This is a genomic window from Flavobacterium algoritolerans (genome assembly GCF_030010385.1).
Lineage (GTDB): Bacteria > Bacteroidota > Bacteroidia > Flavobacteriales > Flavobacteriaceae > Flavobacterium > Flavobacterium algoritolerans.
The window spans coordinates 1-57671 of sequence record NZ_JASCRZ010000005.1 but is presented as its reverse complement, the minus strand read 5'-3'; the positions used below and the strand labels follow the sequence as shown (position 1 = coordinate 57671).

At 35.3% G+C, this 57671-nt stretch carries 44 protein-coding genes and 1 tRNA gene (1 of these 45 running past the window's edge); 14 read left to right on the top strand and 31 right to left on the bottom strand.

What is annotated here, in order from left to right; translation table 11 throughout:
* Positions 1 to 910, top strand: partial view of a DUF4153 domain-containing protein gene (locus QLS65_RS11400; RefSeq protein WP_282717785.1) — the 3' portion only. 479 nt of this gene lie to the left of the window's left edge; the window shows 910 of its 1389 coding nt (coding positions 480–1389); its start codon lies beyond the left edge, outside the window; the stop codon is at positions 908 to 910.
* 42 nt (positions 911 to 952) lie between these two features.
* Here QLS65_RS11400 and rluF read toward each other — a convergent pair whose 3' ends face one another.
* From rluF to QLS65_RS11380, 4 genes are all read right to left on the bottom strand, one after another.
* On the bottom strand, positions 953 to 1765 hold the full coding sequence (rluF, locus tag QLS65_RS11395) for a 23S rRNA pseudouridine(2604) synthase RluF (protein ID WP_099713300.1): 813 nt from the start codon (positions 1763 to 1765) through the stop codon (positions 953 to 955).
* Between the two features lie 96 nt (positions 1766 to 1861).
* Positions 1862 to 2713, bottom strand: a complete 852-nt coding sequence (locus tag QLS65_RS11390) for an alpha/beta fold hydrolase (RefSeq protein WP_282717783.1) — start codon at positions 2711 to 2713, stop codon at positions 1862 to 1864.
* Between the two features lie 38 nt (positions 2714 to 2751).
* Positions 2752 to 3531 (bottom strand): zinc ribbon domain-containing protein, encoded by a 780-nt coding sequence (locus QLS65_RS11385; RefSeq protein WP_282711541.1) that lies wholly within the window; start codon positions 3529 to 3531, stop codon positions 2752 to 2754.
* A 3-nt stretch (positions 3532 to 3534) separates the two neighbouring features.
* Entirely contained in the window at positions 3535 to 4632 is a 1098-nt protein-coding gene (locus QLS65_RS11380; protein ID WP_282717780.1) for a Nif3-like dinuclear metal center hexameric protein, read from the bottom strand.
* A gap of 165 nt (positions 4633 to 4797) precedes the next feature.
* Here QLS65_RS11380 and lpxK point away from each other — a divergent pair, with 165 nt between their 5' ends.
* A complete protein-coding gene (lpxK, locus tag QLS65_RS11375) occupies positions 4798 to 5856 on the top strand; it encodes a tetraacyldisaccharide 4'-kinase (protein ID WP_282717773.1) in 1059 nt (352 codons plus the stop codon).
* Positions 5819 to 6631, top strand: a complete 813-nt coding sequence (locus QLS65_RS11370) for a purine-nucleoside phosphorylase (protein WP_282717769.1) — start codon at positions 5819 to 5821, stop codon at positions 6629 to 6631. Before lpxK ends, QLS65_RS11370 begins: the two co-directional genes overlap by 38 nt.
* Before the next feature lie 4 nt (positions 6632 to 6635).
* Here the strand turns inward: QLS65_RS11370 and QLS65_RS11365 are convergent, their stop codons facing one another.
* The 5 genes from QLS65_RS11365 to QLS65_RS11345 all read right to left on the bottom strand — a co-directional run bounded on the left by QLS65_RS11365 (position 6636) and on the right by QLS65_RS11345 (position 15353).
* Entirely contained in the window at positions 6636 to 8807 is a 2172-nt protein-coding gene (locus tag QLS65_RS11365; protein ID WP_282717764.1) for a tetratricopeptide repeat-containing hybrid sensor histidine kinase/response regulator, read from the bottom strand.
* A gap of 30 nt (positions 8808 to 8837) precedes the next feature.
* Positions 8838 to 9830 (bottom strand): type I glyceraldehyde-3-phosphate dehydrogenase, encoded by a 993-nt coding sequence (gap, locus tag QLS65_RS11360; protein ID WP_282711536.1) that lies wholly within the window; start codon positions 9828 to 9830, stop codon positions 8838 to 8840.
* 71 nt (positions 9831 to 9901) lie between these two features.
* Positions 9902 to 10771 carry a lipoyl synthase gene (gene lipA / locus QLS65_RS11355; RefSeq protein WP_282717761.1) on the bottom strand — a complete coding sequence of 290 codons (870 nt, stop codon included), beginning with the start codon at positions 10769 to 10771 and terminating at the stop codon, positions 9902 to 9904.
* 327 nt (positions 10772 to 11098) lie between these two features.
* Complete coding sequence (locus QLS65_RS11350) at positions 11099 to 11920, bottom strand: energy transducer TonB (protein ID WP_282717759.1); 822 nt, start codon at positions 11918 to 11920, stop codon at positions 11099 to 11101.
* Positions 11921 to 12176: 256 nt separating this feature from the next.
* On the bottom strand, positions 12177 to 15353 hold the full coding sequence (locus tag QLS65_RS11345; protein ID WP_282711533.1) for a TonB-dependent receptor: 3177 nt from the start codon (positions 15351 to 15353) through the stop codon (positions 12177 to 12179).
* A 266-nt stretch (positions 15354 to 15619) separates the two neighbouring features.
* Between QLS65_RS11345 and QLS65_RS11340 the strand changes: the two genes are divergently transcribed.
* Entirely contained in the window at positions 15620 to 16372 is a 753-nt protein-coding gene (locus QLS65_RS11340; RefSeq protein ID WP_282711532.1) for a glycerophosphodiester phosphodiesterase, read from the top strand.
* Positions 16373 to 16482: 110 nt separating this feature from the next.
* Here the strand turns inward: QLS65_RS11340 and QLS65_RS11335 are convergent, their stop codons facing one another.
* From QLS65_RS11335 to recF, 9 genes are all read right to left on the bottom strand, one after another.
* Positions 16483 to 17034: an RNA polymerase sigma factor gene (locus QLS65_RS11335; protein ID WP_121341089.1), complete on the bottom strand. Its 552-nt coding sequence runs from the start codon at positions 17032 to 17034 to the stop codon at positions 16483 to 16485.
* Entirely contained in the window at positions 17025 to 18131 is a 1107-nt protein-coding gene (locus QLS65_RS11330) for a glycosyltransferase (RefSeq protein ID WP_282711531.1), read from the bottom strand. Before QLS65_RS11330 ends, QLS65_RS11335 begins: the two co-directional genes overlap by 10 nt.
* Positions 18132 to 18217: 86 nt before the next feature.
* Complete coding sequence (locus QLS65_RS11325; protein ID WP_282717756.1) at positions 18218 to 18832, bottom strand: FMN-binding negative transcriptional regulator; 615 nt, start codon at positions 18830 to 18832, stop codon at positions 18218 to 18220.
* A gap of 126 nt (positions 18833 to 18958) precedes the next feature.
* Positions 18959 to 19972: a UDP-N-acetylmuramate dehydrogenase gene (gene murB, locus QLS65_RS11320; RefSeq protein WP_282711529.1), complete on the bottom strand. Its 1014-nt coding sequence runs from the start codon at positions 19970 to 19972 to the stop codon at positions 18959 to 18961.
* Positions 19973 to 20020: 48 nt separating this feature from the next.
* On the bottom strand, positions 20021 to 21868 hold the full coding sequence (asnB, locus tag QLS65_RS11315) for an asparagine synthase (glutamine-hydrolyzing) (RefSeq protein WP_282717754.1): 1848 nt from the start codon (positions 21866 to 21868) through the stop codon (positions 20021 to 20023).
* Positions 21869 to 21870: 2 nt separating this feature from the next.
* Entirely contained in the window at positions 21871 to 22938 is a 1068-nt protein-coding gene (locus tag QLS65_RS11310) for a glycosyltransferase (protein ID WP_282717752.1), read from the bottom strand.
* 15 nt (positions 22939 to 22953) lie between these two features.
* Positions 22954 to 23625, bottom strand: coding sequence for a DUF2461 domain-containing protein (locus QLS65_RS11305; RefSeq protein WP_282717750.1), 672 nt, complete (start codon positions 23623 to 23625; stop codon positions 22954 to 22956).
* 7 nt (positions 23626 to 23632) lie between these two features.
* Positions 23633 to 24331: a thioredoxin domain-containing protein gene (locus QLS65_RS11300; protein ID WP_282717748.1), complete on the bottom strand. Its 699-nt coding sequence runs from the start codon at positions 24329 to 24331 to the stop codon at positions 23633 to 23635.
* 78 nt (positions 24332 to 24409) lie between these two features.
* On the bottom strand, positions 24410 to 25489 hold the full coding sequence (gene recF / locus QLS65_RS11295) for a DNA replication/repair protein RecF (protein ID WP_121341099.1): 1080 nt from the start codon (positions 25487 to 25489) through the stop codon (positions 24410 to 24412).
* 144 nt (positions 25490 to 25633) lie between these two features.
* On the opposite strand from recF, the gene QLS65_RS11290 reads away from it, so the two are divergent.
* The 6 genes from QLS65_RS11290 to QLS65_RS11265 all read left to right on the top strand — a co-directional run bounded on the left by QLS65_RS11290 (position 25634) and on the right by QLS65_RS11265 (position 31897).
* On the top strand, positions 25634 to 26407 hold the full coding sequence (locus tag QLS65_RS11290) for a tetratricopeptide repeat protein (protein WP_282717744.1): 774 nt from the start codon (positions 25634 to 25636) through the stop codon (positions 26405 to 26407).
* A 106-nt stretch (positions 26408 to 26513) separates the two neighbouring features.
* Entirely contained in the window at positions 26514 to 27089 is a 576-nt protein-coding gene (ribH, locus tag QLS65_RS11285) for a 6,7-dimethyl-8-ribityllumazine synthase (protein WP_099713280.1), read from the top strand.
* A gap of 187 nt (positions 27090 to 27276) precedes the next feature.
* Positions 27277 to 29118: a DNA mismatch repair endonuclease MutL gene (gene mutL, locus QLS65_RS11280; RefSeq protein ID WP_282717736.1), complete on the top strand. Its 1842-nt coding sequence runs from the start codon at positions 27277 to 27279 to the stop codon at positions 29116 to 29118.
* Entirely contained in the window at positions 29115 to 29876 is a 762-nt protein-coding gene (locus QLS65_RS11275) for a rhomboid family intramembrane serine protease (protein ID WP_099713278.1), read from the top strand. The genes mutL and QLS65_RS11275 overlap by 4 nt, the downstream gene beginning before the upstream one ends.
* Positions 29877 to 29935: 59 nt before the next feature.
* A complete protein-coding gene (locus QLS65_RS11270) occupies positions 29936 to 30805 on the top strand; it encodes a rhomboid family protein (protein WP_282717734.1) in 870 nt (289 codons plus the stop codon).
* A gap of 45 nt (positions 30806 to 30850) precedes the next feature.
* Entirely contained in the window at positions 30851 to 31897 is a 1047-nt protein-coding gene (locus QLS65_RS11265) for an endonuclease/exonuclease/phosphatase family protein (RefSeq protein ID WP_282717732.1), read from the top strand.
* A gap of 16 nt (positions 31898 to 31913) precedes the next feature.
* Here QLS65_RS11265 and QLS65_RS11260 read toward each other — a convergent pair whose 3' ends face one another.
* The 6 genes from QLS65_RS11260 to QLS65_RS11235 form a co-directional block, all read right to left on the bottom strand.
* A complete protein-coding gene (locus tag QLS65_RS11260; protein ID WP_282717731.1) occupies positions 31914 to 32540 on the bottom strand; it encodes a WbqC family protein in 627 nt (208 codons plus the stop codon).
* 89 nt (positions 32541 to 32629) lie between these two features.
* Complete coding sequence (lepB, locus tag QLS65_RS11255; protein ID WP_282717729.1) at positions 32630 to 34216, bottom strand: signal peptidase I; 1587 nt, start codon at positions 34214 to 34216, stop codon at positions 32630 to 32632.
* Positions 34217 to 34284: 68 nt separating this feature from the next.
* Positions 34285 to 34986, bottom strand: a complete 702-nt coding sequence (gene dapB / locus QLS65_RS11250) for a 4-hydroxy-tetrahydrodipicolinate reductase (protein ID WP_282717728.1) — start codon at positions 34984 to 34986, stop codon at positions 34285 to 34287.
* A gap of 59 nt (positions 34987 to 35045) precedes the next feature.
* On the bottom strand, positions 35046 to 35606 hold the full coding sequence (locus QLS65_RS11245; protein ID WP_282717727.1) for a DUF5683 domain-containing protein: 561 nt from the start codon (positions 35604 to 35606) through the stop codon (positions 35046 to 35048).
* On the bottom strand, positions 35606 to 36505 hold the full coding sequence (locus QLS65_RS11240; RefSeq protein ID WP_282717726.1) for a ParB/RepB/Spo0J family partition protein: 900 nt from the start codon (positions 36503 to 36505) through the stop codon (positions 35606 to 35608). The genes QLS65_RS11245 and QLS65_RS11240 overlap by 1 nt, the downstream gene beginning before the upstream one ends.
* 4 nt (positions 36506 to 36509) lie before the next feature.
* Complete coding sequence (locus QLS65_RS11235) at positions 36510 to 37277, bottom strand: ParA family protein (protein WP_035667779.1); 768 nt, start codon at positions 37275 to 37277, stop codon at positions 36510 to 36512.
* 512 nt (positions 37278 to 37789) lie between these two features.
* On the opposite strand from QLS65_RS11235, the gene QLS65_RS11230 reads away from it, so the two are divergent.
* The 3 genes from QLS65_RS11230 (at position 37790) to trxB (ending at position 39189) form a co-directional block, all read left to right on the top strand.
* Positions 37790 to 38032: a GIY-YIG nuclease family protein gene (locus tag QLS65_RS11230; RefSeq protein ID WP_282717723.1), complete on the top strand. Its 243-nt coding sequence runs from the start codon at positions 37790 to 37792 to the stop codon at positions 38030 to 38032.
* Between the two features lie 4 nt (positions 38033 to 38036).
* Positions 38037 to 38111 (top strand) — tRNA-Pro (locus QLS65_RS11225).
* A gap of 130 nt (positions 38112 to 38241) precedes the next feature.
* Positions 38242 to 39189 carry a thioredoxin-disulfide reductase gene (trxB, locus tag QLS65_RS11220; RefSeq protein WP_282717721.1) on the top strand — a complete coding sequence of 316 codons (948 nt, stop codon included), beginning with the start codon at positions 38242 to 38244 and terminating at the stop codon, positions 39187 to 39189.
* A 321-nt stretch (positions 39190 to 39510) separates the two neighbouring features.
* Here the strand turns inward: trxB and QLS65_RS11215 are convergent, their stop codons facing one another.
* The 5 genes from QLS65_RS11215 to QLS65_RS11195 all read right to left on the bottom strand — a co-directional run bounded on the left by QLS65_RS11215 (position 39511) and on the right by QLS65_RS11195 (position 43876).
* A complete protein-coding gene (locus tag QLS65_RS11215; protein ID WP_282711515.1) occupies positions 39511 to 40344 on the bottom strand; it encodes a GIN domain-containing protein in 834 nt (277 codons plus the stop codon).
* Between the two features lie 83 nt (positions 40345 to 40427).
* Positions 40428 to 41171 (bottom strand): head GIN domain-containing protein, encoded by a 744-nt coding sequence (locus QLS65_RS11210; protein WP_282717719.1) that lies wholly within the window; start codon positions 41169 to 41171, stop codon positions 40428 to 40430.
* Between the two features lie 4 nt (positions 41172 to 41175).
* Positions 41176 to 42936, bottom strand: coding sequence for a PspC domain-containing protein (locus QLS65_RS11205; protein ID WP_099713268.1), 1761 nt, complete (start codon positions 42934 to 42936; stop codon positions 41176 to 41178).
* Between the two features lie 2 nt (positions 42937 to 42938).
* The gene (locus tag QLS65_RS11200; RefSeq protein ID WP_099713267.1) at positions 42939 to 43271 is read right to left on the bottom strand and encodes a PadR family transcriptional regulator; all 333 of its coding nucleotides are present in this window, start codon (positions 43269 to 43271) and stop codon (positions 42939 to 42941) included.
* Between the two features lie 149 nt (positions 43272 to 43420).
* Positions 43421 to 43876 (bottom strand): DUF4870 domain-containing protein, encoded by a 456-nt coding sequence (locus tag QLS65_RS11195; protein ID WP_282717716.1) that lies wholly within the window; start codon positions 43874 to 43876, stop codon positions 43421 to 43423.
* 153 nt (positions 43877 to 44029) lie between these two features.
* On the opposite strand from QLS65_RS11195, the gene QLS65_RS11190 reads away from it, so the two are divergent.
* Positions 44030 to 44482, top strand: coding sequence for a DUF4442 domain-containing protein (locus QLS65_RS11190; RefSeq protein ID WP_282717714.1), 453 nt, complete (start codon positions 44030 to 44032; stop codon positions 44480 to 44482).
* An 87-nt stretch (positions 44483 to 44569) separates the two neighbouring features.
* Here QLS65_RS11190 and QLS65_RS11185 read toward each other — a convergent pair whose 3' ends face one another.
* Entirely contained in the window at positions 44570 to 44800 is a 231-nt protein-coding gene (locus QLS65_RS11185; RefSeq protein ID WP_099713264.1) for a hypothetical protein, read from the bottom strand.
* Between the two features lie 149 nt (positions 44801 to 44949).
* A complete protein-coding gene (locus tag QLS65_RS11180; RefSeq protein WP_282717712.1) occupies positions 44950 to 57474 on the bottom strand; it encodes a LamG-like jellyroll fold domain-containing protein in 12525 nt (4174 codons plus the stop codon).
* Between the last annotated feature and the right edge of the window lie 197 nt (positions 57475 to 57671).

Here is a 57671-nt window from a genome sequence, read left to right as displayed (position 1 = left end):
TTTGTTTACCGGTTATTATTTAGATCTTGATGCGTGGCAGGCATTAGTACTTACCGCTTTAGGATTTTTTATTTCGTTCACTTTCTGGAATTATTGGATTCCTGAGGTTTGTTATGAAAAGAATGATTTACTGGACAATGATTTTAAGGAAGAAGCCAAAAGGCAAAATCAAAATTCATTTTCTTTTCTGGATATTGATTTTGAAAGAAGGAGTGGAGAGATCACGTTGTTTCTTTTAAATGTATTGCTTTTGATTTTCATTGTAACTTATAATTACGAACAGTTTTTTGAAGTGGTCAAAGAATCTAACTTAAGTTCTGACACTCACGAAAGAGTAACTGCCGTTATTCTTTCAATCATAATGGCAGTTGGTGTTATTTTATTCTATTTTAAAGGAGGGTTTAATTTTGATGAAAAAGCTAAAATTCTTAAAAAATTAGCTAAGATTTGGATTCTTTTAAACGGAATTTTAATACTATCTGCCATCATCAAAAATTCAGAATACGTTTCGTTTTTCGGATTGACTTATAAAAGATTGGGTGTTTATGCTTTCTTGATTCTAGCTATAATTGGATTGGTTATTTCTTTTATAAAAATCACCAAGCAAAAAACAAATGCTTTTCTTTTCAATCAAATGATTTGGTATTTCTACGGGACAATCCTACTATGCAGTTTTGTGAATTGGGGTAATCTGATTACTAATTATAATATTTCGGTAGACAAAGGAGTTGAACAACGTTTTCTGAGAAGTTTGAATTTTAATCATAAAGCCTATTATGATTATTTTAAACTCCATCCGGAAAATGTGGAAGATAAATATGATTATAAAGAAGGGCAAGTAGCTCGTGTTCAAAATGAGACAATTTTGTCGAGATCGCTCTATTTTGAGTTTTTAGAAACTAATAAATAAAAAAAAATCCCATCAGCTGCGGAGGATGGGATTTTTATATTTTTAATAATCGCCTCTTTTTTTAAATCTGGGATCATCTCTCTTTATGAATTCGGTCCTTCTTTTTGGCGCTTCTGTTTTAGGTAAACTGGCTTCTTCAGTTTTGCTTGAAGGTTCAATCAATTCGTTTAATTCTTTGATTTCAGCATCGGTCAAATCACGGTAACGTCCCACAGGAACATCAAGTGAAATATTGATAATTCGGATGCGTTTTAGAGCCGTAACATCATATCCTAAATATTCGGTCATTCTACGAATTTGACGGTTTAAACCTTGTGTTAAGATAATTTTGAAAGTGAATTTACTAATTTGTTCCACTTTACATTTTCTGGTAACGGTGTCCAAAATAGGAACTCCATTTCCCATTCTTTCGATAAAACGATCGGTGATGGGTTTGTTTACAGTTACCGTATATTCTTTTTCGTGATTGTTTCTCGCGCGTAATATTTTATTAACGATATCACCGTCATTAGTCATGAAAATTAAGCCTTCACTGGCTTTGTCCAATCGTCCGATAGGAAAAATACGTTTGGGATAATTGATGTAATCCACAATATTATTACGAACATCAAGGTTTGTGGTACACTCGATTCCTACAGGTTTATAGAAAGCAAGATAAACGGGTTTTTCATTTTTCTCACGGATTAGTTTACCGTCAATACGCACTTCGTCATTTGGGGAAACTTTTGTGCCTAATTCGGGAACGACTCCATTGATGGTCACACGACCTTCTTCAATGATTTTATCAGCTTCGCGACGGGAACAATACCCAGTTTCTCCTATGAATTTATTGAGGCGTTTTAAATTTTCTTCCATACTGCAAAAGTAGTACTAAATTGTTTAATCGTTTATGCGGTTATTTGTTTATTTGAAAAAACAGGAAATCTGTAAAAAATTTCGCAGATGTTTTATTTAGTTATCCGATTCAAATAAAAAATCGGATACTTTTTGATACAATTCGGCGTCATGCATACTATGTCCTAAGCCTTTGGTTTCAATAAAAACTGCATTTTCCCATGCTCCGGCAATTTTTTTTCCTTCTTCGAATAAAACTACCGTGTCGTCAATATCATGGGCAATTAGTCCTTTTATACTTATTTTAGAAGCAAATAATTTACCTGAAAATTGTTCCAGACTGAGTTTGAAATTATTTAGATAATGATCTTCTAAAGATTTTGAAATTTTAGCATTTAAACTCAATAACGTAATGTAATTGTTTAATATGATATTGAAATCACTGGGAGATCCTAGAATCACCATTTTTTTCAGGGAGTCATTTTGATAAATAGATTGGTAATACAAACAGGTTTTTCCGCCAATAGAATGACCGATAAGATATTGAGGTTTGAATTTTTCGACAGCAATATGAATAAATTCCGCATATTTAGGAATGCTGAATTCTTTTCCGCTGGATAATCCATGAGCAGGACCGTCAATTGCAATAATGGTACTTCCTGATTTTTTTAGATACGGAAGCAAGTTTCCCCATCGAGAAGCATTGCTTTCCCAGCCGTGAACTAAAAGTATTACGGTGTCATTCCCTTTCCAGGTATAAGTGTGAAAGGAATGTTCTCCATTTTGAAACGTTTCGGATTGTGCTTCTTGTAGAATTTCCGGAAGACTGGTTTTTGATAATTTGCCTTCTCGAGGTTCACTAAAAAAGGCATACGCAAGTTGCGAAGCTTTTTTTGGAAATACAAAACTCAAAAGGTTAATGTATATCCCAATAGATTTAGTGAATATAAAAAATAATATTTTTTTCATAAAAAAAAGTCCCGATGTGTATCGGGACTTAAATGTAATTAGAATTTAGAAAACAACTGTTCCATTTTCTCTTTTTCTTCGTCAGCTAATACGCTGTCTACTAATATTCTTCCTGAATGTTCATCAGTAATGATTTTTTTTCTAGAAGCAATTTCTACTTGTGTCTGTGGAGGAATAGTAAAGAACGATCCTGCAGATGCACCTCTTTCAATAGAAACTACTGCTAAACCGTTACGAACGCTAGTTCTGATTCTAGTGTAAGCAGCTAATAATCTTTCTTCGATTAATCCTTGGTATTCAGCTGATTTTTCAGATAAGAATGCTTCTTCTTTAGCAGTTTCTGCCATGATAGCGTCTAATTCTGATTTTTTATGCTTCAAGTGATTAGATTTTGCTTCTAATCTTTCTTTTGAATTTGAAATTACTTCTTTCTTGTGTTCGATAGAAGCTTTCATTTCTTTAATTTGTTTTTCAGACAATTGAATTTCTAATTCTTGAAACTCAACCTCTTTAGTCAACGAATTAAATTCTCTATTGTTACGAACTGTTTCTTGTTGTTTCGTGTATTTTTTGATAGCCTCTTTGTGCTCATCAATTGCATTCTTTTTTGCCTTGATAAGATCTTCGATAACTTCAAGTTCACTTTTCAATTTTTCTGAACGCGTGCTTAAACCAGCCACTTCATCTTCTAAATCTTCCACTTCTAAAGGAAGTTCTCCTCTTACGTTTCTGATTTCGTCAATTCTAGAGTCAATAAGTTGTAAATCGTAAATTGCTCTTAACTTGTCCTCAACACTTAATTCTTTCGTATTCGCCATATTCTATAAGTACTTAACTGGATTTGAATTTTCTTCTGATAAAATAACTGCAAAATTAAGGATTTTTTTCCGAAGATACTCAACAATATAATTTTTTGTATAGCGTTCGCTTTCAAAATGTCCAATATCAGCTAATAGTAGTTGATTTTCGGCTTCATAAAATTGATGATATTTTAAATCAGCAGTCAAATACGCATCTGCTCCAGCCTGAATCGCATTTTTTATTGCAAAACTTCCTGCTCCGCCAAGAACGGCGACTTTTTTAATTTCCTTCCCCGTAAAGTTAGAATGTCGAATGCCACCGCATTCCATTTTTTCTTTCGTAAAATAGAGAAATTCTTTTTCACTCATGGGATTTTTTAATTCACCAATCATTCCCAAACCAATATTTTGATGCTTGTTTTGCAACTCATAAACTTCATACGCCACTTCTTCATACGCGTGACTTTTGAATAATGCTTTTAGGATTTTGTTTTCCAAATGTTTCTCGAAAGTGACTTCGATTTTAATTTCGTCGCCTTGCACAAACTCAAATCGCTCGCCAACTTGTGGATTGCTGTGCTCGTTTCCCATATAGGTGCCAATTCCTTTCGAATTGAAACTGCAATTTTCATAATTTCCAATCGTTCCGGCTCCGGCATCAAATAATGCATTTCGCACCTCTTCTGCATTTTCAGGAATTGTATACGTCACTAATTTCCGAATGAAATTTTCCTTCGGAATCAGGATTTTAGTATTTATCAATCCTAATGCGTCACTGAATATTTTATTCACGCCTTCTTGATGATTGTCTAAAGCCGTGTGGACAGCATAAATGGCAATATCATTTTTTATGGCTTTAATTACGGCTCGCTCCACATAATTTTTTCCTGTTATTTTTTTTAAACCAGAAAACAATATGGGATGAAAACAAACCACCATATTGCATTTTTTTGCAATCGCTTCTTCAATTATATTTTCTAAAGCATCATGGCAAACCAGAATTCCAGTTGCTTCTGATTCTTGGTCTCCTACCAATAATCCCACATTGTCAAAATCTTCAGCATAGGCGAGTGGTGCCATTTCTTCGAGTACGGAAATTATTTCTTTGATTTTACTCATCGTTTAGTTTTTTAGTATTTGTGACCCGAGCCTAAAAGGCTAACGGAGGCAATAATCTTCGATTTCATAACATCAGATTCTTGATTGTTTAATTCTGGAATTTCGAGTAAACAAATTAACGAATAAACAAATCAACTTTAAAATAAAATATTCTACTTTCGTATAATGAATTTACTGCGAAAATTACTGTTTCCGTTTGCCATTTTGTATGGTCTAATAACGAGTATTCGGAATTTTCTTTTCGATAAAGGGATTTTAAAATCCTACTCTTTTGATTTACCCATTATTGCTGTTGGAAATCTTAGTGTTGGCGGTACCGGGAAAACACCTCAAATTGAATATTTAATTCGGTTGCTTTCTGATAAATATAAAATTGCTACGTTAAGTCGCGGGTATAAAAGGCAATCTAAAGGTTTTATTTTGGCGGAAGCCAGTTCAAATGCAGCCATTCTTGGCGATGAACCTTTTCAGTTCTATAAAAAATTTGCAACTATCCAAGTTGCAGTTGATGCCGATAGGAAAAATGGAATTGAACAATTGCTTTCGCAACAAGAAAAACCAGAAGTGATTCTGCTTGATGACGCTTTTCAACATCGAAAAGTAAAAGCAGGTTTTTATATTTTGCTCACTTCTTACGGTGATTTGTATTCGGATGATTTTATGTTGCCAACTGGAAATTTGCGCGAAAGCCGAAGCGGAGCAAAAAGAGCGAACGTTATTATTGTAACCAAATGTCCTTTTAATCTTTCGCTCGAACAACAGTATGATATTAAGAACAGATTAAAAGTTTCTGAAGATCAGGAATTGTACTTTACTTTTATTGCATACGAAGATTTTATTTATTCAGAGAATAGGAAGATAAATGTAAATGAAATTCAATCGGCGGCTAAATTACTGGTGGCAGGAATTGCAAAACCGGAACCGTTTTTTGCCTATTTGCAAGATACCAATGATGTCTGTTTGTCTTTTCCGGACCATCATAATTTTACCGATAAAGACATTTTGGAAATTAAAAATTTAGCTCAAAACAATATTATTATCACTACCGAAAAAGATTATGTACGATTAAAAGGAAGTTTGCCAAGCGAACAACTTTTTTATTTACCAATACAAAGTTCTTTCGTTTCGGGTCCCGATTCCGAAGTGTCGGAACGGGGAGATAATTTTGATAAAACAATTATAGATTATGTGGGAACAAGTACAAGAAACGGTAAGTCAGATTAAAGGAAAAATCAATTTTACACCAGAATATGGTGTGATTTTAGGTTCAGGATTGGGGAGTTTTACAGATGAAATGAAAGTAGAGTATACGTTGCCGTACCATGAAATTCTAAACTTTCCTGTTTCGACAGTGCAAGGTCATAAAGGTGCATTGGTTTTTGGAACAATAGGCGATAAAAAAGTTGTTGCTATGCAAGGACGATTTCATTTCTATGAAGGATATTCTATGACAGAAGTTACTTTTCCAGTGCGAGTGATGAAATTTTTAGGCGTTGAGAAATTAATAGTTTCAAATGCTTCGGGTGGTGTAAATCCAAGTTACAAAGTGGGTTCTATTGTCATGATTACAGATCATATCAATATGACACCGGAACATCCTTTGCGTGGAAAAAATGACGAACGTTTTGGACCTCGTTTTGTAAATATGAGTGAACCGTATTCGAGAAAAATGATTGCTAAAGCTACTGAACTGGCTCAAGAATTGAACATCGAAGTTCATGAAGGAATTTATCTGGGTTTACAAGGACCAACTTTTGAAACCTTGGCTGAATATAAAATGGTAAAAATTCTGGGTGCAGATTGTGTAGGAATGTCTACTGTTTCCGAAGTGATTGTGGCGCGACATATGGATTTGGAAACATTTGGTATTTCAGTAATTACTGACATGGGAAATGAAGAAAGTATTGGGACGATTTCACATGACGAAGTATTGGAAGCAGCAAAAAATGCAGAGCCAAAAGTAAGAAGTCTTATTAAAGAATTGATTTTAAACTATTAGAAATCTAAATGTATTCAGCGATTACACTATAAAATTCCTCTGGCACAAATGGTTTAGTGATTACTTCATTCATTCCGAACGATAAAAGCATTTCGCGGTTTTCATGTAATGAGATTGCAGTAAGCGCAATGATAGGAGTAACCTTGTCAAATGTTCGTATTGTTTCCGTTGCAATTGTTCCGTTTATGCCAGGTAAGTGAACATCCATAAGAACTAAATCGAATGTATTAGTTTTTAATAAATCGATTGCTTCCTCACCGTTATCAATTATTTCGCAGTTAATTCCTTTATTATCCAGCATTTTCTTGGTAATCATTTGGTTGATTTTATTATCCTCAACCAATAGTATTTTCTTGTTTATTAATTTAGCGGCATCGTATTTTATCATTGGTTTTTTCTCAATTTGAGATTCTTGTTGCTGACTTATTTGGAATTCTAAGTTAAATGAAAATGTAGAGCCTTCGCCTACCACACTTTTAAGTTTGATATTTCCGCCAAGGATTTTGATTAATTTTTTTACGATAGTCAGTCCTAAACCAGTTCCGCCATATTTGCGATTCACCTCTATGGAGCCTTGCGAAAAGCTATCAAAAACGGTTACTAATTTGTCTTCTGGTATTCCTATTCCGGTATCAGTTATTTCAAAATATAAAGTTGCTTTTTTATCCTCCAATGTTTCAAGATTGGTAAGTACGGTAACGTTTCCGTTTTTTGTGAACTTTAGGGCATTGTTGATCAAGTTCATTATTATCTGTGATAATTTTGTTGGATCACCAATTAAATAATCCGGAATAGTAGCATCAACCTCAAGTTTAAAATCGTTGTTGTTCACCACAGCCAATTCTTTTAAAGAATGTTTGATGTCTTCCAATAATTTTTTCAGATTAAAACTGGTGTATTCAATTTCTGATTTGTGAGAATCAATTTTATTAATTTCTAAAATTTCATTGATGAATTTTGTCAAATAATCTCCTGAAAATTTTAAGGAAGATAAGTAGTCCAATTGATTTTTCTTTGGGTTTTCTTCCAATAATAAGTGAGTGATACCGTTGATGGCATTCAATGGGGTTCGAAGTTCATGGCTTACAGTTGATAGAAATTCAGATCTCGCTTTGGATGCTTTTTCTGCTTTGTCTTTAGCAATTTCTAATTCTTTATTTTTTTCTTGCAATAATAAATTAGACTGATTTCTAATGATGTTATTTTTGTACAAGGATAGACTTAATAAAGATAAAATTGAAATTAAGGCAATGGCGAAAATACTGATTAGTTTAGAAAATTTATTGGCCTTTTCCTGCTCCTTATTTTCATAATTGGCTTGTGCAATTTCTTTTAATTTTTCTGTTTCTTTGAACTTTTGGTAATCATCTATGCCAAGTCTTTCATTGTTCAAAATTGTAATATTTTCTTTTAAATTGAGATGCTGTTTTAAATAGAAATAGGCGTTATTTTTATCTAACGTTTTTTCATAAACATCACTTAAAGCAAGTAAAATATTTGATTTTTGTTCTAGATTTTCGGATTTACTGTTTAATTCTAATGCTTTATTTAGGTAGTTTAAAGCTAAGTTATTTCTATTTCTGCTGGCTTCAATTTTTCCTATTTGATAAGTGGCTTCTGCTTTAGTGTTTGTCAAAGCTGCATTGTCAGGCTTTGCAATTATAACTTTAAAAGAAGATAATGCTAAATCTAATTTATTCTTTGATTTGTAAATGAGTCCTTTTTGAAGGTTAAATAATTCAGCAGTATCAGGAACTCGTAATTTATCATTGATAGATTTTGCTCTCTCAAAATATATTGAAGCTCTGTCATAATTTTGCTTTTGCATGTAGGACAAACCAATATGATAGTAGGTTTCAGAACGCTCTGAACTGAGTTCAAAATTCGAAAATAGTGCAGCACTTTTTAGCAACGTTTCTATTGCATCATCGTATTTTTTTAAATCAAAATAAATTTTTCCCAGATTAAAAATTTGTTGTGCTTGTTTTTTTGTTTTTTTGTTTTTTTCAGCGTAATCTATTGCTTTTTGAATATACAATAACGCCTCTTTATAGTTATTTATCTTAATTTTGGAATTGCTCAAACTGTTGTAATATGCTGTGCTGTCTTTTTCCTCATTGGGTTGAGAATACAATGAAGAATAAAAAAAGACAATAAAAGCAAAAAAATATTTCATTTACAACTGAATTTTTTTCTTGGGGTTATTTTATTTTTTTGTCAAAAGAATTAAATCTATTATCCTGGACGAATAGCCGATTTCATTATCATACCATCCTACTACTTTGACCATTTTATCAATAACAGAAGTAAGTTGGGCATCAAATATACATGAATTTTTATTGCCAATAACATCAACAGAAACAATTGGATCTTCGGTATAATCCAAAATCCCTTTTAAATTTGTTTGTGCGGCAATTTTAAAAGCTGCGTTAATCTCATCTATAGTCACAGCGCGTTTTACATTGAAAGTAATATCAGTCAAAGAACCATCGGGAACGGGTACTCGTATACCACAACCACCAATTTTACCTTCAAACTCAGGAAAAATTTTTGTCAATGCTTTTGCTGCTCCAGTTGTTGTGGGTACGATGGACTGACTTGCCCCGCGAGCGCGACGTAAATCTTTATGAGGTTGATCGTGCAAACTCTGGTCTGTCGTGTAGGAATGAATGGTAGTGATGTACGCTTGTTCTATACCGCAAAGTTCATTGATCACTTTAATCATCGGTGCAGCATTATTCGTGGTACAACTAGCATTCGAAATGATAGTTTCAGTGCCGTCAAGAATAAAATCATTTACACCCAGCACTACCGTTTTTATAGTGTCAACTTCCGAAGGTGCAGAAAGGATCACTTTTTTGGCGCCAGCAATAATATGAGAATTCAATTCTTCAAAAGTCTTGTACTTACCCGTCGATTCGACTACGTAATCAATGTCTAAACTTTTCCAATCCAGATTTGAAATACTTTTTTCATGAAAAAATAAAAAATGATTTCCATCTACCAGAATTCCTTTTTCATCAGCGCTGACTGTAAATGGTAATACACCGTGAATACTGTCGTATTTCACTAAATGTGCCATTGTTCTTTTGTCAGCAATATCGTTTATGGCAACAACTTCTATGGAGGGATGGTTTAAAAGTAATCGGAATAAATTCCTGCCGATTCTTCCAAAACCATTTATTGCAATTCTTATCATAAGTCTTAAAGTCTTAAAGTCTTAAAGTCTTAAAGTCAGGTCTTTCGACTTTCTGACTTTAAGACATTCGACTATAATATATGCTTTTGTGCTTTGTAAGAGGAACGAACTAACGGTCCGCTTTCTACATGACGGAAACCTAATTCTAAACCAAATTGCTCGTATTTTGCAAATTGTTCAGGCGTTATAAATTCCTTTACTGGCAAGTGTTTTTTACTCGGCTGTAAGTATTGACCTATCGTAACAATATCAACATTAGCTTCACGTAAATCTCGCATCGTTTGATAGACTTCCTCTTCTTGTTCGCCAAGACCCAACATAATTCCCGACTTTGTTCTGTTGATTCCTTTTTCTTTCAAGTAACGCAACACTTCCAGACTTCGATCGTATTTGGCTTGAATGCGTACTTCACGAGTCAATCTGCGTACCGTTTCGACATTATGTGAAACCACTTCAGGATTCGCTTCCACGATTCTATCAATGTTTCTCTCGATACCTTGAAAATCTGGAATCAAAGTTTCCAGCGTTGTGTTTGGGTTCATTCTGCGAATGGCTTTTACGGTTTCTATCCAAATGATAGAACCGCCATCTTTCAAATCATCTCTGTCAACGCTTGTGATTACGGCATGTTTGATGTTCATGATTTTGATAGAACGCGCCACTTTTTCTGGTTCATCCCAGTCCACCGTTTCTGGTCTTCCGGTTTTTACACCGCAAAAACCACAAGAGCGCGTACATACATTTCCTAAAATCATAAATGTTGCCGTTCCTTCGCCCCAACATTCACCCATATTTGGACAACTTCCTGAGGTGCAAATGGTATTCAGACTATATTTATCAACTAAACCACGAAGTTCTGTGTATTTTTGGCCAATTGGGAGTTTCACCTTCAACCATTTCGGTTTTCCAATTGGTAAAGTATTTTCTAAGACAGTTTCCATATATCAATTTTCAAAGTGCAAAGATAAGGAATGTTGTTTATTTGTGGATTCGTTTATTTGTTTATTTGAAGAAAGAGAAACGGATGTTTTAGGAGCACACTATTTTCTTGTTTTTAGTGAATAGTCGTCCTGCTTTCAATTATATTCATACAAAAAAATGAATGGGATATCACTGCAAATGTAATTCACTAGACTACTAAATTAAATAAAGGTTTTGTGAAGTAATCAGGTCCAGATTAGGACTTTTTGTTGTTTTAGGAAAATGTAAAAAATATAAAGATATTTAAAAGAAAAGCTTCAAAATTATTTGAAGCTTTTCTTTTATATTTAATTCATCTGTACCGTAATGGGAAGGTTGTAGGCAGTTCGTACTGCTTTTCCATCAATCATTCCAGGTGACCATTTTGTTTTCAAGGACTTCAGCACACGTACGGCTTCTTTTCCCAAGCCATAACCAGGATCTCTTTTTACCTGAATGTCTGTCATGCTTCCGTCTCTTTCAATTACAAAAGAAACATATACGCGAATCGAACCGTTACCGTCTATTTCTTGTTTCTCAAAATTATTACCCACATAATTATAAAACTTATTAATTCCACCTGGGAACTCAGGAAGTTTATCCAGAGCAACGCTGTTTACAATAGTATTTCCCAGATCAACGGGTGTTACGGTTTCAGTTCCAGTTCCTGAAGAAGAAGTTGAGTTTATTCCCACAGTTAGAGTTCCTTCAGAGCTTGTATTTGTTACGCTAGTATTGTCAGTGTTTTTTGCAATGTCCTGATTTGCTTGTAAAGCCTGAACAATTTCAGGATTAACAAGTCTGTCGCTTGTAACTGGCACTTCAACAGCTTTTGCTTTTATCTCAGGAAGAGTCTTTTTTTCTTCATGCTGATTCGACATTATGTCCGTAAGTTGGACGACAGTATTTGTAAGTTCAGGAATACCTATCGTGATTCCTTTATTGGGATTCAAATAGGAAATGATTACGGGAATACTTAAAGCCCCCGATAAAAATAATACACCCATAAAAAGTGCCGTTAATGATGTTTTAGTACTTTCCTGACGTAATTGATACGCTCCATATTCTTTGTTTCGGTCTTGGAAAACAAGGTTAATCCAACCGGTCTCGTAAATGCTTAGTTTTGACATAATTTATGGATTTAGTGGTTAAGTAGTAATTAAATCATAAGCAGGGGTGTTTTTATTTTATAACGTCTAAAATAAGAATTTTAGTATATAAATTTAATAATTATTTTTGATTTATTTAGTTTAATATTTTTTTATTTAACAATAATATTGATTAATCTCTGGAGTTAGTTCTTAAGTTTAAATGAATTCATAAAAAAAGCGCATTCAAATCAATGAATGCGCTTTGCTCTTGTATCAAATAATCTGTTAGTAGGGTTTAAAAAGCATATTTAAATCCAATTTGTATTTGAAATGGATTTCCTGAAAGCGAAGGAAGTCCAGCATTGTTCACTCTGTAATTAAATTGTTGTCTAGTACTGTCAAATCCAGGAACTGCCGCTGTTGTTCCTGATGCAGGTGTTCCTAAAGCATATAATGATTGACTACTAAGGGATTTGTTTACTCCCCATTCTTTATTTAATAAATTGGCAACATTAAATATATCGGCTGTGAATTCTAGGAATTGTTTTTTGTCTAACGCAATCTTTTTACTGATTCTAACATCCACAAGACCATAGAACTCATTTATTCCACCGTTTCTTTCGGCTAGTTTTCCAGAGTATTTATTGATATAATCTTTTAAACTTTGACTTGCAGCTGGATTGTCAAGTATGGTCTGTAATCCTGTTTTGATATTTTGGGGAACCGTAGGATTATTGATGTCAAAAATATAAGCCAAATCATTTGAAGCAGAGACAAAATCGGCGTTTGTATTTCCTCCTGAAAGTAAGCTGTAGCGTGTGCCTCCAATACCAGAATAACGAACACCAACACTGATGCCATAAAAAGTAGGTAATGTTCCGTAAAACACCACTTTATGACGGAAATGATTGTCTGAGTAACTCATTTTACTCAAGTCTCTTGGGTCATCTTCTACAGGTAAAACTAAAGTTGCTGTGTTAGCTACGTTTCCATTAAATGAAGTATTGTCCTTTGTGTCATTTAAGGTGTAGCTGGCAGATATTTCTCCGTCTTTAAAGTAACGATATGTAGCATCTACCACCATTGCAAATTGATTGACTTTACCCTCGCTGTTTAGTTCTAATACACGACCTAATTTATTACTGATACGGCCTTGCATCCAGTCACCGGCACCATTTGCAGGGATTGAACTTGCAGGAACATACACACCGCGATTCCCTTCATTGGCCAAAGTAAAAAATGGATTAGCGACCATATTTCGATCTACATAAACATAGTTGTTGCGACCTAGAGTTGCATAACCTGCAATTCCTGCTTTTAATTTATCAGTGAAGAAATGGGAATAGGATACATTGGCCTTATATACTACGGGTACTTTTGCATCTGTTCCAGTGAAATTAATAGTAGGTAATTGAAACGCATCCAAAGTTGGGATACTAGCATAATTATTACGATAATCAATGAAATTTGGCATAGGAACATTTGGTGATCGTACATCTACCGTAGCGGTATGATTTCCATCAAAATATAAATTATTGATGACCGCATAATTATTTAAATCGGATGCGAAAATTCCGGCTCCTAAGCGAACATAATCTTTGTGGTTTTCATTTACATCCCAAGACAATTGTACTCTTGGTTGAAGAATAGCTGATTGAAGTTTATTATCAGTACGAATACCTAATTCATCAAAAACTAATTGATTGAATGTTGCAGTAGGGTATTTAGCATAATCAAATCGCAACCCTAAAGTTAGGTCTAATCCCAATGCAATTTTAGTTTGTAGCTGACCATAAATTCCAGCGTTTAATATATTTGAAGTTACAGTAGGATCAGCTACTAAAGGCACTTCTCTGTAGTAACGATAAGGTGTTAGGTTGTCAAAATTAGCAACACTATTAAAATGAAAACGACCATTTACTTCGCTTCCATATAAAGATTCTGAATTGGTTTGCATTAAATCAAAACCAAAAGTATATTTGACTTTATCTGTGTTGAAGTATAAATTATCTACAATTTGAAAAACATTATTGGTAAATTTTTCCTGCGCAAATCGGTGTCCCCCAATTTGAATATTCGTAGTTCTAACTGCTCCATTAATTGTTGAAGCAACATTTTCTACTATTGCTCGTGGAATATTATAAGAAGGCAACTGGTCTCCTGGATTACTGTCTTGAAAAGTATATAGATGCTGTACTTTCAGTTCATTTGTAACTCTTGCATTTACTTTTGTTCGTAATGAAGCCAGAATACTGTTGTCAATATTTAAATCATCACCAAACGATTCATATAAATTGATGGTTGTATTATCTTGTAGTCCTAGTTTATTATTGTCATAAGTAAAATTATTACGTACTGTCAATAAATTATTACTGTTAATTTGCCAGTCAATACGAGCGAAAGCGGCATCCGAATTACGTTTTTTATCAAATGTCCCATATTGTGGCGCATTAGAAACTCCATATTTATTTCGGGCAATAGTCACAAAATTGTCTAATGTAGCTCTTGTAACATTAAAGCGTAATTCATCTTCGGCAGATTGAACATCAGCTATAATTAATGGACGCGAATCTTGTTGGTGATCCCAAGCTACAAAAAAATGCAATTTATCTTTTATGATTGGTCCGCCAAAAGTGAAACCATATTGTGACGTAGAAAAATCATTTTGACGTCTGTTTCCTCTAATGTCATAAGGGCTTGACAGCCAATCTGCACGGTTATAGGCAAACATGCTCCCTGTAAAATCATTAGTCCCTGATTTAGTCACGGCACTTACTGTTCCGCCACCACTTCGACCATAGCCTACGTCATATTGATTGGTAACTACCTTGAATTCTCTCACAGCTTCAATCGATATGGAGTACGGAGCACCACTTCGACTTGTTGTTGATCCTGCCGAAGTTGGGTTTTTAGCATTCATTCCGTCCAGCGTGTAGTTAGTGGATGAGGCTAATTGTCCTGAAATATTTCCCCCTCTGCTCAAAGGCGATAAGTCCATTAAACTGGTGAAATTTCTTCCGTTTACCGGTAACGCATTGATTAGTTTTGCGGTTACTGCCGTTGCAGCACCTAAGTTTCCTGTTTTATTTTTTAAACCTCGTCCTACAACTTCAACCACTTCTAAATTCTGAATGTCGTCCTGCATTAGGATTTCAATATTTATTAAATCACCTTGATTTAAAGTGTAGCCGGAGCGTAGTTGATCTCCGTAGCCTAAAGCTGTAACGCTGATTGTGTATGGTCCACCTAATGGTAGTTCTTTGAAAGTGAAAACTCCTTTAAAATTAGACAATGAGTTGGTTTTAAATCCAGTTGATTCATTTTTAATTTGAACCATCGCATCCTTAATAGGCTCTGAATTACTGCCTAAAACGATTCCTGATATGGATGCTTGAGTAGTTTGGGCAAAGTTTTTATTGCCGACAAATACAGTCAGTAGAATCGTAAATAAAAATAATTTGAATTGTTTCATGAATACTTTTTTTTGTTTTTTAGTGCCGACAAAGGAATTGACTAATTGAAAAATAGCTGTTATTTTAACAATAACACTTGAATACTTTTGTGTTAATGAAAACCTAAAAGTAAGGCTGAAATATGCATTTACTTAAGATACTGTTAACGGATTCATCACTAAAATCACCTTATTTAGATAGGTTAAATGTTCTTAATTTAATCCTTCCTTAATATTTGAGCCTGCCGGATAATCTATTTTTACCGCAAAAAACTTAAATGAAAAACATGAAATTCACTACACTACTAATGGCTTCATTAATAGCCTTGTTATTTTCAAATTGTACATCAAATAAATTTATTGTTTGTGGTCACAGAGGAGCAATGGGGTATGCCACAGAGAATACATTAGCATCAATAGAAAAAGCAATCGAGTTAAAAGCAGATATGTTAGAAATAGATGTTTTCAAAATTAAAACAGGTGAAATGGTTGTTTTTCATGATGATGATTTAGACCGAATCACTAATGCAAAAGGGAAAATTGAAGAATACACTTTTGATGAATTAAGAAAAGTTCTGGTTGCAGGAAAACATCAAATACCAACTTTGCAAGAAGTGATTGAGACCATCGATAAAAAAGTAGTGCTTAATATTGAATTGAAAGGAACTAACACAGCAACGGATACGTACAGAATTATAGAAGAATATAAGAAAAAAGGTTGGAGAAATAAAGACTTCTTCATTTCCAGTTTTCGAGTAGGTGAATTGCAAAAAATGAGGTCTTTGAGTACTGAAATAGCTATTGGGTTGCTTACCTATAAAGATCCTATTGAGACTATTATTAAAACAGCAAAAGAGCTCAAAGCACAGGCGATAAACCCATATTATAAAACCTTAACAGCTGAAAATGTTGCGGTAATGAAAGCTAATGATTTTAAAATCTATCCTTGGACTGTGAATGAAACTGTGGATATTAAAAATTTGCAAGGACTCAAAGTAAGCGGAATTATTACAGATTATCCAGATAGAATAATAAGATAGTTGTTTAGAAATCTATAATTTTTTTGATATTACCAAGTGGTCTAAAATTAATTTAGATCACTTTTTTTATTTTACGAAATTAAGAATTGTTGCTGTTTTGTAAAATAAGACTACCTTTTATTTTGAATGATTTCTGCCAGAAGTTTTTTGGCGCGAAGCAATTTAATTTTCACATTACTCAAAGGTTCATCAATTTTATTGGCAATTTCCTGGTAACTCATCTCCTGAAAATAGCGCAACTGAATCACTTCTTGATAATGTGGTTTCAATTCTTTGATGAATTGCAATAACTGAGAAAGATTTTGCTCGGTAATCAATTCATCTTCTGCAGATGGAGTAGTATCAGCAATATTGTAGGCTTGCTGGTCTTGTTCATCGGTAATTTCGACAAAAAGACTTGATTTCTTTTTTCGTAATAAATCGATGTGTACGTTTTTTGCAATAGCAATAAGCCAAGTATTAAATTGAAATTCCGAGTTGTAAGTGGCTATTTTGTCAAAAGCTTTTGAGAACGTTTCGATGGTAATATCTTCTGCATTGGTTTCGTTTTCGGTACGTTTCAGCATAAAACCATACACTTCATTCCAATAATAATCCAATAGAAAAGTAAAGGCAACTTGGTCACCTTGTTTTGCTTTTTCTATTTGTTTGTTTATTTCCAATGTACTGGTTTTGAGAATATATTAGTTATAAAGATATTGATTTGTGTTAAAATAAGTACTAGCTCAACGATAGGGAACCAGAATTTAATATCATGTTCTTTAAGTTTACCTGCTGAAAATCCTACCACAATCCATGCCACAAGATAGCGCAATGCAATTAAACTTAAAACTAATATCCATTGAAACTGGAATGCTAATAATATAATGGGTAATAAAATAAATAGTAATTGCGAACAATAGAATGCTCCTAACTGCAATTTATCAAGAGGTTTGTAATAATTTGCAGTTGCTATATGTCTTCTTTTTTGGGTCAACCAGTCTTTGTAAGTGGTTTTTGGTTTAGAGAGCGTAAAACTTTCAGGGGTGTAGGCAATAGTTGTATTTTTAGCTTTTGCAGCTTGGTTTATAAATAAATCATCATCGCCAGAACGAATCTGCATGTGTTCGATGAATCCATTTACATTGAAAAACTCTTCTTTTTTATACGCTAAATTTCTACCGACGCCCATATATGGATGTCCAATTTTGGCCCATGAAAAATATTGAATAGCTGTCAATAAAGTTTCAAAACGTATTATTTTATTCAGGAACGAATTAGGGATTTTTTCATATTTACCATAACCCAAAACAATTGTTTTTTGCATGGTAAATTGAGAACTCATAGCCGTAATCCATTCTTTTGAAGTTGGGTAGCAATCAGCATCAGTGAATAATAAATATTCTTTTTTAGCAGCTTTTATTCCTAAAGTCAGTGCGTATTTTTTGTTTCCCCAAAAGGCTTCGTTGTTCTCTACTTTTACCAGACGAACATTAGGATATTGCTTTTCAAAACCTTCAAAAATATCCAAAGTAGCGTCACTTGATGCATCATCAATCAGAACTATTTCAAAATCTGGATAGTTTTGTTCCGCAAGCAGAGGAATAAAATTAGTAACATTTTCCTCTTCGTTTTTGGCACAAACAATCACTGAAATTGGGATTCTTTTTGGGGTTGTTTTCTGCGCTTTGGCGAAAGCAAACTTTCCAAAAACACCTAAATAATACGAAATTTGAACAACGACAATAAAAATAAAAAAGTAAAGAATTAGTATAAGCATCTGAGTTTAATGAGTTTTTAAATCGAGTGCAAAGGTATGAATAGAATTGGGAATTGTTAAATACAATCTGTGAATTTCAAAAGAATTTATATTGGGCATTTCTTCATCTCATTCGCAATAGCGACGGACTGATTTGTATTGGTTTTTTCTAACTCAGAAATGATGTTTTGATAATTTTTTTCGTCCCTGTTTTGAGATAGTTTTTTCGTAGCTTGGATCTCAGTGATTTCAATTTCAAATGCTACAATGCCACGAGTTTGCATCATGGTTTTCTTAGATAAATCTTCTACGCGAACCGGATTTTCAGAATTTTGTTCGTACTTATCGACTAGCTTTTTTAAGGATTGAATGACGGCTTCTCCTTCGATAATTTTGATTTTTCCATACACATGAACGGCAATGTAATTCCATGTTGGTACATTTTCATGATCGTACCAAGAGGAAGAAATATAACTGTGAGGTCCTGAAAATACTGCTAAAATTTGGTCATTGTCTATGAAACCATTCCATTGTGGGTTTTCTTTAGAAATGTGCCCGTATAAAATATCCTTGCCTTCTTTATTAGTGTCCAGTTCCAAAGGAATATGTGTGGCGCATAATTTCCCATTCGTTTGATTGATTAAAAGACCAAAGCTATTCTCTTGAAGAAACTTTTTGATTTCTTCTTGATTCTCGTTTTTGTAGATTTCTGGAGTGTACATCTTTAATTTAAAAATTAGGATTTAGGAGTTTTGAAATACTATTTTGTTGTTGACAATCTGAGATTAATATGTAATTTCGATTTTTTTTTAAACTGAAAACTGCTACTGAACACTGCCAGTTAAAATCTAAATCACATTCACTTCGGCTTCAATGTTAATGCCAAACGTTTTAAAAATAGTCTCCTGAATATTTTTTGAAACATTCAAAATTTCTTGTCCGGTAGCATTACCATAATTCACTAAAACCAAAGCTTGGTTTTTATGGATTCCGGCATCACCAAAACGTTTTCCTTTGAAGCCGGCTTGCTCAATCAACCAGCCTGCGGGAACTTTTACTTCGGTTTCAGAAATATCGAAATATTTCATATCAGGAAATTGCTGATGAATTTTTTCGAAATCTGATTTCAATAAAATTGGATTTTTAAAAAAACTACCGCTATTTCCCAATTCTTTTGGGTCGGGTAATTTGCTTTGTCGAATGGCAATTACAGCATTACTGACGTCCTTCAAAGTAGGATTTGTGATGTTGTTTTTTTCTAATTCAGACGAAATATCTCCGTAAGAAGTGTTGATTTTATGATTGATTTTTGTCAATTTAAAAACAACCGATGTAATGATATATTGATTTTTAACTTCGTTTTTGAAAACGCTTTCTCGGTATCCAAAATGACATTCATCCTTTGTGAACGTTTTCATTTCCTGTTTTTCTATCGTCATCGCTTCACAGGAAACAAAAGTGTCTTTAATTTCCGTACCATACGCTCCAATGTTTTGGACTGGCGTAGTTCCAACGTTTCCAGGAATCAGTGACATGTTTTCCAAGCCACCAAAATTTTGGTCGATGGTCCAAAGCACAAATTCATGCCAGCTTTCACCAGCCAGGCTTTCAACCCAGACAAAATCATCATTTTCTTCAATGATTTTCTTGCCTTTTAAATCGATGTGAATGACAAGTGCATCAATGTCTTTTGTCAAAAGCATATTGCTTCCGCCACCTAAAATAAATTTTTGCTGCGTTTTATTTTCTTGTAAAATAGTTTTTAAATCTTGTACAGAATGAGCGGCAACGAACTGTTTTGCTTTGGCTTCAATGCCAAAAGTATTGTGTTTTTTTAAAGAGAAATTAGGTACTATTTCCATAAAAGAAAGTGCTTTTTGAATTGTTTTATTCTGCACCAAAAGTAAGGATTAAAATTTAGTTGGATACGTTTTCATCCAGATATGCATCATAAACAATGGCATAATGTACGGAGTCATCGTAGCTTCCCCTTTTTGTAAATTCTGAACAAGTTTTTTAACATTTATATGTTCAAAATAAGGTATTTGAAATAAATCACTTTTTGTAAAAGATTCTAATTCGTCTTTAAAAGCGGGACTTTTTGTTATGTAGTCTCCCCAAGGCGCGCTTAAACCTACTTTTCTGAATTTTAGAATTTCATCAGGTAAACGCTCTTCCATTGCTTTTTTTAGAATGAATTTCCATTTTTTTCCTGTAAAAAGCCATTTGTCTTCTAATGATCCTAATCCAATAATTAATCTCGGGTCCAAAAAGGGTTCCCTACATTCAATGGAAGAGCCCATTGTACAACGATCGTTTCTGTCCAGAAGTGAACATAAATAAGTATGTTGGTCAAAATAAAGTGCTTGACGGCGCAAATTACCGGGATATAATGACTTTGCTTCTTTATAAATTTTTTTTCTGTATTCGTTGTTTGGGGATGAATTAATTCCAAAAGTCTCCGCAATATCATTGGGAAAAATATTGGAGCCATTATAGATTACTAAATCAGATTTTTTATTGATTTGAGCGTAACGCGTTAACTTTTCGTACCGTGGTTGTTTTGTAAAAACATCCAGATTCCCAATGGAAGCAATGGAATTCAATAAAGATGGATATTGTAAGGCTTTGTAGCGCACATAACCACCCATCAACTCATCGGCGCCTTCGCCAGAAAGTAACACTTTTACGGAAGGCTTAGCCATTTGTGAAACCGCTAAAAGGTGTGGTTCGCTTAAATGCATAATCGGTTCGTCCTGAAAATAAGTAGAACTGATTAACTGATCGTAAAGATTTTTATCCTCTAATTGCATGGTTTGAAACCCATAATCGAACTTCTCTGCCATCATTTTAGCTAGATGTGCTTCGTTGTGTTCTTTCTCTTTAAAACCAATATTAAAAGTTTGTATGTCTTTGTATTTTTGATGGTGCAGTGAAGCTAAAATAGAAGAGGAGTCCAGTCCGCCACTTAGCATGACTCCCACAGGAACGTCGCTTACCATTCGCATTTTTATAGAATCATCAAACGTTTCTTGAAACCATTCTACCGGATTCTTTATTTCAGGTTGGTTTTGAATTTCTTTTTTTAAATTCCACCACTTGTAGGTTGTGTTTCTTCCACCTTCATAAATGGTCATAATATGTCCGGGCAATACTTTTTTTACGTTTTGATATAGCGTGTTTTCACCGGCAACAAATCGGTTAAAAATATATTCTTCTAGTCCGTCCTGAGCCATTTTGATTGGAATTCCAGCCGTGAAAAGAGCTTTTTGCTCGGATGCGAAATAGAAAGTCTCGTTGTAAAAAGAATAATATAACGGTTTAACGCCCATTCTATCGCGAACAAGAGTTAGCTTTTTTTCTAATTTATCCCAAATAGCAAATGCAAACATACCGTTGAGGCGGTTGAGCATTTTTAAACCATGCAATTGAAATAATTTCATCAAAACCTCTGTATCCGAAGTAGTTCTGATGTCAAATCCATTGCTTTTTAACTCTGGATAAAATTCTTTGAAATTGTAGATTTCGCCATTGTAAACGAGCACATATCTTCCATCTTCTGATAGGAAAGGTTGGTGTCCAGTTAGTGAAACATCTAGAATTGCAAGTCTTCTGTGTCCAAAACCAATATTGTTTTCTATAAACAATCCTTCGTCGTCAGGACCTCGATGTTCCAGCGAATCGCGCATTTTTACAAGAACGCGTTCGTCAATTTTTTTTTGTGATTGTAAATGCAAGATTCCATTAATTCCACACATAGTTAATTGGAGCTATTTGTGTTAATTAATTCGTGGTATTTATTGGCAATGATTTTCATATTTATGTTGTAATCTGCATTTTTTTCTAAAAATACTCTATTTTTTAAAACGGCTTCGTTTCGGTGTTCATTGTTTTCAAATGCCCAGATTAATTCTTCTGATAGCATTTTGTAATCATCAACTGTAACTAATTGTCCGTTTTCGCGGTGTTTAATCCAACTCTGGTTTCCTGCTATATCGGTTACTACTGGATAACAATTCGTAGCCATAGCCTCAAATAATGAAGCCGAAACGCCTTCTGTTATTGGCATACTAATATAAATATTAGATTGTTGCAGTAATTTTGGTAATTCAGTATTTGGAATTCTTCCTGTAAAGTTGACTTTGTTTTCGATACCTAAATCTTTTGCTAAACCTTTTAATTTCGAAAGTTGTGATCCATCTCCTATAATGGTAAGTACGAAGTCTATTCCTTTTTGGTTTAAAAGGGCAAATGATTTTAAAATAATATCATGACGGTATTCCGGCAATAAAGAACGAGTGACTATGGCACAAATTTTTTCTGGATTGGCGTTGTTTTGATTTCCAAATTTAGTCAGATCAATTCCTTTTGGTAAAACCAAAACTTTATTCATGTCTACATTGGCTTCCAGCATAGAAATAGTCATCACAGGTCCCCAAGCATGAATTAAATCTGCTTTTTTGAAAGCATAATTCTGAATGAGTTTTTTTAAGGGTAATGAAATCGATTTTTCAGGCCATAAATCGGTTTTGCCTTGTTGTGCAATTGCTACAGGTTTTACGCCGGATAATGCAGCAAGAAAACCGTAACTGGTAGTTCTTTCCGCAATTACCATGTCCGGTTGTTGGGCTTTTATTATTTTCTTGATTTTAAAAATAGCCAATTCGAATTCGAAAATCCTTAAAATTCGGTTATGAATACAATTGCTGGGTGTTTTTAATTCCCAAGTAATGATTTCAAAATCACCAAATTCCTTCAGACCGTTCATCCAAGTGATAGCATCGGCTCTGTAGGATTCTCCCAGAAAAAGTATTTTCTTTTTTTTCATCAGTGAAAATTATAATTACTCAGAAGTTAAAGCTCGATTTATAAAATCGTTCAATGGTTTAAGCGCAATCAATTTTTTACTCATTGTAGCAACAAAATCTTTTTTTGTCACTTCGGAGACATCAATTCTTTGAGAACATTCGAAACTTTTCAATTTTAAAAATTCAATAGCAGGATGTTCTTTTTCGTATCCTCGTGGTGGATTTTTCAACGTATCCTTTTCATTTCTATCAAAATCTTTAAATTCTCTTTTGAAATTTTTTTCGTTAAGAATAGCTTCTAAATCATCATGGAAATAGGCAATTTCCTTACGCATTTTTTTCAAATCTGGCGCTTCGGGGCAATACAATCCACCGGCAATAAAACTGGCTCCTTTTTCTAAATGAAGGTAATAACCAGATCGATTCATGCCTTTTGCTCCCGATGAAAGCCAAACGCCTAAATGCGATTTATAAGGAGTTTTATCTTTAGAAAACCGAATGTCACGATTGATTCTAAAAATGCAATTTTTTACTTCCAACATTTCTAGCGATGGATCGAGCGGTTTCATGGCATCCAGAAAATCTCCAACTAATTGTTGGTAGTCTTTCTTGACCGCTTCGTAGCGTTTTTTATTTTCCAAAAACCAATCTCTATTATTGTTGGCTTTTAAATCATCCAGAAATTGTAGTGTATCTTTTGAAAGCATCTTGTAGCTATTGTAGTTGTTTTTTTAAATCGGCCTCACTTATAAAACCAGAATGTTTCCATTTTACTGCTGCCTTGTCATACAATAATAAAGTGGGAAGTTCACTGATTTTCATTTCAGAAATTAAGGTTTTATTTTTATCAGCATCCAATCGAATGATAGTCACTTTGTCTGCTAAATCTTTTTGCATTTGCAAAACATAAGGAGTCATTTTTTTGCAGGGAGCACACCATTCAGCATAAAAATTAATCAGTACTTTTTTATCTGAATTTAATAGTTTGTTGTATTCCGGAACGGATAGACCTATAATTTTAGCACTTGGTTTTGAAAGACCGGCAGCATCCCATTTTAACATTCCTCCGTCTAGTTGATAAATAGTTTTAAAGCCTAATTCATTTAGTTTTTCAGCCGCTTTCTGACTTCTCCCGCCACTTTTGCAATACACAAAAATGGGTTGTGATTTGTCCAGTTTTTCTACATTGGCAACAAAAGTAGTTCCAAGCCAGTTTATATTTTTAGCATTGTCAATATGGTCAGAAGTGAATTCTTCAGGAGTTCGTACATCCAAAATTTGTGGATTTTGAGTTGCAGCTATCTTTTCGGCAAAAGCTTTTGAATCAATAGTTTTGATTTCTTTAGAATTTTGCCCGTTGCAGGATAAAACAACAAAGCATATGATTGCCAAGAATATTGAATGAAATTTCATTGTAATCGAGTTTAAAATTGAATACGCTAAAATAGGTAATTTTTCAATTTTTGAACCGTATAAATTACTAAATAAAAGTTATAAGTTGAAAATTTTATACGTCTGATGTGTCGATTTTACAATGGCTTCAGTGCGTTCCGGATGTGTATCTGAAATAAAAAGTTGACCAAAAGTATCACTGTTGACCATTTCTATGATTTTGGAAACGCGACTTTCGTCTAATTTATCAAAGATATCATCAAAAAGCAAAATGGGTTTCACACCGCTTTGCTTTTTTAGAAACTCAAATTGAGCCAGTTTTAAAGCGATTAGAAATGATTTTTGCTGTCCTTGAGAGCCAAATTTCTTAATTGGATGTTGGTCTATTTCAAATGCTAAATCGTCTTTGTGAATTCCTACACTTGTATAATGTAAAGCTCTGTCTTTGTTGATATTTTCCTGTAACAAAGTCAATAAGTCTTTTTCGAATAAATGACTTTCATATACCAGTTGAACCGTTTCTTGTGAACCGGTTATGGCTTGATGATGTGTGTTGAAAATAGGAATGAACTCACTTATAAATTCTTTTCTTTTTTTGAAAATATAATCTCCAAAACCATTAAGTTGCTCATTATATATAGAGAGTGTATCATTGTCAAAAACATGGTTCAATGCAAAATATTTCAACAATGCATTGCGCTGACTCATTACTTTTTGATATTGAATGAGTTGTTGTAAATAATGGGAATCCAGTTGCGAAATCACGCTGTCCATGAATTTTCTTCTGGTTTCGCTGCCTTCCACAATTAAATCCCTGTCGGCAGGAGAAATGATTACCAAAGGAATAAAACCAATGTGATCCGAGAATTTGTCGTAGGCTTTTCCGTTGCGTTTCAATATTTTTTTTTGCCCTTTTTTTAGGCTGCAAAGAATTTGTTCATTTCTTTCGTTTTTTTCAAATTCAGCATCAATCACAAAGAATTCTTCTCCGTGTTTAATATTCTGAACCGCTAATGGATTGAAATAGCTTTTTCCGTACGATAAATGGTAGATTGCATCAAGCACATTTGTCTTTCCAATACCATTCTTGCCTACAAAACAATTTATTTTGCTGTCAAAATCGAAATTTGCTTCCGAAAAATTCTTATAATTGAATAATGAAATCTTTTTTAAATACATCTGTAAGGCTTGCTGGTATTGAGAACTTTGATGTTTTTAAACGGGTTTTTCAAAGTGGGTGCAAATTATTGAAAAATATCGATAAAAATGGCTTTTAGATTTGAATAAAAATTTTATTTTTGCGACTCACTAAATTAAAAATAAATGGCTACTTACAGTAAAAGAGGATATAAAGCACCAAAAGAAAAAGAAGTAAATGACGCGGTTGAAGCAGTACAAATTGATGAAAAAGACAGCACAACAGCGGGTGTTTTTTCAACATTAGACGAAACAGCTTCAAAAACTGAGGATTGGGTAGCTAAAAACCAAAAAGTTATTATTGGTTTAGTTGCCGCTGCCGCTATTTTTACAATTGGTTATTTAGGATACCAAAGATTCGTTGCTGCACCACAACAAGAGGAAGCAGCAAATGAAATGTTTGTAGCACAACAAAATTTCCAAAAAGCAACTGATGGAGTAGCAAGTGACTCATTATATAAATTGTCTTTGAATGGTTCAGAAGGTAAATTTGGATTCTTGAAAATTGCTGATGAATATTCTGGAACTGATGCAGGAAATTTAGCTAATTATTATGCTGGAATTGCGTATTTGAACACAGGAAAATATACTGAGGCGATTGATTATTTAAGTAAATTTAAATCAGATGATATTGTTTTAGGAGCATTGGCAAAAGGAGTAATTGGAGATGCTTATTCTCAAAAGAATCAACCGAAAGAAGCTTTAGAAAACTACATAAAAGCTGCTGAATCAAATAAAAATGATTTCACTACGCCACGTTTCTTATTGAAAGCCGGAAAAACAGCTTTGGCATTAGGAAATAAAGCAGATGCTTTGAAATATTTTACTGATATTAAAGACAATTTTGAAGGAACTCCAGAGGCTGCTTCAGTTGACGTTTTGATAGGATTAGCACAATAGTAAAAAATGATGTAAGATTGGTGATTTAAGATTGTAGAATTTTGATTTCAAAATGCTATCTTTAATATCTGAAATCAAAATTTTAAAATCAAAATTCTAAAATCAAATGGCTACCGTAAATAAAAACTTATCCGAGTACGATAAAAATTCAATCCCAAACGCGAAAGATTTTCGCTTTGGGATTGTTGTTTCAGAATGGAATGATGCTATAACTGAAGGACTTTATAGAGGTGCTATTGAAGCCCTTTTAGAAAACCAAGTTCCAGCTCAGCATATTATTCGCTGGAATGTTCCTGGAAGCTTTGAACTTATATATGGTTCAAAGAAAATGTTGCAAACACAAAATGTTGATGCTGTCATTGCTATTGGATGTGTAATTCAAGGGCAAACCAAGCATTTTGATTTTGTGTGTGAAGGAGTAACTCAAGGAATTAAAGACCTGAATGTTCAAACAGATATTCCGGTTATTTTTTGTGTTTTGACTGATAATACCATGCAACAATCTATTGATAGAAGTGGAGGGATTCACGGTAACAAAGGTACTGAAGCTGCTATTGCGGCTATCAAAATGGCCTATATTCGTCAACAGGCTTCGTTGTCACATCAAATCGATAACCAACATTTATTGTCTGCCGGAGCTATTCAATTAGAAGAAGGGACACCTTTAGAGTTGAAGGAATAAATAAATAAAAACACTAATTATAAACCTATACTGTCTCATAAATAGTATAGGTTTTTTGTTTTTTTTATGATTAAATAAACTACCATTCCCAATAGAAATTCATTAAATTTGTATTTCTTGTTTTTATAATAAACTATTGTCACCCTGAGCGCAGTCGAAGGGCTAAACTTTAAACAACATTTTTTTAATGTCGAGTATAATTCAATTACTTCCTGATCATGTTGCCAATCAAATTGCTGCTGGAGAAGTCGTTCAAAGACCAGCTTCAGTTGTCAAAGAGTTGCTTGAAAACGCAGTTGATGCTAGAGCAACAGATATAAAATTAATTCTTAAAGATGCAGGGAAGGCATTAGTACAAGTGATTGATAATGGTTTGGGAATGAGTGTTACCGATGCACGTTTGTGTTTTGAACGTCACGCGACTTCTAAAATCCGTCAGGCAGAAGATTTATTTTCTTTGCATACCAAAGGATTTCGTGGGGAAGCACTAGCATCTATTGCGGCGATTGCCCATATGGAAATGAAAACCAGGCAAGATCAAGAAGAACTAGGAACGCACATTGTCATTGAAGGCAGTAAGTTTGTGTCACAAGATGTTGCTGTTTTGCCAAAAGGAACTTCATTTGCTGTCAAAAATTTATTTTTTAATATTCCGGCGCGACGTAATTTCCTGAAATCGGATACGGTGGAATACCGCCATATTATTGATGAATTTCAACGTGTGGCTTTGGCTCACCCAAAAATACATTTTACCTTTTATCACAATGGCAGCGAAATGTTTAATTTGCCGCCATCTACTTTGCGACAACGAATTGTCAATATTTTTTCAGGTAAAACCAATGAAAAATTAGTTCCTGTTCAGGAAGAAACAGAAATAGTGACGATTCAAGGATTTGTAAGCAAACCTGAGTTTGCCAAAAAAAATCGTGGAGAGCAGTTTTTCTTTGTCAATGATCGTTTTATAAAAAGCGGTTATTTGCATCATGCGGTTATGGCCGCCTATGACGGAATCTTGAAAGATGGTGCGCAACCCAGTTATTTTCTATATTTATCGGTGCCGCCAAATACTATTGATATCAATATTCATCCTACTAAAACGGAGATTAAGTTTGATGACGAACATGCTTTATATGCTATTTTAAGAGCTTCCATAAAACATAGTTTGGGACAATTTAATGTAGCCCCAGTTTTAGATTTTGACCGGGATTCTAATTTAGATACGCCGTATCATTATAAAGATTTAGAAGTTGCTACGCCTACGATTCAGGTTGATGGCAACTTTAATCCTTTCTCCGAAGAAAAACCCAGCAAGCAATTTTCCAGTTATAGAAAACCGGAGCCAACAGCTAATTGGGAAAGTTTATACGTAGGTTTAAAACAAGATACGGATGAAATAGGGCAGATGACTTTCGAAAATGAAGAAGTGACTTCCTCTTTATTTAATGATGAAGAAGTAGAGCATTCTGTTCATAAAACCTATCAAATTCATAAAAAATACATTGTTTCGTCAATTAAATCAGGAATGGTAATTGTCGATCAGCAACGTGCGCATCAACGTGTTTTGTATGAGCAGTTTTTAGTAAATATGACAGTGAACCAGGCATCAAGCCAGCAGTTATTATTTCCTTTGAACTTGTTTTTTTCGTCAAGCGAAATGAATCTTATCGCTGAGTTACAACTTTCGTTGATGAATACCGGATTTGTTTTCGAAGAAAATAACACTGATCATATTGTTATTTCGGGAATACCGGTAAATGTAACGGAAAGCGAAGTTTCATTGGTTTTAGAACAATTATTGAGTGATTTGCAGGATGGAATTCCTGAAAGCAGTTTCAGTCAGAATGATACTATTGCCAAATCAATGGCCAAAAGTTTAGCGGTAAAAACAGGAACGCACCTTACAGAAAAAGAGCAGGAAAATTTGGTCAACGGACTTTTTGCGTGTAAAGACCCCAATGTTTCCCCATTTCATAAACCCACTTTCATCACGATGCGTGTGGAAGATTTAGATAAAAAATTTGCATTATGAGAAACGTAACTGAGACAGTAAAACAATTAATTATTATAAATATATTGTTTTTTGTAGGTACACTTGCTTTAGGGGATTTTAATCCCACAAATCCAGCGTATAGAATATTAGCCTTATATTTTCCGGAAAACCCTGATTTTCAATTGTGGCAACCATTGACACACATGTTTATGCACGGTGGCTTTATGCATATTTTTTTCAATATGTTCGCGTTGTATTCTTTTGGGTCTGCTTTAGAGCAAATGTGGGGAAGCAAGAAATTCTTATTTTTCTATATTTCCTGTGGCTTAGGCGCTGCGTTGTTGCATACTGGAGTTAATTATTACTACTTCCAAGATAGTCTAAATACTTTGATTGCTAATGGATTTCCTAAACAAGAGATTTTACAACTTTTAAATGAAGGCAAAATAGATACTAGATGGCAACAATTTATATCTGTTTCTGATTTTCAAAATTTCACAGGTGCTTATATTGGTACTGCAGTTGGAGCTTCTGGGGCTATTTACGGAACGATAGTGGCGTTTGCTTTTATGTTTCCTAACGCTGAATTGGCTTTGATGTTTATTCCTGTGCCCATAAAAGCAAAATATTTTGTACCAGGTTTAGTTTTGGTTGACTTGTATTTAGGTATTTCTGGAAAATCAATTTTTGGTGGTGGTGGAATTGCCCATTTTGCACACGTTGGTGGTGCTTTGTTCGGTTTTATTATTATGTGGTATTGGAAAAAAAATCAGTTCAATAAAAACCGTTGGAATTAAAAACGCAATACTTTTAAGTAGTACGACCTAAACATCAGATCTTAAATCCCAATTAAATTATGAATATCATTGACGACCTGAAATTACAATACAAGATAGGAGGAATAGTCACCAGGCTAATTTTTTGGAATGCCGCTTTGTTTGTTCTTCCGTGGTTGCTTTTTGCACTTTTATCTTTGTTGGGTGTCAATATTGATTATATTCATTATGTGAGTTTATCTTCTAATCCGGCACATTTGCTTTGGAAACCTTGGTCGTTGCTTTCGTATGCTTTTTTTCACAGCGGAATCATGCATATTATTTTTAATATGATTGTTTTGAATTTTGCTGGCAGACTATTTATGACGTATTTTACGTCTAAGCAATTGCTGGGTTTGTATGTGTTGAGTGCCATTTTTGCTGGAATTAGTTATATTTTGGTATTCTACGTTTTAAATATTAATGCTCCAATTGTAGGTGCCTCTGCCGCTATTATGGCTATTTTGGTTGCTACAACTACCTATCATCCTTTGATGGAACTTCGTTTATTGATCATTGGGAATGTCAAGTTGTGGCATATAACCGCCGTAATTGTAATAGTTGATTTAATGCAATTGCGTTCAGAAAATATGGGTGGGCATATTTCTCATCTTTCTGGAGCTTTTTTTGGTTTTATTTTTATTAAATTGCTTCAAAATGGAACCGATTTAAGTACTGTTGTTACTCGTATTATAGATTTTTTTGCAAATTTGTTCAAAAAAAATACGGCAACACCATTCAAGAAAGTGCATAAAAATTACAGTAAGCCTTTGGAAAAAAGCGTTTCAAAAATAGTTACTAAAGATAAATCGCAGCAGCAGATAGATGAAATTTTAGATAAAATCAGTCAGTCAGGTTATGATAGCTTGACAAAAGAAGAAAAAGAATTCTTATTCAAAGTTGGGAAATAAGTATCAATGAGATTTTAGCTATTGTCTTAATAAAAAATATAGAAAATGAAAAATCTTTCATGGTTTAATAAAGGAATGTTTTTTTTGAATATAGTCCTTACTATTTTGACTTTTATAGCCTATGTTTTGCCCTTTTTGGCACCAAAATCTTTCCCTCTTCTGTCCGTTTTGACACTTTTCATGCCGCTTTTTTTTATCCTGAATGGCTTGTTTTTTGTGTATTGGGCCATACAATTCAAAAAGCAATTGATAGTTTCGGGTTTGGTTTTATTGATAGGGATTACTTTTATAAATAAATTTTATAAATTCTCTTCTCCTGAGTTTCCAATAGAAGAAAAAGATTTTACCGTAATGAGTTATAATGTTCGTCTGTTTAATGTTTTTAAATGGATTGACAGAGACGATGTTCCTTCGGATATTCTTACCTTCATTAATGATAAAAACCCAGATATATTGTGTCTTCAGGAATACTCATCTTCTGCTAACATAGATTTGAAAGTGTATCCGCACCGATATATTTTCACTGATGGAAACCAAATTAAAACGGGGCAGGCGATTTTTTCTAAATTCCCGATTATTGACCAAGGAAATATTATTTTTCCAAATTCCAGTAACAACGTAGTTTTTGCGGATGTAAAAAAAGGAAAAGACATCATCAGGGTTTACAATATGCACATACAGTCCATCAAAATTTCTCCTGATGTCAATGAAATTGATGAAAATATAGATGCGATTAATCAGCAGAAATCACAAATGTTATTTATTAGAATCAGTAAAGCGTTCAAGCAACAACAACAGCAAGCGGAGATTTTTAAGGAGCATAAAATGAAATGTACGTATCCAATTATCATTTGCGGAGACATGAATAATAGCGCTTTTTCTTATGTGTACCGAAGCATTAAAGGAAAATTGAAAGATAGCTTTGAAGAAGTAGGGAAAGGTTTTGGAGAGACCTATAAATTCAGGTATTATCCCGCCAGAATTGATTATATTTTTGCTGACGAAAAAATGAAAGTAAAGAAATTTGAGAATTTCCCAAAATTTATTAACTCAGATCACTTTCCTATTATGGCAAGATTGTCTTTGGAATAAAATCTAATTTGGAATTTTATTTTAGAATCAGTTCTTGTTTTTTTAAATAATCCATGGCATATTTCCCTTCATTAAACAGCAAATCCAGAACGCTAAGATTGTTGATAAAACCATGTTTATCATCAAAAACCTGCGTGTAACTTTCGAATACAGAAAGGTCTTTTTTTCCGTTTACTAAACCCCTGAAATCTGTAATTGTAGTTGGTTCAACTTCGTGAAAGTATTCTGTTGTGGTCGTGTAATCCAGTTTCAGACGGAAACATTTTGATAGAATGTCAAAAACCTCAAAATTTAGATCCAATAAAAAGGTGTGTTTTTTTTCGAAAATGGGTCTGATATCATCTTCGAAAAATTCAAAAAAAGGAGAACTTCGGTATCCAGCTTCTAATGATTTGAAATGTTGTTTTTGCCAGTCAAAATCCGTTTCAATTTTGATGTCTTTTGTTTTTTGATGACTTTCTTTCGAATGTTTTACAGGGATATTCAATAGCTGAGTTCCGTTTGGACTATAAATATAAGTGCGGTTGCGATTGGTTTGTTTCTGAAAATTATCTTCTACTTCAAAGGTAATATTTTCCGATTGTACCATCGCTGCAAAATGGCTAATCGATGGAAAATAGGTAGGATGGATGAGAATGTTCATATTGTCTAAAGTTTTTAAAGTCATAAAGTCGAAAGTCATAAAGCTGGATTAAATAGCAACTTTATGACTTTTGACCTTGAAACTTTTGACTAATTTTTCGCCTCTTTTCTTTTCTTCCAAAAATAATCTCCAATAAAAAATGCGGCTAAAGCAATTAGGAAATATTTAAAATAAGATTGAGGTTGACCTTCACCGCTAACAGTTGTAAAAACCCTGTCCCAACGTATTTTATTTAAACCTTTCCCGTTAGTATCCCAACTTAACCAGATAAAAATAGGTTTCCCTACAATATGATTTTCAGGAACAAATCCCCAGTAGCGGCTGTCTTCAGAGTTGTGACGGTTGTCACCCATCATCCAGTAATAATTTTGTTTGAAAGTGTAATCTTTAACTACTTTTCCGTTTATTCTTATTTCGTTTCCTGTTACTTTAAGGTCGTTTTTATCTCCATTTTCATTTGTTTCATAATCAGTAATTATGGTTTTATAAAATGGCAATGATTCGGTTGTTAAAGCGACAGTTTTTCCTTTTTCTGGAACATAGATAGGACCGTAATTATCACTGTTCCATTTATTGATGTGCGGAAAAACACCTTTTCCATTATTTGCTTGATCAACATCTCTAGATATTTGTCTGATTACAGCAGTTACGCCAGGTACGTTTTTCAATCTTTCTGCTCCCGCAGCTGTCAAAGCACTAAAGATTAATGTGTCTCTTCGTGTTTCATCAGTAACCATTACAGGGTCAGTTACGTCCATCTCTTTAAGTAAATGCTCAAAATCGATTGGCGTTTTTCCGTCTAATGCTACTTTATAGGAGAATTGTGGTTTTGCTCTTTCTGGCAATTCCAATAGTTTGCCATCAATGTAAACCATACCGTCTTTTATAGACAAGTTATCTCCAGGGATTCCAACACATCTTTTAACGTAATTCGATTTCTTGTCTATCGGTTTTAAAGCACGTCTGTTTGAAGTGTCAAAAAACCTGTAAACGGTATCAACCGGCCAGTTAAATACAACGATGTCCGTTCTGTTTATATTCTGAATTCCCGGCAATCTTAAATAAGGTAATTGTGGCCAAGTTAAGTATGATTTTTTTTGAAGTAAAGGTATCGAATCGTGAACCATTGGCAACGCTACAGTTGTCATTGGGATTCTTGCACCATAATTCATTTTACTCACAAATAAAAAGTCACCTACCAATAAGGATTTTTCCAATGAAGAGGTAGGAATCGTGTACGGTTGGATTAAATAGGTGTGAACCAAAGTAGCTACTATAACTGCAAAAAGCAATGAGCTAACGGTATCAGCAGCTTTGTTTTCGGGACTTAAACTTCTGTCAGCTATGTAATTTAATTTTTGGGTATAATTGACATAATAGATGTAAAATCCAAGAGTTACAATTCCTAAAAAAGTATCTAATCCAGATCGTTTTCCAAAACTTCTCAATGTTTCTACCCAGATTACCGGAAACATTATCAAATTGATAATTGGGATAAAAAGTAAAATGGTCCACCAAGTAGGGCGGCCTATTATTTTCATCAAAACAATAGCATTGTATACTGGAATAGCGGCTTCCCAACTTTTCCTTCCTGCGCTTTCATATAATTTCCATGTTCCTAAAAAGTGAACTATTTGTACAAGCAGAAAAAATATAAACCATTGATATACTGACATAGTTTTTTGTTTAAAGTTTAAAGTTTAAGGTTGTTTCGTTAGCGATTTTCCTAAAACCGAGTATAATTTTATTTTAAGTCTAAAACATCTTTCATGGTAAAAACACCTTGCTTTCCTATAATCCATTCTGCTGCAATTACAGCACCTAGAGCAAAACCTTCACGATTGTGTGCTGTGTGTTTTATTTCGATAGCATCAACAACAGAATTGTATGTTACGGTGTGTGTTCCGGGAACAGTTCCTATTCTTTTTGCTTCGATATGAATTTGCTTCGCTTCAGGTTTTTCTAATGTCCAGTTGGTGTATGAACTGTTTTCAATTACTCCTTTGGCTAATGATATCGCTGTGCCACTTGGTGCATCTAGTTTTTGAGTATGATGAATTTCTTCCATTTCTACTTTATAACTGTCAAATTTTGACATGATTTTTGCCAAATATTCGTTGAGTTCAAAGAAAATATTCACGCCTAAACTAAAGTTAGAACTGGAGATAAAACCACCGTTCTTAACTGTACAAAGTGCCACCATTTCATCATAATGTTCTAGCCAGCCTGTTGTTCCTGAAATCACAGGGACATTAGCATGGAAACAATTGGAGATATTAGGGACTGCAGCTGTTGGAACACTGAAATCAATAGCTACATCGGCAGTTGAAAGACCATCAAAAGTATTGTTTTCATCTTTTTTCAAAACGATTTCATGTCCTCTTTCCAGTGCAATTCGTTCAATTACCTGACCCATTTTTCCGTATCCTAAAAGCGCAATTTTCATTTGTTTTTTATATTTATAAATTAAAATTTTAAAGATGAATGGAGTATTCTATTTTCAATCTAAAAACTATAATTAAATGTTAGTCCTACATTAGTCTTGAATGTTACATCATTTGGATAAAGAACTGGTCTTACTGATAAGTTTTCATCCACATTGAATTGTATTAAAGCAGCATCGACATTAGCATCTATGATATTTAATGCATAAAAAGCTAAAGTTACCAAAGCTGATAAATCTCGATTTCTTTGATAAAATTTTTGTCCGGCAATCAATCGATTATTATCTAAGAAAGCCAAATCATCGGTAGTGTACCCTTCAAGTCTGCTTTTGTAAGCATCTCTGTATTGATGGTATTTCCTGTTGTTGTCAATATAAAAGTAAACACTGGTTCCTAAAGCTCCGTAAACGAGCGGTATTTTCCAGTATTTTTTATTGTAAGCCTGACCTAAGCCAGGCAAAATTGCCGAAAAGAAAGCTGCTTTAGCAGGAGTCAATGGATCAATGTCATTTGATTTCAAAGTGTCTTTTGCGACAAGTACTGCTTCTGTTTCCGTTTGGGCAAAAACAGTAGTGTTTCCTGCAATAAAAAGGAATAGACCTATGAAAATGATTTTATGCACTACTCGTTTATTAATTTAATAATTCTGTTGAAGTCTTCTTCAGAATGAAATGGAATAGTGATTTTTCCTTTGCCGTTTCCGGCTACTTTCACATCGACTTTGGTTCCGAAATAATTTGTAAAAGTACTTTTATGGGAATCTGCAATTTCAAATGAAGCTGCTTTTGGTTTACCGGCAGGTTTTGGTTTTAAACTTTCCTGATAGTTTTTTACTAAAGCTTCGGTATCACGAACGGATAGATTTTGACTGACGATTTTTTGATAAATATCAGTTTGAATGTCTTGATCTTCGATGTTGATAATTGCACGACCATGACCCATACTGATGAAACCATCACGAATTCCGGTTTGGATGATTGGGTCTAGTTTTAAAAGTCTCAAATAATTAGCGATAGTAGAACGTTTTTTCCCTACACGATCACTCATTTGTTCCTGAGTCAATTGAATTTCATCAATCAAACGTTGGTACGAAAGCGCAATCTCAATTGGATCTAAATCATGGCGTTGGATGTTTTCCACCAAAGCCATAACCAATGATTCGTTGTCATTTGCAATACGAATGTAAGCAGGAACTGTTTTCAATCCCACAAGTGTCGACGCGCGAAGACGACGCTCACCCGAAATCAATTGGTATTTGTTAAAGTCTAATTTACGTACGGTAATAGGCTGAATAACGCCTAATTCTTTGATAGAAGTCGCTAATTCTCTCAACGATTCCTCATTGAAATTACTTCTTGGCTGAAACGGATTTATTTCAATTGCTTCAATTTCAAGCTCAATGATATTTCCTACAACTTTATCGGCATTTTTATCGTCAACGGATTTTATATCGTTTTCCGGATCTTTCAATAGTGCAGATAATCCTCTTCCTAAGGCTTGTTTTTTTATTGCTTTTGCCATAAAACTATTTACTGTTTTTCTTTATAACTTCTTGAGCAAGATGCAAGTAATTAGTAGCTCCTTTGCTTGTTGCATCGTAGTTTATTATACTTTCTCCAAAGCTTGGCGCTTCGCTCAGTTTTACATTTCTTTGAATAATAGTGTCAAAAACCATATCGTTGAAATGTTTTTGAACCTCTTCAACTACTTGGTTTGATAAACGCAATCTCGAATCAAACATGGTTAATAATAACCCTTCGATATCTAAATCTGGATTGTGAATTTTTTGGATGCTTTTTATCGTATTCAATAATTTCCCTAAACCTTCCAGTGCAAAATACTCGCATTGAATAGGAATAATCACAGAATCAGCGGCAGTCAAAGCATTCAACGTAAGCAATCCAAGAGATGGTGCACAATCGATAATGATATAGTCGTACTCGTCTTTGATACTTTCCAATGCTTTTTTAAGCATATATTCCCTGTTTTCTTTATCGACTAATTCGATTTCAATTGCAACAAGGTCAATATGAGATGGAATTACGTCCACATTTGGAGCAGAACATTTTATGATGGCCTCTTTTGGCGTATGACTATGTTCCAGAATTTGATACGTACCTATCTCTACAGATTCAACATCAATTCCCAATCCTGAAGAGGCATTTGCCTGTGGATCAGCATCAATAAGTAATACTTTTTTTTCTAAAACACCCAGTGAAGCAGCTAGATTTACAGACGTTGTAGTCTTTCCAACTCCACCTTTTTGATTAGCAATCGCGATGATTTTGCCCATTTATTTTTCTAAATTTTGAACCGTAAAAATACAATTATTTATGGTTTCTAAAAATCTATTTTGTTAACATTTGTTAAAGCTTGATTAGTCGCTATTTGACAATTCCTATTCTTAAAATGGATTTCATTTTACAGGAGCTATTCCAGCTGTGCGCTTCAATCTCGATAGTTCGGGACTTGAGCTTCTCCCGGTTTTTTCTAAAACCATAAAAGGAGCTTGCTTTGGTCGCTCTTTTCTGCCAAGAAAAAATCGGGAGAAGCTCTTCGAAGCTTTTCACTGCCATCTGGGCTAGGGCAGTTGTAGCTGAATTATGCTGTGGAAAAACAAATTTATTTTAGATTTTCAGACTAATTTTCGAACCAAATAAATTTAGTCCTTATTTCTGAAATAGTTTTGCATAAGCCAAAAATAGTACTATATTTGCACCCGCTTTCGGGGTGTAGCGTAGCTCGGTTATCGCGTCACGCAGGGCGTGAAGACCACAGTCACGAATCAAAAACTTACACCAAGATATGTACACCGTATATATTATATTTAGTAAAAGTTATTTAAAATATTATACTGGTCAAACTGATGATCTTGAAAACAGATTAAATAGACATAACTCTGGATTGAGTTTATCTACAAAATCAGGAAAGCCATGGGAGTTGATTTATCAAATACAACTTTCAACACGTTCAGAAGCTATGATTTTAGAACAAAAAATTAAAAAAAGAGGAGCCAAAAGATATCTTGAAGATATTAGTTTCTTTTAATATTCGGGGTGTAGCGTAGCTCGGTTATCGCGCCTGCTTTGGGAGCAGGAGGCCGCAGGTTCGAATCCTGCCACCCCGACAAATTGATCCTTTCTGTTCTCACAGAAGGGATTTTTTTATTCCAGCATAATTAAAACTGATACTTCTAGTTCAGTATTCCAGCAATAATATCCTATTTTTGCACCGTTAAATTCAAAAGAAACATCAATATGTCAGATACAATCGAAAAAATTAAATGTCTTATTATAGGTTCTGGTCCAGCAGGTTATACTGCAGCAATATATGCCGCCAGAGCAAACATGAATCCTGTTTTATACCAAGGAATGCAGCCAGGTGGACAGCTAACAACTACTAATGAAGTAGAAAATTGGCCTGGTAATCCTGAAGGAATTACGGGTCCGGAAATGATGGTAGGATTGCAAGCACAAGCACAACGTTTTGGAACTGATGTGCGTGATGGTTGGGCTACAAGAGTTGATTTCTCGGGCGATATTCATAAAGTATGGATCAATGATACTATAGAATTACATTGCGAAACAGTAATTATTTCTACTGGAGCATCAGCTAAATATTTAGGGATGCCATCAGAACAACACTATTTAAAAATGGGTGGCGGAGTTTCTGCATGTGCTGTTTGTGACGGTTTTTTCTATAGAAACCAAGAAGTAGTAATTGTTGGGGCTGGAGATTCAGCTTGTGAAGAAGCACACTATTTGTCTAAACTTTGTAAAAAAGTAACCATGTTAGTGCGTAGCGAAAAATTTAGAGCTTCTAAAATAATGGAAGAACGCGTTCGCAAAACCGAGAACATTACCATATTAATGAATCACGATACTGTTGAAGTATTAGGAGATGAGCAAGTTGTTACTGGGGTAAAGGCTTTGAATAAAACAACAAATGAAGTTTTTGATATTCCTGCAACTGGTTTCTTCGTAGCTATTGGTCACAAACCAAATACTGATATTTTCAAAGATTATATCACATTAGACGAAACGGGATATATTATCAATACTCCTGGAACTTCAAAAACTAATGTTGAAGGCGTTTTCGTAGCGGGTGATGCAGCAGATCATGTATATCGTCAAGCGATAACTGCAGCTGGAACTGGTTGTATGGCTGCTCTTGATGCCGAAAGATATTTGGCTTCGAAAGAATAATCAGAGTTTTTTTTAGGTAAAAGATAATTAATACCATTGATTAGTTCATTATAGTCCAAATTTTTTTTTGTCAGTTAGAGCGCAGTCGAGATGTCATAACGGTTCTCGACTGCGCTCGAACTGACAATTGGACTATTTTATAATAACAAATGGTATAACGGATAGATATTAGATTTGTTAAGAAATTTTCTGTCCCTTTAACTTTTCAAATTAAAAAAGTCCCAATTGCCTTAGCAAATGGGACTTTTTGTTGGTTAGTATATTTATTATCAATCCAGTTTTTACTCCCTCTCCTTTGGAGAAGGTTGGGGAGAGGATTTTCTATTTCAACTTTTTTATCAATTTAGCCTCATCAGCAAATTTTCTGATTTCGATTTTTGGAGCACCCACAAGTTGGATTTCTGATTTATTTGCAGCGTCTATAATAACGGTTGTTACCGCATTAACACTACAATTGGAATAGCTTTCTGTCGTTACGTCAACATTTTTTATAGTTAATTTATTTCCTGTCAAGCTCGAGTTATTATCCAACCGAATGATGGCATTAGCTGCGTCCCCTTCGATAGTAGCATCTGATTTTTGATACATATCCACTTTTAAATCAGTAGTGGTGACTAAGGCTTTTAGAGAGGCGTTTTTACTTAATTCGATCGTAGTATTTTCTGATTTTAAATTGAGTTCTGTTTTTGATTTATCATCAGATTGTAATACGAAGTTTTTGGCATTCACATTCAAAAATAGTTTGGATGCATCGTGTGCTTTAAATGTGAGGTCATTCACTAAAATTTCCTGAATTGCATTTACAGTCGTTTCATTTTTTGACGTAACCATATTCAAATCATTGGTATAGGTTACTCTAACAATCAGTTTTTTATAATTGGTGGCTTGTTTTGTGGTATAAATGCGCAATAGATTATCACTTAAGTCTAAAGAAATAATATCGTGTAAATTTTCGTCGGCTTCAATTTTCAGTTCTGTTCGCTCGCCTCTTTCCAAGTATACTTCGAGATTGTCTTCAACAGTAAGCGACTCAAAATCCCCAACTTTCCTTTGTTCCACAGTTACTGTTTTCGAGCCTTTTATTTTTTCTTTTTTCTGTGCAAATAACAATGTAGTCGATAAAAGGAACAGGAGTATAGCAGTATGTTTTTTCATAGTCATTTGGATTAGAGTCTACACAAATATAAAAAAATCATCCACTTGTGATGGATGATTTTTTGATTTTTAGTAAAATGATTTTATTGTTCTTGATGAACACTTCCTCCGGAATTGGTTTCTTTTCGAATTGATTTCGGAACTTTATTATAGCTTATACTTCCTCCGCTAGAGGCTTCGGCGTCTAAACTGACAATTGGATGAATGTTGATGGTAGCTCCACTGGAAGCTTCAGCATTAACTTCATTTGCTAATAAGTTTTTGGCGTCAATTCCGCTTCCACTTGATGCATTTGCTTTCATTTTTAATCCCATTCCATTAATGGTGATGCTGCTTCCGCTGCTTGAATCACAAGTAATATCATCTGCTTCTATATTCAGGTCAATAGTTCCAGCACTAGATGTTTTTAGTGTGATATTTTCTCCTTTTATAGTATTAGTGCTTGTGATGGATGCGCTGCTATTGGCTTCTAATTGTTCGATAACAGGCATTTTTACGGTTACTTTTTTAGATTTCGTATTGATAAAAGAATTTTTATCGCAATAAATAACGAGTGTGCCATTTTCAACTTTGGTAAAGATGTGCTTCTGCAAATTATCATCAGCCTCAACTACTATTTCAGTTACGTCTGATTGTTCAATGACAAGATCGATGGCATTACTGACTTCTATGCTTTTGAAATCACCTTCCACATTTCTTCTCTCGGTGGTGACATTTCCGCTTCCTTTAATTGAATTTAAATTAATGGAATGGTTACACGATGCGAATAGTAATGCAGTTAAGGCAACCAGAATAAATTTTGTAATTAATGTGATGATTTTTAACATAGCTTTAATTTTTAATGATTACACCGTTTTTGCTTACTGATAAGCCTTTTTTGGTTCCAGCTTCATTTACTGTAACCGTTTCTCCGTTTACTTTTACAGTAGTAGTTGTAATACTGTCATTTTCTGTTACTTTTCCAGTAATGTTTACTTCTACATTATCACCGTTTTCATTTACATCAACATCATTATATTCATTTTCATCAGCAGGACAATTTAAACATTTTATTTGAGAATTTTCTACTTTGTAAATGTAATTGTCTGAACTGTAGTGCAAGTTGAAGAATGAATCATCAGATCTGTCGAAATTTTGTACTGAAGTATCTGGTTTCAATAGAATTCCTTCTGGTACGTATAAAAATATTTCCACTTCCTGGTCACGGAATTTATTAGCTACTTCTGTCAATAAATAGTTGTCTAGAATCAACTGATTTCCTTCAATTTTGATAGCGTATTTTATTTTCTCAGCTCTTTGTTTTGCATCTTGAAATGATTTACCTCTTGCTATTTTTTCAATTTGAATGAAAGGTAATTTCTCGTCTGTACGTAAAATTTCTAAACTTACATTATTGGAATAAATCAATTGAGTGTTAGCTGAATCCTGAACAAACTTGAAGCTTTCTCTGTCATCAATGTCTTTAGTGTAATACTCATTGTATCTGAATTTTACAAACAAAGTATCATTTGGCAATACATTAATCGTTTCTTTCTGAACTGTTTTTCCTTCGTAAGCCACTTCTGACGCTTGTTTTATTCCTATTGAAATTAATATCGCTATGGCAATAATCCAAAGTGCCAATAATGTGTATTTAGCAATATTTCCAATTGATTTCATGCTTGGTGACAATAATTTGAAACCTAAAAGTGTCAAGAAAAAGAACGGAATTCCAACTGCAAAGAACATTAACAATCCAAAAGACCATATTGGGTAATCCGTGAAATTTCCTGCTTCAATGAAACTCTGCCATGGCACATCAATAAAATCTGAAGAACCTAAAGTGAAAACAGCAATTAGTAAAGAAACTAATGTTGCAATTCCTGTGATGATTAAAATTACTCCTAAAAACTTTGCGAAAATCTTGAAAACTGTCATGATAAAATCACCAAAAGAGCTTCCTATTTTCCCGGCACCCGTTTTTATTTGATTGCCATATTTGTCGTAATCCACATTTTTTATTTTGCCAGAAACGCTTTCAAACTCTTCACGTACTTTTTTTTCGATATTCGAAATATTTACCGGTTCCCCGGTCATTTCCAGTTTTTCTGATGTGGTTACGGCTTCAGGCGTTACAATCCAAAGAATGATATAAGCCAAAATTCCAGTTCCAAATCCAGCAAAAACTAATAGTATTAGAACGATTCTGATCCATACGGCATCAATTCCAAAATAATGACCTAATCCAGCTGCAACACCTCCAATCATACCTTTTTCTTTATCACGGTATAATTTTTTTGTTCTTCTGTTTGAACTGTCACTAAAGGTTTGAGAACCTTTCAACTCATCTTCAATAATGTAATCTTCCGGTTGTCCCATTACGGCAATAACCTCATCTACATCTTTTAAACCCACAACATGTTTGTCGCTTATTTGTTTTTCATTCAATAATTCTGAAACACGCATTTCGATATCTTTTATGATTTCATCATGTCCAGATGAATTAGATAAAGATCGTTTTATGGCATCAAAATATCGTGTTAATTTTTGGTATGCATCTTCATCTATATGAAAGAACATTCCGCCTAGATTTATATTTACAGTTTTGTTCATGACTATTGTTTTTGGTTGGTTATAAGGTTTACGGCATCGGATAATTCAGTCCATGTGCCACTAAGTTCTTTTAAAAATGTTTGTCCTATTTCTGTTAGACCATAATATTTTCTTGGTGGTCCTGATGTGGATTCTTCCCAACGATAATTGAGCAATCCATCATTTTTCAATCGGGTTAGCAGCGGGTAAATAGTTCCCTCTACAACTAATAATTTTGCGTTTTTTAAAGTGTCCAATATTTCCGATGTGTATGCATCTTTTTCTTTTAATACGGATAAGATGCAAAACTCGAGAACACCTTTACGCATCTGGGCTTTTGTGTTTTCAATGTTCATAATTTCTTTTTTTTGATTTTGTGTTGATTAAACGGTTCATTTTTTGATTGATGATTGATTTGTTTTTGCGAGGAACGAAGCAATTGTTTCTAGCTGTTTGGTTCGCTTTATTTATTACGTTTGTTCGCTTTTAATCCATTTTATTTCTCCTACTTAATAAACGGAATCGTTATTGGATATTTGTATTTTTCACCATTTGATGTTTTGATGGAAGCATAAATGATTAAAAAGAACTCAGCCACTTTTAAAAGTCCAAAAATTAAAACAGCAACTAAACCTACTGTTAACATTCCGATGTTTCCTTCAAAGTTAAAATTTCTAAAAACAAAATCGTGATGATTTACTACAGCTTCGAAAGGAACATTTTTAAACAGTGTAATTAAAAATGTTGGAACTGCAATTAGTATTAGTACTAAAGAATACAATAATAAACTTAACTGAAAATTAAGTACTTGTTTTCCGTGGTGATCCACAAATTCAGAACTTTCCTTTTTTGAAGTCCAAAGTATTATTGGAAAAATATAATTTCCAAAAGGAATAAAATATTGAGTCAATGCACTCAAATGAGTAAATGTTGCGGTGTTTTTTTCGGTTGTTGTTTCCATGATTAAAAGTATATAGTAATTTCTTATGCAAATATATATCTAAAAGACAGTATCTTGTTTCGCATAGTACCAAATATTAACATAAAATTAACAAATTAATTTAATATGTACGCATAGTATTTTTTTGTATTTTAGCAAAAAACCTAGCTATATATGAAACTTACAGCGTCAAAACTTAATAAATTTCTCTTATTTAAATTACCGTCGGCATTTATCTGTGGTGTACGTGTAAAAGAGATTGATGAAAACAAATGTGTGGTATCAGTAAAACACCGCTGGATTAATCAAAATCCGTTTAATTCCATGTATTTTGCAGTGCAAGCAATGGCTGCTGAGCTTTCTACAGGAGCTTTAGTAATGTTTCAAATTCAAAAAAGCGATAGGAAAATATCGATGCTTGTTGCTAACAATAAAGGTAATTTTACCAAAAAAGCAACGGGTAGAATCACTTTTACCTGTACCGATGGTCATTTAATTGAAGAAGCAATTGAAAAAACAATTGCTACCGGAGAAGGACAAACCTTCTGGATGAAGTCTATTGGAACAGATGAAAAAGGAGTTCAAGTGTCTGAAATGGATTTTGAATGGAGTGTAAGAGCCAAATAAAAGCACGTAGTTGTTTCTAAAAATAGAAAAACGCCTCTAAATTTAGAGGCGTTTTTTTATAGGAAATTAAAATTTATATTGTTTAGACTAGCATTTTTTGCCACTTGCTTTTGCTGATGCATCACACTTTTTTCCTTCAGCCTTACATTTTGCTTGGCATTTTTCTATTTCATCAGCACTCATTGCTTTTGATTTAGAATCTTTTTTAGCACAACAGGATTCTTTTTTTGCTTTTTCTTTTGTAGCGGTTTTACTTTCTTGAGCACTAAGATTCACAGTTAGAAATGCGATTGCTATACATGCTATTATCTTTTTCATTTTTATAAATTTAAATGGTTTTTCTTTTTTTCTTTGGATGTAAATCCAAAATTATAATTCAAATATAAATAATAATTTAAACCAATTTATTAAAATTCAGATTAATATTTACTTAATTGAATAGGATTCTGGTACTGGAAACATATATTTTATTTGATTATGATTTTTTTACTGTAATCTCCTTTTGAAGTTTTCAGTTTTACGATGTATACTCCTGAACTTAAACTTTTGATTGGAATTTGAATTCTGGTTTGATTTTCATTTTTCACATCCCAATTTGCCACAGCTTGTCCTAATATATTGAAGAGACGCACCTCGTTCACGTTTGAATCAAGAGCTTTATTTTGAATGATTAAGACTTTATAATTATTGGAATATAAAACTATAAGTCCGTCATTTAAATTATTCTCATCAACATCAAGTGTTTTGTTTGTAAATCGAAGCGAGAAACGGTTTCTATACTCGCCAGCGGCTAATGAAATGGTAAAATCACTAGTACGAATGTCATGATAAATGCCCGTTATGTTATCATGGATGTAAATTTGAGTTGTACCAGATATGTTTTCAAGAGCATCAATTTTTATTTTGATTTTGCCTTCGGTTCCTACAGTAAGTCCTAAAGGGATTACTTGATTTTCATTAAAATCAGTAACGGCTTGAATCACATATTCAATATTATTAATTTCCCAAAACATATCATTTACACTCAAATCAAACATTGGAGCATCATAACCGATGTCGAACATTGCGGTTGTGTTACTATCGGCTCCAAGTAATAGTTGTCGGTGCGCACCAATTGAAGAATCAAAACCGAGTCTGATTTTTGATCTCGTTTCAGTTTCAACATCTGAACCTTTTGCACTTGATTTTGTTGTTCCAATCGTTTTCATAAAGAGCGAGTTTCCTGCACTTTCTTTGACAAATACTCGTTGGCTATTTTTAAAAATTAAATTGCCACCATCAACTGTTGTTGGAATCATCGTCCCTGATAGGTCAGAGTCTAAATAGGCATCAACAAAAAATCCTTGTGCTACGGGGATGTATCGTTCCGGTACTTTTGTACCAGCTCCAGTTCCAGTCAAAGAACTGTCAGCAATACCGGCAACTCCTCCCATTAAGGTATAGGTAGCATAACCACCTTCATATTCAGCTAAATAGTGATTGTTTGACAGACCAAAATGATCCCAAAAATAAAGTGCGCCATTAAAAACATTTTTGCCTAGTGCATTTCTAGCAGCTAAGTTGTCTCTTATGAATTCATCGGCGTCAAGCGCTGATGGGTAAGGATTTCCTACTAAGTACGTTTGGTCATAAGGTAAAGATAATGTAATAGTCCCTGAATTAGGTTTTCCTACAAATACATAGTTTTGTAGTGCTGTGATTGGAGCAATACCACCGGTTCCTTTCATAGTATACGCTTCTCCAGTTTTTATCAGACCGGTACTGCCAACATATTTCCATTGATGATAATCATTTAAATCTGTATTCGAATTTAGTGTTTGTGAATTGTAAGACCATAACCAGCGGTTACTAATTTTTATAGGACTTGAAACTATATCTGCAAAAAATGGACCGTCATCAAAATTGATACTATTCGGAATTAAAGAATCCGTTCCATCTTTTAGAATATTTGCAATTGCATACGGTGAATTATTTAAACCTCCTTGAATACTTACCGGTGATGACCAATAGTTGTAATTGAAACTGTTTTTTTGACCTTGTTGATCTCGTTCAATATATCCTGAACTAGCTTCATCTAAAATACTGTCATCATATTGAGATGCTGAATATCTCTTTTGTACCAGTTGTGATTGTCCTACAAGATCAATATTGCCATTCAATAATAAATATAGGGTAATCCATAAACCTTGACCGTCATTATTTTCAATTGGATTAGTTACAACAGGATCAGCCATTGTTAATTTTCCGGTAGTTGAAAGTAAACCTAATACTGTAATGTCTTTATTTCCAGAATTAATGTTATGTGATATTTGTACAATATTCCAATCAATTGGAGTACTATTATCAACTCCTAAGCTATTTGGTGCATCCCAAACATTAAAATGTGTCCAAGTAGTATCCGTACTCCAATCTTGACCATTAACTCTTGAAGTATATGGTATTGGAGCGGTTTGATCTTGTATGCTGGTAATATTTCTTAACTTACCTATGGCAGTTCCTTTTGTTGGATTGAGATAACCACAACTAATGGAGCTCATTTGGTAATAGCCTAATAAATCGGCTGTCCATGATAATCCGTTTACATCTACAGGAACGATTACACCTGCAACGGTAGCTCCGTTGCTTTTAATTTCCTGATTCATAATTTGGTGCAATTGTTCTGGAGTTAATGCTTTATTCCAAATTCGGAGTTCATCCATCCATCCATTAAAATAGCTTATAGGTTGGCTTCCAGATTTATTCATCGCTCCTAAAATACAATCAAAGTCATTAGTTGCCGGTAATGATCCTGATGCATTTTTTACTTCAACACCATCAATATATAATCGATACGTTGTACCACTCAAAGTAACTGCAATATGATACCATCTGCTTGTACCAATGCCATAATTAGAGGCAACTGTTCCTGTTCCATTCCAATTAAATGAAATTTTGTCTCCTATCAATTTCAAATCATAACCTGTAGCCAGATTATTAGAATCGCGTTTAGAAAAGATGGTTTGTGTTCCAGTTACTGAATTGGGTTTTACCCAAACTTCGATACTAAATGGAGCAGTAAAATCATAATTATCTTTGAAGGTTATATTGTCATTTGTACCATCGAAATTAATTGTAGAGCAATCAGTTAAAACAACAGTAACATCATCAGAACACCCAGCTGCTGTCCACGTTAGTACATAAGTTCCAGCATCACCGGTAAACGTAGCATTAGGATCGGTATCATTTGGAAAAAAGGATGCGGTATTACAAGGGCTTATTGCAGTACTGGATTTAATGGTCCATTTTCCAGTGGCACCAGTACCTATAGCAGTATCTGTTACATAATTATTGTCCCAAGCTCCTTTTGCTATGTTTTGTGCAGCGGTAAGTCTATTGTCATAAGCATTAAGAGTTACCGTATTATTTCCACAGTCAGCAGCTACAATGGCAAGATCTTTCCCTGCATAAGCAAAGTTTACATTAACGGTTACAAATTCAGTTCCATCTATTCCTGAACTTCTACATCCATTAATTAAAGTTGTGACACCATAAACTTGAACTCCTGGGGAAACAGGTGTTATATTCACCGTATTTATTGTTGAAATTATATTTCCGTCTTCATCAGTCCATTCAACTGTTTGATTTGGTGGTGCATCCGGGAATTTAAAATTATCTAAAGCCCAAGCACTATTTGTATTGGCACCTATAAAAGTGAATTTTACTCTCAATTGTGTTTGACCTATATAATTTTGTAAATCGAAAGAAGTATTGTCATTCGCAAAGGTATTGAAGAGGGCCGATTGAGCCGGTCCGGTGATATCTTGTAAAGTAACAGTGTAACTTGCACCACCGTTCAGTGATAGTTCAATGAGTATGCGGTCTCCAGCCAATAATTTATAGGCTTGGTCAAATCCAAATGAAAAGGTTGTTAAGCCTAATGAATTAAATATAGGTGTTTGTAAGGTTGTGGTTAACGGACCATTCGCAATTGCAAATTTTGGATCACCAGAATCATAAATTATTCCGCCTGGAAAAGGATGTGGGTTTGTACCTGCCCAATGGTTAGAACTTGTATTATTGGCAGATGCGGTATAACCTCCAGGAGAACCATCTACTAACCATCCTCTAGGATCTTGCGTATTCAATTGCCCTGTTTGAAAATCTCCGCCTTGTAAAAATTGGCCTGTACCATAACTACTTTGGGATGTAAATAAAGAAGAACTTCCCAAGCATAAAGTTGAAGGTGATGCCGATACAGGATCTGGTTTGATATTTGGTGGAATGACATTTACATATGCTATAGCTGAATATGCCAAGCCACAAGCTCCACTATCAAGTACTGCTCTGTACAATGTTGTTTGGCTGATATTCGTAAAATTATTTGTAGCACTTATGTTTGCAATAGGCACCCATGTTACGCCTCCATTAGTAGTGTATTCCCATCGTACTATATTCCCAACAAAACCACTTAAAGTAAGTGTACCACTACCTAAGTGGCAGGCAGTAATTAAATTGCTTATTATTGTGGGAGTAGCACTAAAATAACCAGTTATTGAACCACCAATCGTTACCGGATTAATTGTTATTACTTGAGAATGTGTTACCGCTACACAACCACCAGATGCTGCAATAGTATTGGTAACTGTATATGTCCCTGCGGTACTCGCTGCCAAATTGATTGCTCCTGTTGAGGAATTAATGGACAATCCTGCAGGTGTCGCGCTAAATACTCCTGCAACTCCACCTCCCGTATAAGTTAACAATGGATTCGTAGCACTCTTGCAAAAAGTTGCAGAACCATAATTGAACGTAGCAAAAGGAAGCGGATTAATAGTAACCGATGTTGTTACTGCTATGATAGCACAACCTCCAGAAGCTGGAATTCGATAGGTTACAGTATAAGTGCCTGGAGTACTAGTACTAGGTGTTATTGCTCCTGTAGTCGCATTAATTGTTAGTCCACTTGGAGCAGAATAGGTTCCTCCGGTATAGGCATTTGTTCCCGTTAAATTTACTGCTTGTGCGCTATTTATCGAATTGCAAAAAGGAGTTCCTGCATAGCTGATAGACGCTGTTGGAATTGGAGTTATCGTAACACTTGTAGTTGTTGAAACTGGAGCACAACCTCCAATAGTAGGGCCGGTGTAAGTTACAGTATAAGTTCCAGCCGTACTTGTACTAGGAGTTATTGCTCCAGTAGTTGTATTAATGGATAATCCACTTGGAGCAGAATAAGTTCCCCCAGTATAGGCATTTGTTCCAGTTAAATTTACTGCTTGAGCACTACTTAATGAATTACAAAAAGGTGTTCCTGTATAACTGATAGTTGCCGTTGGAATTGGAGTTATCGTCACACTTGTAGTTGCTGAAGCTGGCGCACAACCTCCAGTGGCAGGACCAGTGTACGTTATTGTATATGTCCCTGCTGTGCTTGTACTAGGAATAATTGCTCCAGTAGTTGCGTTAATTGATAATCCACTTGGAGCAGAATAGGTTCCTCCGGTATAGGCATTTGTGCCACTTAAATTTACCGCTTGAGCACTACTTGATGAATTACAAAAAGGAGTTCCGGTATAACTGATAGTTGCCGTTGGAATTGGAGTTATGGTAACTGTTGTAGTCGCCGTTACAGGCGCACAAATTCCAGTAACAGGGGTTGTATATGTTATAGTATAAGTACCTGCGCTACTTGTACTAGGAGTAATTGCTCCAGTTGAGGTATCTAAACTTAATGTTGGTCCGCCAGAAACAACTGAGTAGGAGTAAGTACCTCCAGTGAAGGCATTTGTTCCTGTTCTTGTTACAGGTTGAGCAACGGTATTATTTTTACAAAATGGATTTCCTGTATAACTAATTGATACTGTCGGAATTTGTGTTACCATTAATGTTGCTATTGCTGATTGTACAGAGGAGCATGTATAACCGGCTGGCCCTGAAATTACTACATCGTAGTTTGCAGCATCTCCTGATGCAATAGAATTGATTGTTAAAGTTGAAGCTGTTTGTCCAATAATATTTGAACCATTTTTTCTCCATTGATACGATAAAGGATCTCCGTTTGCATCAGCAACTACGGTAAATGTAACATTAGAACCATTGCATAGTGATTGTGAAACAGGTTGAGAAGATACTATAATCGCTTGATCTACATTCAATGTTCTTTGTGCAGAAGTAACTGCAGCACAAGGAGATGCTCCGTTAATAACTACATAATAACTACCATCATCGCTTAAACTTGCTTGGTTGAAATTAAGACTAGCAGATTGCGCACCCGAGATATTAGCTGAATTAACTATTGCTGTACCAGTAGGAGCAGTACCTTTATACCATTGATACGTTAAGCCATCACCAATGGCAACTACACTTAGACTTGCAGGAAAACTGGCACATATACTTGTATTCGAAGGTTGATTTGTAATTGCAACTACTTTTTTAATAGTTAAAATGATATTTGCGGTTATCGCTGTACATGGACCAGCCGGGTCATTAGTAGAATATGTTAAAGTAACTGTGCCTGAATTAATATCAGTTGCACTTGGGCTATAAATTGCAGTTGGTGTATTGTTATTAAATGTGCCAGTTCCGCTTGTACTCCAAGTAGCCGAAGAAGCACCACCTCCAAATGAACCCGCCATCGTAGCTGTAGTATTTGAGCAGATAGTTTGATTTATTCCAGCACTTACGGTTGAAGCTTCATTCACAGTAATCGTTCTAGTAGCACTTACGGTTGTACAGGAGGTTAATGCATTTGTGGTAAGAGTCAGCGTAACAGTTCCACTGAAATTAGCAGCAGGAGTATAAGTAATGGCCGCAGGATTTACCGTTTGAGCTGTACTGCTTAAAGTCCCTCCTCCGGAAGTGATTGACCATGCTCCGGTTGTAGCTCCACCACCTATACTTGCACCAGAAAGTGTAATCGCAGACGGTATTGCTAATTGACAAACAGTTACAGCTCCTCCGGCATTTATAGTTGGAGCAGCATTTACAGTTATGGTTTTTATAGCACTTATGGCTGAACAGCCACTTAAAGCATTTGTAGTAAGAGTAAGAGTGACAGTTCCGCTGAAATTTGCCGCGGGAGTATAAGTAACAGTCGCAGGAGTAGTAGTTTGGGCTGTATCGCTCAATGACCCACCTCCCGAAGTAATAGACCATGCTCCAGTTGTAGCTCCGCCACCAATACTTGCACCCGATAATGTAATCGCAGACGGTGTTGGAGATTGACAAACAATATCAGGACTTCCAGCATTTACCGTTGGAGCGGTATTTATAGTAATGGTTCTGGTTGCACTTATTACAGAACACCCAGTTGGAGCATTTGTAGTAAGAGTAAGAGTGACAGTTCCACTGAAATTTGCAACAGGAGTATAAGTGACAGTCGCAGGAGTCGCAGTTTGGGCTGTACTACTTAATAATCCACCTCCCGTAGTGATAGACCATGCTCCGGTTGTACCTCCACCACCAACGGTTGCACCAATTAGTGTAATTGCCGATGGTGTTCCCGATTGGCAAACAGTATTAGGGCCTCCAGCGTTCACAGTTGGCGTAGCATTGACTATTATAGTTCTAGTTGTACTTATAGTAGAACATGCAGTAAGTGCATTTGTGGTAAGAGTCAAGGTAACGGTTCCGCTAAAATTTGCTGCAGGAGTATAGGTAACAGTTGCAGGAGTCGCAGTTTGAAGGGTACTGCTTAAAGTTCCTCCACCAGAAGTAATAGACCATGCTCCAGTTGTGGCACCTCCGCCAACAGTTGCACCAGTTAATGTAATTGCAGATGGTGTTGGAGATTGACAAACAATATCAGGACTTCCTGCATTTACCGTTGGAGCAGCATTTATAGTGATGGTTCTAGTTGTGCTTACTGGAGAACATGCAGTTGGTGCATTTGTGGTAAGGGTCAATGTTACCACCCCACTGAAATTCGAGGCAGGTGTATAGGTAACTGTTGCAGGATTTGCAGTTTGGAGGGTACTGCTTAATGATCCACCTCCTGAAGTAATAGACCATGCCCCAGTTGTAGCTCCGCCACCAATAGTTGCTCCAGTTAATGTAATGGCTGATGGTGTAGCTGATTGACAAACAATATCAGCTGCTCCAGCATTTACCGTTGGAGTTGCATTCACGGTAACAGTTCTTGTTTCGCTTACTGGAGAACATGCAGTTGGTGCATTTGTGGTAAGAGTCAAGATGACTGTTCCGCTGAAATTTGCAGCAGGAGTATAGGTAACGGTTGCGGGAGTTGCCGTTTGTGCTGTACTACTTAATAATCCGCCACCTGAGGTTATAGACCATGCTCCAGTTGTGGCTCCTCCGCCAAGAGTTGCTCCGGATAATGTAATGGGTGAAGGAGAAGGTGATTGACAAACCACATTAGTCCCACCAGCATTTACGGTTGGAGCTGTATTTACAATTATAGATTGAAAGGCAGTTTTTGTTCCGCCACAGCCCCCGGTAATAGTATAAATAATATTACAGTTACCTGATGCGATTCCAGTTACGATTCCAGTACTATTAACAGTCGCTATAGCGGTATTGCTGCTACTCCAAGTCCCAATACCACCGCTAAGAACTACAGAGTTGGCTGTGTAGGTTGTTGTTCCAGAACTGCACAAAGTACTTGAACCTGTAACAGAAGCTATACTTGCAATAGGCGTTATTGTTATTATGATTTGATCACTTACTGGAGCGCATGATCCTGAAGGATCATCAGATGTAATGGTCAATGTTACAGTTCCTGCAGCTATTGCCGCAGCTCCAGGAGTATAAGTGGCATTCCATTTAGTAGCATTAGGAGAAAAAGTACCTCCATTTGATGAAGACCACGATACATTATTGTTTCCAGTTGCTCCTCCTGTTGTTGGTGAAAGTGAAACATTTGGGAATGCTGCACAAACTACCTCATCAGAACCTGCATCAACGAAAGCAAAATTACCAACGGTTACTGGTAAATTAGTACTTGATGCACTTGAACCGCAGGCATTATTTGCTCTTACTGATATATTACCACTAACTGCAGTAGAAGATGCTGTAACCGTGATAGAATTTGTACCAGCTCCAGCAGTTATAATCCAACCAGCCGGTAAAGACCATGTGTAATCTGTAGCATTAGCCACTACAGGTATATTGTATTGTAATCCCGTTACAACAGGGCATATTGATGTAGATTGTGGGCTAGTTGGTGTTGGCGGTGTTGCCGGGATTGCAGTATTTACAGAAACTGCAAAAGTTTGAGCACCACTTGTTCCGCATGAATTATTAGCAGTTACAGTAATATTTCCAGCAACTGCAGTTCCTGATGTTGAAACAGTAATTGTAATTGTATTTGTACCAGATGTAATATTCCAACCTGACGGTAAAGTCCATGTATACGATGAAGCATTTGCAACAGCGGATATACTATAAACAAGCCCTGTTCTGCTTATACATTGTTCAACAGAACCACTTATTGCTCCCGGCATTGCTGGTGCTGCTGGACTTACGGTTACAGCCAGAGTTCTTGCTAAACTCGTTCCGCAGCTATTTGTTGCAGTAACACTAATAGTTCCATTTTGGCCTGTACTACCTGATGTTACAGTGATTGAATTTGTTCCAGCACCTGCAGTTATTGACCACCCTGTTGGGACTGCCCAACTATAAGTAGTCGCATTAGGAACGGCTGTTATACTATACGTTAATCCAATAATTGCCGGACATACAGTCGATGTTCCAGCAATTAATCCTGGTGTTACTGGTGTTGCCGGACTTACGGTTACTCCAAGAGTATTAGCTAAACTCGTTCCGCAGCTATTTGTTGCTGTAACACTAATAGTTCCATTTTGACCCGCGGTACCAGATGTTACAGTAATAGAATTTGTTCCTGTACCTCCGGTTATTGTCCATCCAGTTGGTACTGTCCAAGTATACGATGAAGCATTTGCAACAGCAGCAATACTATATGTTTGTCCTGTTAATGCAGGACATTGTGTAACAGTTCCTGATATTGCTCCTGGTGTTGCCGGTGTTGCCGGACTTACGGTTACAGCCAAAGTTCTTACTGAACTTGTTCCACAGCTATTTGTTGCAGTAACGCTGATAGTTCCATTCTGGCCCGTATTACCGGATGTTACAGTGATTGAATTTGTTCCTGTGCCTGCAGTAATTGACCATCCAGTTGGAACTGTCCAAGTATAACTTGTAGCATTAGTAACTGCTGTTATACTATATGTTAATCCAATAATTGCAGGACATACAGTTGGTGTTCCAGCAATTAATCCTGGTGTTACTGGTGTTGCCGGACTTACGGTTACTCCAAGAGAACTAGCTGAACTCGTTCCACAACTATTTGTTGCAGTAACACTAATAGTTCCATTTTGGCCTGTACTACCAGATGTTACAGTAATAGAATTTGTTCCTGTACCTGCAGTTATAGACCATCCAGTTGGTACTGTCCAGTTATACGTTGTAGCATTTGCTACTGCAATAATACTATAAGTTTGCCCTGTTAATGCCGGACATTGCGTTCCAGTTCCGGTTATTACTCCTGGTGCTGCAGGTCCTGCCGGACTTACAGTTACAGCCAAAGTTCTTGCTGAACTTGTTCCACAACTATTTGTTGCAGTGACGCTAATGTTTCCGTTTTGACCTGTATTACCGGATGTTACTGTTATTGAATTTGTCCCTGCACCTGCTGTAATTGACCATCCTGTTGGAACTGTCCAAGTATAAGTTGTAGTATTAGGAACTGCTGTTATACTATATATTTGTCCTGTTAATGCGGGACATTGTGTAACAGTTCCCGTTATTGCTCCTGGCGTTGCGGGTGTTGCTGGACTTACAGTAACTGCTAAAGAGGCAGAAGCACTTGTACCGCAACTATTTCCAGCGGTAACACTTATGTTTCCATTCTGTCCTGCGCTTCCAGATGTCACGGTAATAGAATTTGTTCCTGCACCTGCAGTTATTGACCATCCAGTTGGAATTGACCAAGTATAACTTGTTGCGTTGGTTACTGCAACAACGCTATACGTTAATCCAGTAATGTCAGGACACACCGTTGATGTTCCTGAGATTACTCCAGGAGTTGCGGGTGTTGCCGGATTAACTGTAATTGGAATACTGTTGCTTATATCAGTTATTGGCGATACGCAAATAGCATTTGATGTTAGTCTAACAGTTACTATATCACCATCAGCAAGTAATGAAGTAGAAAAACTAGGACTATTTGTGCCAGTATTAATACCATTAATCATCCATTGATAAGAAGGAGTTGTACCTCCATTTGTTACCAAAGCAGAAAAAGTTACCGAGTTGCCTGGGCAAATTGTTGTAGCGGAAGCTGATATGCTAACAGATGGTACAACAACATCATTTACAGTCATTGTAATTAAATTACTGGTAACTGGAGAAGTGCAAGCAGTACTTGAAGTTAGCACGACGGTTACCTTATCGGTATTCATGAGAGATGTGGAAGTAAATGTTGGAATATTGGTTCCAACGTTTATACCATTTACTTTCCATTGATAAGAAGGAGTAGCTCCACCATTAACTGGAGTAGCTGTAAAAGTGACTGAGGTGCCTGCGCAGATATTATTTCCCGGATTTACTGCAATTGATACAGTTGGTAACGGATTCACAATTACGGTGTATGTTGCCGTTTGAGTTTGTGGTGCGCAGGCATTGTTGCTGGTTACCGTCATTGTCAAAGTAACAGAAGTTCCCGCGTCGGAAGCAGCTGGGGTATAAGTAGGAGTTAATGTTGTAGCTCCTGCGGTAATAGTTCCTGCCCCGTTTTCAGTCCATAGGATTGTTCCGTTTGTAGCAGAAGCACCACTTATCGTTGCCGTTGCATTCGAACAAATAGTTTGTGTTCCACCGGCAATTGCAGTTGGTAACGGATTCACAATTACGGTGTATGTTGCCGTTTGAGTTTGTGGTGCGCAGGCATTGTTGCTGGTTACGGTCATTGTCAAAGTAAAAGAAGTTCCAGCATCGGCAGCAGTTGGTGTATAAGTAGGAGTTAGTGTTGTAGCGCCTGCGGTAATTGTTCCTGCTCCGTTTTCAGTCCATGCTATTGTTCCGTTTGTAGCAGAAGCACCACTTACCGTTGCCGTTGCATTCGAACAAATGGTTTGTGATCCTCCGGCAATTGCTATTGGTAACGGATTCACAAATACGGTGTATGTTGCCGTTTGAGTTTGTGGTGCGCAGGCATTGTTGCTGGTTACCGTCATTGTCAAAGTAACAGAAGTTCCCGCGTCGGCAGCAGCTGGGGTATAAGTAGGAGTTAATGTTGTAGCGCCTGCGGTTATATTTCCTGCTCCGTTTTCAGTCCATAGGATTGTTCCGTTTGTTGCGGAAGCACCACTTACGGTGGCAGTGGCAGTTGAACAAATGGTTTGTGTTCCACCAGCAGTTGCAGTTGGTAACGGATTCACAAGTATTGTGTATGTTGCTGTTTGAATTTGTGGTGCGCAGGCATTATTGCTGGTTACCGTCATTGTTAAAGTAACAGAATTTCCTGCATCGGCAGCAGTTGGTGTATAAGTTGGAGTTAGTGTTGTAGCGCCTGCGGTAATAGTTCCTGCTCCGTTTTCAGTCCATAGGATTGTTCCGTTTGTTGCGGAAGCACCACTTATGGTTGCCGTTGCATTCGAACAAATGGTTTGTGATCCTCCGGCAGTTGCAGTTGGTAACGGATTCACAATTACGGTGTATGTTGCCGTTTGAGTTTGTGGTGCGCAGGCATTGTTGCTGGTTACGGTCATTGTCAAAGTAACAGAAGTTCCTGCATCGGCAGCAGTTGGGGTATAAGTTGGCGTTAGTGTTGTAGCGCCTGCGGTTATATTTCCTGCTCCGTTTTCAGTCCATAGGATTGTTCCGTTTGTAGCAGAAGCACCACTTACGGTTGCCGTTGCATTCGAACAAATGGTTTGTGATCCTCCTGCAATTGCTATTGGCAAAGGATTCACAATTACGGTGTATGTCGCCGTTTGAGTTTGCGGTGTGCAGGCATTGTTGCTGGTTACCGTCATTGTCAAAGTAACAGAAGTTCCTGCATCGGCAGCTGTTGGGGTATAAGTGGGCGTTAGAGTTGTATCTCCTGCGGTAATAGTTCCTGCTCCGTTTTCAGTCCATAGGATTGTTCCGTTTGTAGCAGAAGCACCACTTACGGTTGCCGTTGCATTCGAACAAATGGTTTGTGATCCTCCTGCAATTGCTATTGGCAAAG

Bases quoted from the DNA above. Each gene is read 5' to 3' on its own strand.
- QLS65_RS11210 (WP_282717719.1), bottom strand. From the start codon at position 41,171: ATGTTAAAAATCATCACATTAATTACAAAATTTATTCTGGTTGCCTTA.
- lpxK (WP_282717773.1), top strand. From the start codon at position 4,798: ATGAATTTACTGCGAAAATTACTGTTTCCGTTTGCCATTTTGTATGGT.
- QLS65_RS11340 (WP_282711532.1), top strand. From the start codon at position 15,620: ATGAAATTCACTACACTACTAATGGCTTCATTAATAGCCTTGTTATTT.
- QLS65_RS11325 (WP_282717756.1), bottom strand. From the start codon at position 18,832: ATGTACACTCCAGAAATCTACAAAAACGAGAATCAAGAAGAAATCAAA.
- QLS65_RS11230 (WP_282717723.1), top strand. From the start codon at position 37,790: ATGTACACCGTATATATTATATTTAGTAAAAGTTATTTAAAATATTAT.
- murB (WP_282711529.1), bottom strand. From the start codon at position 19,972: ATGGAAATAGTACCTAATTTCTCTTTAAAAAAACACAATACTTTTGGC.
- lipA (WP_282717761.1), bottom strand. From the start codon at position 10,771: ATGGAAACTGTCTTAGAAAATACTTTACCAATTGGAAAACCGAAATGG.
- QLS65_RS11235 (WP_035667779.1), bottom strand. From the start codon at position 37,277: ATGGGCAAAATCATCGCGATTGCTAATCAAAAAGGTGGAGTTGGAAAG.
- mutL (WP_282717736.1), top strand. From the start codon at position 27,277: ATGTCGAGTATAATTCAATTACTTCCTGATCATGTTGCCAATCAAATT.
- QLS65_RS11330 (WP_282711531.1), bottom strand. From the start codon at position 18,131: ATGCTTATACTAATTCTTTACTTTTTTATTTTTATTGTCGTTGTTCAA.
- QLS65_RS11300 (WP_282717748.1), bottom strand. From the start codon at position 24,331: ATGAAATTTCATTCAATATTCTTGGCAATCATATGCTTTGTTGTTTTA.
- lepB (WP_282717729.1), bottom strand. From the start codon at position 34,216: ATGTCAGTATATCAATGGTTTATATTTTTTCTGCTTGTACAAATAGTT.
- QLS65_RS11200 (WP_099713267.1), bottom strand. From the start codon at position 43,271: ATGAACATTGAAAACACAAAAGCCCAGATGCGTAAAGGTGTTCTCGAG.
- QLS65_RS11390 (WP_282717783.1), bottom strand. From the start codon at position 2,713: ATGAAAAAAATATTATTTTTTATATTCACTAAATCTATTGGGATATAC.
- asnB (WP_282717754.1), bottom strand. From the start codon at position 21,868: ATGTGTGGAATTAATGGAATCTTGCATTTACAATCACAAAAAAAAATT.
- dapB (WP_282717728.1), bottom strand. From the start codon at position 34,986: ATGAAAATTGCGCTTTTAGGATACGGAAAAATGGGTCAGGTAATTGAA.
- QLS65_RS11305 (WP_282717750.1), bottom strand. From the start codon at position 23,625: ATGCTTTCAAAAGATACACTACAATTTCTGGATGATTTAAAAGCCAAC.
- QLS65_RS11310 (WP_282717752.1), bottom strand. From the start codon at position 22,938: ATGAAAAAAAAGAAAATACTTTTTCTGGGAGAATCCTACAGAGCCGAT.
- QLS65_RS11380 (WP_282717780.1), bottom strand. From the start codon at position 4,632: ATGAGTAAAATCAAAGAAATAATTTCCGTACTCGAAGAAATGGCACCA.
- QLS65_RS11260 (WP_282717731.1), bottom strand. From the start codon at position 32,540: ATGAACATTCTCATCCATCCTACCTATTTTCCATCGATTAGCCATTTT.
- QLS65_RS11345 (WP_282711533.1), bottom strand. From the start codon at position 15,353: ATGAAACAATTCAAATTATTTTTATTTACGATTCTACTGACTGTATTT.
- QLS65_RS11365 (WP_282717764.1), bottom strand. From the start codon at position 8,807: ATGAAATATTTTTTTGCTTTTATTGTCTTTTTTTATTCTTCATTGTAT.
- QLS65_RS11180 (WP_282717712.1), bottom strand. From the start codon at position 57,474: ATGACGGTAACCAGCAACAATGCCTGCACACCGCAAACTCAAACGGCG.
- QLS65_RS11240 (WP_282717726.1), bottom strand. From the start codon at position 36,505: ATGGCAAAAGCAATAAAAAAACAAGCCTTAGGAAGAGGATTATCTGCA.
- QLS65_RS11290 (WP_282717744.1), top strand. From the start codon at position 25,634: ATGGCTACTTACAGTAAAAGAGGATATAAAGCACCAAAAGAAAAAGAA.
- QLS65_RS11185 (WP_099713264.1), bottom strand. From the start codon at position 44,800: ATGAAAAAGATAATAGCATGTATAGCAATCGCATTTCTAACTGTGAAT.
- trxB (WP_282717721.1), top strand. From the start codon at position 38,242: ATGTCAGATACAATCGAAAAAATTAAATGTCTTATTATAGGTTCTGGT.
- QLS65_RS11190 (WP_282717714.1), top strand. From the start codon at position 44,030: ATGAAACTTACAGCGTCAAAACTTAATAAATTTCTCTTATTTAAATTA.
- QLS65_RS11275 (WP_099713278.1), top strand. From the start codon at position 29,115: ATGAGAAACGTAACTGAGACAGTAAAACAATTAATTATTATAAATATA.
- ribH (WP_099713280.1), top strand. From the start codon at position 26,514: ATGGCTACCGTAAATAAAAACTTATCCGAGTACGATAAAAATTCAATC.
- rluF (WP_099713300.1), bottom strand. From the start codon at position 1,765: ATGGAAGAAAATTTAAAACGCCTCAATAAATTCATAGGAGAAACTGGG.
- QLS65_RS11195 (WP_282717716.1), bottom strand. From the start codon at position 43,876: ATGGAAACAACAACCGAAAAAAACACCGCAACATTTACTCATTTGAGT.
- QLS65_RS11265 (WP_282717732.1), top strand. From the start codon at position 30,851: ATGAAAAATCTTTCATGGTTTAATAAAGGAATGTTTTTTTTGAATATA.
- QLS65_RS11350 (WP_282717759.1), bottom strand. From the start codon at position 11,920: ATGTCAAAACTAAGCATTTACGAGACCGGTTGGATTAACCTTGTTTTC.
- QLS65_RS11205 (WP_099713268.1), bottom strand. From the start codon at position 42,936: ATGAACAAAACTGTAAATATAAATCTAGGCGGAATGTTCTTTCATATA.
- QLS65_RS11370 (WP_282717769.1), top strand. From the start codon at position 5,819: ATGTGGGAACAAGTACAAGAAACGGTAAGTCAGATTAAAGGAAAAATC.
- gap (WP_282711536.1), bottom strand. From the start codon at position 9,830: ATGATAAGAATTGCAATAAATGGTTTTGGAAGAATCGGCAGGAATTTA.
- QLS65_RS11385 (WP_282711541.1), bottom strand. From the start codon at position 3,531: ATGGCGAATACGAAAGAATTAAGTGTTGAGGACAAGTTAAGAGCAATT.
- QLS65_RS11215 (WP_282711515.1), bottom strand. From the start codon at position 40,344: ATGAAAAAACATACTGCTATACTCCTGTTCCTTTTATCGACTACATTG.
- recF (WP_121341099.1), bottom strand. From the start codon at position 25,489: ATGTATTTAAAAAAGATTTCATTATTCAATTATAAGAATTTTTCGGAA.
- QLS65_RS11270 (WP_282717734.1), top strand. From the start codon at position 29,936: ATGAATATCATTGACGACCTGAAATTACAATACAAGATAGGAGGAATA.